This is a genomic window from Ideonella oryzae (assembly GCF_024055665.1).
Taxonomy (GTDB): domain Bacteria; phylum Pseudomonadota; class Gammaproteobacteria; order Burkholderiales; family Burkholderiaceae_C; genus Ideonella; species Ideonella oryzae.
The window spans coordinates 1-57,671 of sequence record NZ_JAMXMC010000017.1; the positions used below are offsets into that span (position 1 = coordinate 1).

The 57,671-nt window shown below is 70.7% G+C and carries 40 protein-coding genes and 1 pseudogene (1 of these 41 running past the window's edge); 20 read left to right on the forward strand and 21 right to left on the reverse strand.

The window, feature by feature from the left end; translation table 11 throughout:
- From M0L44_RS20695 to smc, 5 genes are all read right to left on the reverse strand, one after another.
- Window positions 1-445 (reverse strand): contractile injection system protein, VgrG/Pvc8 family (locus tag M0L44_RS20695; RefSeq protein WP_252772080.1); only part of this gene is annotated, 445 nt, incomplete at its 3' end.
- A gap of 134 nt (window positions 446-579) precedes the next feature.
- A complete protein-coding gene (gene ligA / locus M0L44_RS20700; protein ID WP_252772081.1) occupies window positions 580-2,655 on the reverse strand; it encodes an NAD-dependent DNA ligase LigA in 2,076 nt (691 codons plus the stop codon).
- Between the two features lie 30 nt (window positions 2,656-2,685).
- Window positions 2,686-3,522, reverse strand: coding sequence for a hypothetical protein (locus M0L44_RS20705; protein WP_252772082.1), 837 nt, complete (start codon window positions 3,520-3,522; stop codon window positions 2,686-2,688).
- Between the two features lie 68 nt (window positions 3,523-3,590).
- Window positions 3,591-4,646: a cell division protein ZipA C-terminal FtsZ-binding domain-containing protein gene (locus M0L44_RS20710; RefSeq protein WP_252772083.1), complete on the reverse strand. Its 1,056-nt coding sequence runs from the start codon at window positions 4,644-4,646 to the stop codon at window positions 3,591-3,593.
- Window positions 4,643-8,170, reverse strand: coding sequence for a chromosome segregation protein SMC (gene smc / locus M0L44_RS20715; protein ID WP_252772084.1), 3,528 nt, complete (start codon window positions 8,168-8,170; stop codon window positions 4,643-4,645). The genes M0L44_RS20710 and smc overlap by 4 nt, the downstream gene beginning before the upstream one ends.
- A gap of 311 nt (window positions 8,171-8,481) precedes the next feature.
- On the opposite strand from smc, the gene queF reads away from it, so the two are divergent.
- Together queF and M0L44_RS20725 are read left to right on the forward strand one after the other, a co-directional pair.
- On the forward strand, window positions 8,482-8,907 hold the full coding sequence (gene queF / locus M0L44_RS20720; RefSeq protein WP_252772130.1) for a preQ(1) synthase: 426 nt from the start codon (window positions 8,482-8,484) through the stop codon (window positions 8,905-8,907).
- Window positions 8,908-9,001: 94 nt separating this feature from the next.
- The gene (locus tag M0L44_RS20725) at window positions 9,002-9,430 is read left to right on the forward strand and encodes an SET domain-containing protein (protein ID WP_252772085.1); all 429 of its coding nucleotides are present in this window, start codon (window positions 9,002-9,004) and stop codon (window positions 9,428-9,430) included.
- A gap of 1 nt (window position 9,431) precedes the next feature.
- On the opposite strand, the gene M0L44_RS20730 is transcribed toward M0L44_RS20725, so the two are convergent.
- Window positions 9,432-11,786 (reverse strand): hybrid sensor histidine kinase/response regulator, encoded by a 2,355-nt coding sequence (locus M0L44_RS20730; RefSeq protein WP_252772086.1) that lies wholly within the window; start codon window positions 11,784-11,786, stop codon window positions 9,432-9,434.
- Window positions 11,783-12,760, reverse strand: coding sequence for an ABC transporter substrate-binding protein (locus tag M0L44_RS20735; RefSeq protein ID WP_252772087.1), 978 nt, complete (start codon window positions 12,758-12,760; stop codon window positions 11,783-11,785). Before M0L44_RS20735 ends, M0L44_RS20730 begins: the two co-directional genes overlap by 4 nt.
- A gap of 206 nt (window positions 12,761-12,966) precedes the next feature.
- Here M0L44_RS20735 and dapC point away from each other — a divergent pair, with 206 nt between their 5' ends.
- The 6 genes from dapC to M0L44_RS20765 all read left to right on the forward strand — a co-directional run bounded on the left by dapC (window position 12,967) and on the right by M0L44_RS20765 (window position 20,407).
- Complete coding sequence (gene dapC, locus M0L44_RS20740) at window positions 12,967-14,157, forward strand: succinyldiaminopimelate transaminase (RefSeq protein ID WP_252772088.1); 1,191 nt, start codon at window positions 12,967-12,969, stop codon at window positions 14,155-14,157.
- A gap of 20 nt (window positions 14,158-14,177) precedes the next feature.
- On the forward strand, window positions 14,178-15,011 hold the full coding sequence (gene dapD, locus M0L44_RS20745; RefSeq protein WP_252772089.1) for a 2,3,4,5-tetrahydropyridine-2,6-dicarboxylate N-succinyltransferase: 834 nt from the start codon (window positions 14,178-14,180) through the stop codon (window positions 15,009-15,011).
- A gap of 79 nt (window positions 15,012-15,090) precedes the next feature.
- Complete coding sequence (locus tag M0L44_RS20750; RefSeq protein ID WP_252772090.1) at window positions 15,091-16,272, forward strand: PilT/PilU family type 4a pilus ATPase; 1,182 nt, start codon at window positions 15,091-15,093, stop codon at window positions 16,270-16,272.
- 19 nt (window positions 16,273-16,291) lie between these two features.
- Window positions 16,292-17,437, forward strand: a complete 1,146-nt coding sequence (gene dapE, locus M0L44_RS20755; RefSeq protein WP_252772091.1) for a succinyl-diaminopimelate desuccinylase — start codon at window positions 16,292-16,294, stop codon at window positions 17,435-17,437.
- 3 nt (window positions 17,438-17,440) lie between these two features.
- Entirely contained in the window at window positions 17,441-18,343 is a 903-nt protein-coding gene (prmB, locus tag M0L44_RS20760; protein WP_252772092.1) for a 50S ribosomal protein L3 N(5)-glutamine methyltransferase, read from the forward strand.
- Window positions 18,344-18,379: 36 nt separating this feature from the next.
- A complete protein-coding gene (locus M0L44_RS20765; protein WP_252772093.1) occupies window positions 18,380-20,407 on the forward strand; it encodes an ABC-F family ATP-binding cassette domain-containing protein in 2,028 nt (675 codons plus the stop codon).
- A gap of 13 nt (window positions 20,408-20,420) precedes the next feature.
- Here M0L44_RS20765 and M0L44_RS20770 read toward each other — a convergent pair whose 3' ends face one another.
- Together M0L44_RS20770 and M0L44_RS20775 are read right to left on the reverse strand one after the other, a co-directional pair.
- On the reverse strand, window positions 20,421-21,353 hold the full coding sequence (locus M0L44_RS20770) for a c-type cytochrome (protein ID WP_252772094.1): 933 nt from the start codon (window positions 21,351-21,353) through the stop codon (window positions 20,421-20,423).
- Window positions 21,354-21,384: 31 nt separating this feature from the next.
- Window positions 21,385-22,125: a c-type cytochrome gene (locus tag M0L44_RS20775; RefSeq protein WP_252772095.1), complete on the reverse strand. Its 741-nt coding sequence runs from the start codon at window positions 22,123-22,125 to the stop codon at window positions 21,385-21,387.
- A gap of 217 nt (window positions 22,126-22,342) precedes the next feature.
- Here M0L44_RS20775 and M0L44_RS20780 point away from each other — a divergent pair, with 217 nt between their 5' ends.
- The 4 genes from M0L44_RS20780 (at window position 22,343) to M0L44_RS20795 (ending at window position 29,335) form a co-directional block, all read left to right on the forward strand.
- Entirely contained in the window at window positions 22,343-24,211 is a 1,869-nt protein-coding gene (locus M0L44_RS20780) for an O-linked N-acetylglucosamine transferase, SPINDLY family protein (protein WP_252772096.1), read from the forward strand.
- Between the two features lie 22 nt (window positions 24,212-24,233).
- Window positions 24,234-26,516, forward strand: coding sequence for a type I secretion system permease/ATPase (locus tag M0L44_RS20785; RefSeq protein WP_252772097.1), 2,283 nt, complete (start codon window positions 24,234-24,236; stop codon window positions 26,514-26,516).
- 1 nt (window position 26,517) lies between these two features.
- A complete protein-coding gene (locus M0L44_RS20790) occupies window positions 26,518-27,897 on the forward strand; it encodes an HlyD family type I secretion periplasmic adaptor subunit (protein WP_252772098.1) in 1,380 nt (459 codons plus the stop codon).
- Window positions 27,898-27,973: 76 nt separating this feature from the next.
- Entirely contained in the window at window positions 27,974-29,335 is a 1,362-nt protein-coding gene (locus M0L44_RS20795) for a TolC family protein (RefSeq protein WP_252772099.1), read from the forward strand.
- A 27-nt stretch (window positions 29,336-29,362) separates the two neighbouring features.
- On the opposite strand, the gene M0L44_RS20800 is transcribed toward M0L44_RS20795, so the two are convergent.
- The 7 genes from M0L44_RS20800 to M0L44_RS20830 form a co-directional block, all read right to left on the reverse strand.
- Window positions 29,363-29,893 carry a YbhB/YbcL family Raf kinase inhibitor-like protein gene (locus tag M0L44_RS20800; protein ID WP_435526451.1) on the reverse strand — a complete coding sequence of 177 codons (531 nt, stop codon included), beginning with the start codon at window positions 29,891-29,893 and terminating at the stop codon, window positions 29,363-29,365.
- A 140-nt stretch (window positions 29,894-30,033) separates the two neighbouring features.
- Complete coding sequence (locus M0L44_RS20805; protein WP_252772100.1) at window positions 30,034-30,849, reverse strand: helix-turn-helix transcriptional regulator; 816 nt, start codon at window positions 30,847-30,849, stop codon at window positions 30,034-30,036.
- Between the two features lie 64 nt (window positions 30,850-30,913).
- A complete protein-coding gene (locus M0L44_RS20810) occupies window positions 30,914-32,296 on the reverse strand; it encodes a hypothetical protein (protein ID WP_252772101.1) in 1,383 nt (460 codons plus the stop codon).
- Window positions 32,293-33,291 carry a hypothetical protein gene (locus M0L44_RS20815; RefSeq protein ID WP_252772102.1) on the reverse strand — a complete coding sequence of 333 codons (999 nt, stop codon included), beginning with the start codon at window positions 33,289-33,291 and terminating at the stop codon, window positions 32,293-32,295. The genes M0L44_RS20810 and M0L44_RS20815 overlap by 4 nt, the downstream gene beginning before the upstream one ends.
- A 99-nt stretch (window positions 33,292-33,390) precedes the next feature.
- The gene (locus M0L44_RS20820; protein ID WP_252772103.1) at window positions 33,391-44,490 is read right to left on the reverse strand and encodes an SPM autocatalytic domain-containing protein; all 11,100 of its coding nucleotides are present in this window, start codon (window positions 44,488-44,490) and stop codon (window positions 33,391-33,393) included.
- A 240-nt stretch (window positions 44,491-44,730) separates the two neighbouring features.
- Entirely contained in the window at window positions 44,731-45,966 is a 1,236-nt protein-coding gene (locus M0L44_RS20825; protein WP_252772104.1) for an HD-GYP domain-containing protein, read from the reverse strand.
- A gap of 76 nt (window positions 45,967-46,042) precedes the next feature.
- Window positions 46,043-46,744: a pirin family protein gene (locus M0L44_RS20830; protein ID WP_252772105.1), complete on the reverse strand. Its 702-nt coding sequence runs from the start codon at window positions 46,742-46,744 to the stop codon at window positions 46,043-46,045.
- 115 nt (window positions 46,745-46,859) lie between these two features.
- Here M0L44_RS20830 and M0L44_RS20835 point away from each other — a divergent pair, with 115 nt between their 5' ends.
- From M0L44_RS20835 to M0L44_RS20850, 4 genes and pseudogenes are all read left to right on the forward strand, one after another.
- Window positions 46,860-47,867, forward strand: coding sequence for a LysR family transcriptional regulator (locus M0L44_RS20835; protein WP_252772106.1), 1,008 nt, complete (start codon window positions 46,860-46,862; stop codon window positions 47,865-47,867).
- The gene (gene gluQRS / locus M0L44_RS20840; RefSeq protein ID WP_252772107.1) at window positions 47,857-48,792 is read left to right on the forward strand and encodes a tRNA glutamyl-Q(34) synthetase GluQRS; all 936 of its coding nucleotides are present in this window, start codon (window positions 47,857-47,859) and stop codon (window positions 48,790-48,792) included. Before M0L44_RS20835 ends, gluQRS begins: the two co-directional genes overlap by 11 nt.
- Before the next feature lie 103 nt (window positions 48,793-48,895).
- Window positions 48,896-49,243: pseudogene (locus tag M0L44_RS20845) on the forward strand (FKBP-type peptidyl-prolyl cis-trans isomerase); the annotation flags it as partial.
- Window positions 49,238-49,600, forward strand: coding sequence for an FKBP-type peptidyl-prolyl cis-trans isomerase (locus M0L44_RS20850; protein WP_252772132.1), 363 nt, complete (start codon window positions 49,238-49,240; stop codon window positions 49,598-49,600). The pseudogene M0L44_RS20845 and the gene M0L44_RS20850, both read left to right, overlap by 6 nt.
- 88 nt (window positions 49,601-49,688) lie before the next feature.
- Here M0L44_RS20850 and M0L44_RS20855 read toward each other — a convergent pair whose 3' ends face one another.
- Both M0L44_RS20855 and M0L44_RS20860 read right to left on the reverse strand, forming a co-directional pair.
- Entirely contained in the window at window positions 49,689-50,474 is a 786-nt protein-coding gene (locus tag M0L44_RS20855; RefSeq protein WP_252772108.1) for a glycine-rich domain-containing protein, read from the reverse strand.
- A 56-nt stretch (window positions 50,475-50,530) separates the two neighbouring features.
- A complete protein-coding gene (locus tag M0L44_RS20860; protein WP_252772109.1) occupies window positions 50,531-50,836 on the reverse strand; it encodes a hypothetical protein in 306 nt (101 codons plus the stop codon).
- Window positions 50,837-51,070: 234 nt separating this feature from the next.
- On the opposite strand from M0L44_RS20860, the gene M0L44_RS20865 reads away from it, so the two are divergent.
- Window positions 51,071-51,472 carry a hypothetical protein gene (locus tag M0L44_RS20865; RefSeq protein WP_252772110.1) on the forward strand — a complete coding sequence of 134 codons (402 nt, stop codon included), beginning with the start codon at window positions 51,071-51,073 and terminating at the stop codon, window positions 51,470-51,472.
- Between the two features lie 392 nt (window positions 51,473-51,864).
- Here M0L44_RS20865 and M0L44_RS20870 read toward each other — a convergent pair whose 3' ends face one another.
- The 3 genes from M0L44_RS20870 to M0L44_RS20880 form a co-directional block, all read right to left on the reverse strand.
- Window positions 51,865-52,011, reverse strand: coding sequence for a hypothetical protein (locus M0L44_RS20870; RefSeq protein ID WP_252772111.1), 147 nt, complete (start codon window positions 52,009-52,011; stop codon window positions 51,865-51,867).
- A 63-nt stretch (window positions 52,012-52,074) separates the two neighbouring features.
- Window positions 52,075-52,227, reverse strand: coding sequence for a hypothetical protein (locus M0L44_RS20875; protein ID WP_252772112.1), 153 nt, complete (start codon window positions 52,225-52,227; stop codon window positions 52,075-52,077).
- 107 nt (window positions 52,228-52,334) lie between these two features.
- Window positions 52,335-54,182, reverse strand: a complete 1,848-nt coding sequence (locus M0L44_RS20880; RefSeq protein ID WP_435526450.1) for a gamma-glutamyltransferase family protein — start codon at window positions 54,180-54,182, stop codon at window positions 52,335-52,337.
- Between the two features lie 162 nt (window positions 54,183-54,344).
- Between M0L44_RS20880 and M0L44_RS20885 the strand changes: the two genes are divergently transcribed.
- The 3 genes in view from M0L44_RS20885 to M0L44_RS20895 are tightly spaced (at most 5 nt apart) and all read left to right on the forward strand, a layout consistent with a single transcriptional unit that may run on beyond the window.
- Entirely contained in the window at window positions 54,345-55,067 is a 723-nt protein-coding gene (locus M0L44_RS20885) for an ABC transporter ATP-binding protein (protein WP_252772114.1), read from the forward strand.
- A gap of 4 nt (window positions 55,068-55,071) precedes the next feature.
- Window positions 55,072-57,453 (forward strand): ABC transporter permease, encoded by a 2,382-nt coding sequence (locus tag M0L44_RS20890; RefSeq protein WP_252772115.1) that lies wholly within the window; start codon window positions 55,072-55,074, stop codon window positions 57,451-57,453.
- A 5-nt stretch (window positions 57,454-57,458) separates the two neighbouring features.
- Window positions 57,459-57,671, forward strand: the 5' end (the start) of a protein-coding gene (locus M0L44_RS20895) for an efflux RND transporter periplasmic adaptor subunit (protein ID WP_252772116.1). The gene runs 1,002 nt beyond the window's last position; only the first 213 of its 1,215 coding nucleotides appear in the window; it begins with the start codon at window positions 57,459-57,461; its stop codon lies off the right edge, out of view.

Consider the following 57,671-nt stretch of genomic DNA (forward strand, 5'->3'; position numbering starts at 1 on the left):
GGGGGTAGTCGGCGAAGAGGTCGTCCAGGATCTGCTGGACCGTCTTGTCCTGGAAGACGAAGCTGTCGCGGCGCAGCTGGAGAGCGGCCACCCAGGGCGCCATCACCAAGCGGTAGCGGGCCAGGCCGCCGTCGCTGCCCAACTGAGCCGCCTCGGTCACGTAACCGTGCCAGGGCGTGTAGATGCCATCGGCCTGGCGCAAGCCCACGGTCATCTGCTCGCCGATCAGCGTCTTGAGCGGCAGGTAGGCGGAAGTGGAGACCGCGTCCAGGATCAGCTCGAAGCCCTGGCCCTCGGCTTCGCGCATGACCAGCCGGGTGGCCACCAGGTTCAGCGCCGGCAGCGCGGTGCGCAGCGTGATCAGCCGCTCGGTCTCTTCCAGCCAGGTGAAGGCACTGAGGGCATCGAGTTCAGAGGACAAAGCGGCAGAAGGCAGGGCAGCCATGGGGGCACCGGCGTTTGACGAAGCGACGAGTGTCGCCAGCCTGTACACCGTCACCATCCCCCGCCAGAGGGAGTCACCGTCGAAACACCCGCCGATGGCAAGATTTGGATACGGGTGTTACGCCGGCAACGACCTCAGCCTGCTCCGCCACCCAGCAGCGCCTGCAGCCCGGCCTCGTCCAACACGGTGATACCCAGTTCTCGGGCCTTGTCCAGCTTGCTGCCGGCCTCTTCGCCGGCCACCACATAGTTCGTCTTCTTCGAGACGGAGCCGGTCACCTTGCCGCCCGCGGCCTCGATCAGGGCCTTGGCCTCGTCCCGGCTGAGCGTGGGCAGCGTGCCGGTCAGCACCAGCACCTGGCCCAGCAGCGGGCGCGGTGCGTCGCTGGCCAGGCCGGCCTCGTCGGGCCAGTGCACACCGGCCGCGCGCAGCTGTTCCACCACCTCGCGGTGGTGCGGCTGGTCGAAGAAGTGGCGGATGCTCTCGGCCACCACCGGGCCCACGTCGTTCACCTCCAGCAGCTCCTCCACGCGAGCGTCCATCAGCCGGTCGATGTTGCCGAAGTGGCGCGCCAGGTCCTTCGCCGTGGCCTCGCCCACATGGCGGATGCCCAGGCTGAACAGGAAGCGGCCCAGCGTGGTCGTCTTGCTCTTCTCGATGGCGGCCAGCAGGTTCTGGGCGCTCTTGTCGCCCATGCGCTCCATCGTGGCCAGGGCGGTGAAGCCAAGCTTGTAGATGTCAGGGATGGCGCGCACGATGCCCGCGTCCACCAACTGGTCCACCAGCTTGTCGCCCAGGCCTTCCACGTCCATGGCGCGGCGGCTGGCAAAGTGCAGCAGGGCCTGCTTGCGCTGGGCCGGACAGGTCAGGCCGCCGGTGCAGCGCCAGTCCACCTCGCCCTCCTCGCGCTCGATGGGGCTGGCGCAGACGGGGCATTGGCCACCCAGGCGCTTGTAGAGGTCGAAGGGCTCTCCAGCGTCGGCCGGGCGCCTGTCCAGCACCACGCCCACCACCTCGGGGATGACATCGCCCGCACGGCGGACGATGACGGTGTCGCCCACCCGCACATCCTTGCGGCGGGTTTCGTCCTCGTTGTGCAGCGTGGCGTTGCTGACGGTGGTGCCGCCCACGAACACCGGCTCCAGCTTGGCCACCGGCGTGAGCTTGCCGGTGCGGCCCACCTGGATGTCGATGTCCAGCAGGCGCGTCATCTGCTCCTGCGCCGGGTACTTGTGGGCCACGGCCCAGCGCGGCTCGCGGGTGACGAAGCCCAGGCGCTCCTGCAAGGCCCGGTCGTTCACCTTGTAGACCACGCCGTCGATGTCAAACGGCAGGCTATCGCGCAGCGCCGCCATGCGCTCGTGAAAGGCCACCAGGCCCACCGCGCCCTGCACCACCGCGCGGTGCTCGCACACCGGCAGGCCCAGCGCGGCCACGGCGTCCAGCAGGCCGCTGTGGGTGGCGGGCACGTCCCAGCCCTGCACCTCGCCCAGGCCGTAGGCATAGAAGCTCAGCGGACGCTTGGCGGCAATCGCCGGGTCCAGCTGGCGCACCGCACCGGCGGCGGCGTTGCGCGGGTTCACGAAGGTCTTCTCGTTCTTGGCCCCGGCAGCGATCAGCGCGCGCTGCCGTTCGTTGAGCGCCTCGAAGTCGTCGCGCCGCATGAAGACCTCGCCGCGGATCTCCAGCACCGCCGGCGTGGCGCCGATCAGCCGCAGCGGGATCTGGCCGATGGTGCGGATGTTCTGGGTCACGTCCTCGCCGGTCTCGCCATCGCCCCGGGTGGCGGCCTGCACCAGCACGCCGTGCTCGTAGCGCAGGTTCATGGCCAGGCCGTCGAACTTCAGCTCGGCGGCGTACTCGATGGGCGGCGCATCCTCGGCCAAGGCCAACTCGCGCCGCACCCGGGCGTCGAAGGCTTCGGCCCCGCCGGCGGTGGTGTCGGTCTCGGTGCGGATGGACAGCATCGCCACGGCGTGGCGCACCGGAGTGAAGCCGTCCAGCACCCGACCCAGCACCCGCTGGGTGGGCGAATCGGCCGTGCGCAACTCGGGGTGAGCGACCTCCAGCGCCTGCAGTTCCTGGAACAGGCGGTCGTACTCCGCATCCGGGATGGAGGGCTCGTCCAGCACGTAATAGCGGTGGGCGTGGGCATTGAGCTCCGCCCGGAGCTGGGCAGCGCGTTGGAGGTTGGCGTCGGTGGGTGCCATCGGTGATCGGAGCGGGAAGATCTGGGTGCGTCAGGTACCGCTTGCGGCGCCCTCTGTCGAAGGCGAATTGTCGGCCAGAAGCCCTTGCTCGGTCAGTCGCAACCTCAGTTGCTGCACGGGTGAGGCCTCGGGCACGAGAGCTTCTCCTGCCCCCAGCCAGCGCAGAGCGCCCGCAGAGTCATCCGCGTTGAGCCGCCGCAGGCCCCGCGTCCCGCACAGATAGGCCCGGAAGTGCGTGTTGAGCCGCCTGCGACGGCGCACGATGTCCAGGGCGTCTGCGGGCTTGGCATGCAGACAGGCCTGCAGGATCGGCCCCATGGACTCGCGCCCGGTCAGCATCCTCATGGTGTCATGGCCGCAGTGACGCATGGGCACGAGTACGTTGTCGCCGGCCGGCAGCAGGCGCTCGACATGCCACCAGTCCAAGGCAAACCCGGGATCCACGAACAGGTAGGCTCGGCCAGCCCGGTCGCCAGCGCGCACCCCCATGCCCTTCATGGATGGTGTGAAGGCCCAGTCCTTGCGCTCGTCCCAGGGCGCCTCCTCGGGGTCGACCGACCACTGGGGTGAAAAGGCCAGCACCCGGTCCAGTCCCAAGGCCTTGCTGTGCTTGAGCGCGGCATAGGCTCCCATGCTGTAGCCGTAGCCCACCTTGAGCACATGACTCGCCATGGCTTCGCGGGCAGCGGCCAGAGCCTGGGGCCACTCGTCGCAGAGGTACCAGTGCGGGCGCTTGGAAACGATGCCCACGGCCGACATGCGCAGGTTGCATATCAACTCGTCGGCGTAGAAGCGATCCCCTTCGGTCTGAAACTTGCCCCAGTTGAAGCAGACGACGACCGCGCGGGACCGGGCTGGCTGCACCACGACCCGAAGGTCCTGCCCGTCGAAAACAATGCGGCGTGGTCCCGCGGCGGCTGGCGCCCCGCCCATCTTCAGCTGAACAGCCGTCGCGCCGCGGCGGTGCCGGCGGCCAGGTCGTGCTGCTCCAGCGCACGGTACAGCCGGCCCAGTTCCTGGCCGATGGTGGCGAAGGCGTGCAGCGTGATCACGGTGCCGCGGTCGTCCACCAGGGTGGCGTCCAGGTCGTCGGCCAGGCGGCGGGCGCATTCCTGCCACGCGGCAAAAGGCTCCCCCCCCTCGGGCGTCTGCGGCACGTCCAGGCTCAGGGACACCTCGCGCAGCGCGGCCTGGCCCGGGTCGTCGGACAGGGCCACCTGGGAATCGAAGGCCAGCACCAGCACCGGCGGTGCCCCCTCGTCGTTCGAAGGCAGCACCAGCCGGCCCGGCACCGCCCCCGGCACAAAGCCATGGCGGGCCGCGCACTGCTGCAGATAGCCCACCGACCAGGCCACCGAATTGGCCCGCAGCACCGCGCCCAGCTGGGCGTCATGCTGGCTGGCAAAGGCGTCCAGCTCACGGGCGCGGGCCACCACGTCCAGCATGTCGGGGAAGTCCACCGTGGCGCCCAGCGCATCGGCAAAGGGCTGGATCTTCTGCACGAACTCGGAGTACTCGATCTCGTTGACGGCGCCGCTGCGGTTGGCCATCTGCAGACCGGCCTGGAACTCGCCATAGCGTTGTCCCGGCCGTGGCACTTCCCATTCACCGCTGTCGGCGTTCAGCCCCTCGATCTGGAAGGATTTGCCGCCAGCGCGCCGGGTGGGCGGCAGGTGTTGCAGAGCCAGCTCGCCACTCACCGGCCCTTCGGGCGTGAGGGTGGCGATGGCGTCGATCAGGGCATCAATGCGGGTGCTGCGGCGGGTGGGTGCCGGCCGAACCACGGCGGGCTCGTCCAGGCTCGCCACCGGGTCGACCAAGGGCGACTCCTCGGCCCCGGCCATCCCCCCCTCGCCCAATGAGGGCTCCTGGCGTTCACCCGGCTCCGGCAGGGCCCGCGGCCCCGCCTTGCGGGCCGCCCAGGCGCCCTGCACCACCACCCCCAGCAGCACCACGCCAGCCAGGATGGCCAGCCCCACGGTCAATGTCATGCCGCCTCCATCATGTTGACGGCGGCATCCATGTCCACCGCGACGATGCGGGACACGCCTTGCTCTTGCATGGTCACCCCAATGAGCTGTTCGGCCATTTCCATGGCGATCTTGTTGTGCGAGATGAACAGGAACTGCGTGCCCTTGGTGGACATCTCGGCCACCAGGCGGGCGTAGCGTTCCGTGTTGGCGTCGTCCAGCGGCGCATCCACCTCATCGAGCAGACAGAACGGCGCCGGGTTCAGCATGAAGATGGCGAACACCAGCGCGATGGCGGTCAGGGCCTTCTCGCCACCCGACAGCAGGTGGATGGTCGAGTTCTTCTTGCCCGGCGGCTGGGCCATCACCTGCACGCCGGCATCCAGCACCTCGTCGCCGGTCATGATGAGCTTGGCCGTGCCACCGCCGAACAGGCTGGGGAACATGCGGCCAAAGCCCTCGTTGACCTGGTTGAAGGTGCTCATCAGCAGGTCGCGGGTTTCCAGGTCGATCTTGTGGATCGCGCCTTCCAGCGTGGTGATGGCGTCGGTCAGGTCGGCGTTCTGCGCGTCCAGGAAGGTCTTGCGCTCGCGCGCGGCGGCCAGTTCGTCCAGGGCGGCCAGGTTGACGGCGCCCAGGCTGGCGATCTCGCGGTTGATGCGGTCGATCTCGCCCTGCAGGCCGTAGAGCTTGACCTGCCCTTCCTCGATGGCGCGGGCCAGGGCCTCCAGGTCCACCTCGGCCGCGGTCAGCTGCTCCAGGTACTGCTGGCCACCCAGCGCAGCGGCCTGCTGCTCCAGCTGCAGCTTGGTGATGCGCTCGCGCAGCGGCTCCAGGCTGCGCTCGAAGCCCAGGCGCTGCTCGTCGGCCTGGCGCAGCTGGTGCGACAGCTCGTCGTAGCGGATGCGCGTTTCGGCCAGGGCCTCTTCCTTCTCGGCGCGGATGGCCAGGGCCTCCTGCAGGCCGGCCTGGGCGGCGGCGTCGTTGAAGCTCTCGAGCTCCAGCTGCAGCTGTTCGCCGCTGGCGGTGTTGGCATGGATCTGCTGCTGCGCGGTTTCGATGGCCCGCTGCAGCTCACCCCGGCGCGAGGCCAGCGCGCGGGCCTGGAACTGGGCCTCCTGGGCCTGGCGCTCCAGGGCGCGCAGTTGCTCGCGGGCGCCGGCCAGCTTGCGCTCGGCCTGGATCACCGCCTCTTCCAGCTCTGCATGGCGCTCCTGGGTGTTGGCCAGCTCCATGTCGAGTTCCTCGAAGCGGGCCTCGCCGGTGGCACGGCGCTCCGAGAGCTCGTCCATCTGGCCATCGATCTCGGCCAGTTCCTCTTCCAGCTGGCCGCGCCGGGTGTTGGCGGCCTCGGCCTGCTGGCTCAGCTGCACCCACTGCATCTGCAGCTGGTGCGCCTGGGACTGGGTGTCGCTGGCTTCGCGACGGGCCTGGGCCAGACGCTGGGCGGCCTCGGTGTAAGCCGCCTCCATGCGGACCAGCGCGGTGCGGGCCTCGTCCACCAGCAGGGCCTGCGCACGGGTGCCGCGGTCCAGGTTCTCGATCTCCTGGGCCCGGGCCAGCATGCCGGCCTGCTCGGAGTCTTCGGCGTAGAAGTTCACCGCGAACTGCGAGACCGCGTGGCCCTTCTGGGTCATCAGCAATTCGCCATGCTGCAGCTGAGCGCGGCGGGCCAGCGCGTCTTCCACGCTGGCAGCGGTGTAGACGCCGGCCAGCCAGTCGGTCAGCAGGGCCTTGAGACCCGCGTCCTCCACCCGCAGCAGGTCGGCCAGCGGGGCCAGGCCCGCGGTGCCGGCCGGCGGATGGACCGCCCCCGAGGCCGGCGGTGAGTAGAAGGCCAGCTTGGCCGGCGGTGCGTCCTGCTCGAAGGCCCGCACCGTCTCCAGCCGGCCCACGGACAGGGCGTTCAGGCGTTCGCGCAGCGCGGCTTCCAGCGCCACCTCCCAGCCCGGCTCGATGTGCACCTTGGTCCACAGGCCTTGCAGGCCTTCCAGCCCGTGCTTTGCCAGCCAGGGCTTGAGCTTGCCCTCGGTCTGCACCTTCTCCTGCAGGGTGCGCAGGGCCTCCAGACGGGCGGTCAGGTCGGCCTGCCTGGCGCCTTCGCGGTTGACCAGGGTCTGCTGGGTGCGTCGCTGCTCGTCCAGCGCGGGCACTTGCTCGCCCAGTTCGTGCAGCCGGGCCTCGGCCTCGGCCGCGGCCTCTTCGGCGATGGACAGTTCCTCGCGCAGGTGCTGCAGCTTGTCGGCGTCCGGCGCGGCCAGGCCCTGGCGCTCGCTGGCCAGGCGCTCGCGCCGGGCACGCAAGCCACGGCTCTGCTCGTCGATGTTGCGGCTTTCGGCGGCCAGCACCTGGATCTGCTGCTGCACCTGGGCCACCACCGTGCGCTGCTCGTTGGCGCGGGCCTGGGCGGCGCGCACGGCCTCCTCGTGCTGGGGCGAGGAACCGGCCTCTTCCTCGGCCTGGGCGGCCAGGATCTCGGCCTGTTCCTCGGCCGCGGCGATCTGCTCGGCGATGGTTTCTTGCTCGATCAGGGCCTCTTCGCGGCGCCGCTGCCACTGCTCGTTCTGGGCCTGCAGCTCGCCCAGGCGGGCCTGGGCCCGCTGGCGGCCTTCGACCACGTAGCGGATGCGCTCTTCCAGCCGGCTCACCTCCAGCGAGGCCTGGGCCAGGTCACCCTGCCGGGTGTGCAGCGCATCGGAGGCCTCGTAGTGGGCCTGGCGGATGGTCTCGAGCTGGGCCTCGACATGGCGCAGCTCGGCCATGCGCGACTCCAGCGCATTGGTGGCCTCCAGCATGGCCAGCTTGACCCGCTCTTCCTCGGTGGCCGCGTCGCGGTGCTTGAGGAACCAGAGCTGGTGCAGCTTGAGCGTGCCCTGCTCCTGCAGGCCGCGGTAACGGGTGGCCACCTCGGCCTGGTGTTCCAGCTTGTCGAGGTTGGCGTTGAGCTCGCGCAGGATGTCCTCGACCCGGGTCAGGTTCTCGCGCGTGTCCTTCAGCCGGTTCTCGGTCTCGCGGCGGCGCTCCTTGTACTTGGAGACACCGGCGGCCTCTTCCAGGAACAGGCGCAGCTCCTCGGGCCGCGACTCGATGATGCGGCTGATGGTGCCCTGGCCAATGATGGCGTAGGCCCGCGGGCCCAGGCCGGTGCCCAGGAACACGTCCTGCACGTCGCGCCGGCGCACCGCCTGGTTGTTGATGAAGTAGCTGCTGTTGCCGTCGCGGGTGAGCACGCGCTTGACGGCGATCTCGGCGTACTGGTTCCAGACGCCACCGGCCCGGCCGCTCTCGTTGTTGAACACCAGCTCGACGCTGGCGCGGCTGGCCGGCTTGCGGTTGCCCGAGCCGTTGAAGATCACGTCCTGCATGGATTCGCCACGCAGTTCGCTGGCCTTGGATTCGCCCAGCACCCAGCGGACCGCATCCATGATGTTGGACTTGCCGCAGCCATTGGGGCCCACCACGCCCACGCGCTGCCCAGGCAGCTGGAAGGTGGTGGGCTCGGCGAAGGACTTGAAGCCGGAAAGCTTGATCTGGTTGAGCCGCATGCAGTGGGGGAACGGCGCCGACCCTTCGGTGGATCAGGCCTCCTCGCTAACCTGTTGATTTATGTGTGTTTTTTGCCTGATTCCAGGCAAGGCAAGAGCGCAGCATGATACCATTGCGGCCTTCCCGTCCGGGCTGGTGCAGCAGCCCGAATCCCCTGTTCTGGGCCGCCCGGCCATCCGCCGGCACCGGCCCTGTTTGTTTTGCGCATAGCGCATGTGCTGCCATGGCCCGTACCCCTGCCGCCCCCAAGACGCCCGTGAAGACCCCCGTGAAGACGGCTCCGAAGACCGCCGCCCCGAAGGAACGCCCGATGCCGGTCAACCCGCCGAGCGCCCCTTCGAAGGAGCTGCACGTCTTCCCCAACCCGGCGCCCGAGCGTGACTACGTCATCCAGTTCCAGATCCCCGAGTTCACCTGCCACTGCCCGCTGACCGGCCAGCCGGACTTCGCCCACTTCGTCATCGACATGGTGGCCGACAAGCTGTGCGTCGAGCTCAAGAGCCTGAAGATGTACATGTGGAGCTTCCGCAACGAGGGCGCCTTCCACGAGAAGGTGACCAACGACATCCTCGGCAAGATCGTGGCCACCACGAACCCGCGCTACGCCCGCATCACCGCGCGCTGGTATGTGCGCGGCGGCATCTACACCAATGTGATCGCCGAGCACCGCAAGCGCGGCTGGAAGGGCGACGCCGTGGTGCCGACCCCTCAGCTGCCGCACGCCACCGGCCTCTGACGCCTTGCCCAAGCTCGCCCCGCGTGTCCCGTCGCCAACCGCTCACGCACCGGTCATCTTCGGGCCACCCGCGCCCGACCGGGAGGCGCTGCTGATGGGCTGTCTCGCCATCCGCCCGCCCTACCAGAAGTACGACGTGGCGGTGCGACGCAGCCCGATCGACGGCTTCGGCGTGTTCGCGCTGGAGCCGGTGCCGCGCTGGCAAAAGATCGGCGAGGTGCGGGGTGAATCGATCACCGTGGCCGAGGCGCGGCGACGCGCGGCCACGCTGGCGCGCATCATGATCGTCGAGGTCTCGCACAAGACAGCGGTGGACCTGGCCCGCTCCACCGACCCGATGCGCTTCACCAACCACAGCTGCCAGCCCAATGCACGGCTGAGCGTGGACGAGGGGCGCATCGAGTTCTATGCGCTGCGGGACATCGCCGTGGGCGAAGAGCTGACCGTGAACTACGGCGACACCCACCACGAAGGCCGGCTGGCCTGCCGCTGCGGCGCCCCGGGCTGCCTGGGCCGGCTCTGAGTCAGGCTGACGCCGGGCCGCCAGCGGGCGGCGCGGGGGCCAACCAGCGGTCCAGGGCCTTTTCCAGGGCCTGAACGTCGATGGGCTTGGCCAGGTGGGCGTTCATGCCCGCGGCCTGGCAACGCTCGCGGTCTTCCTCGTAGACATTGGCCGTCATGGCCAGGATGGGCGTGCGGACGTGCAGAGGCAGCGCGCGGATGCGCCGCGTGGCCTCCAGGCCGTCCATCAGCGGCATGTGCATGTCCATCAGGATCAGGTCGTAGGCCTGGCTCTGCGCACGCGCCACCGCCAGCACGCCATCGCTGGCGCAGTCCACCACCAGGCCATGCCGCACCAGCATGGCCTGCATGACCTCCAGGTTCACCGGGTTGTCGTCCACCACCAGCACGCGGTGGCCATCCCAGCGCACCGGCCCCGCAGCCGGCTGCGGCAGGGCCTCGGCCGGCGTGAACTCCTGCGGCGTCAGCAGCGGCACGACGATCCAGAAGCGGCTGCCCTCGCCCAGCTGGCTGGCCACGCCGATCTGCCCACCCATCAGCTGGCACAGCTGGCGGCTGATGGTCAGGCCCAGGCCCGTGCCGCCGAAGCGACGGGTGGTGGAGACGTCCGCCTGTTCAAACGCGTCGAACACCCGTGCCTGCTGCTCGGGCGACAGGCCAATGCCGGTGTCCCACACCTCGCAGCGCAGCCAGATCTGCTGGCCCTCACGACGCAGCATCTGCACCCGCAGGCCCACCTCGCCGACCGAGGTGAACTTGATTGCGTTGCCCAGGAAGTTCAGCAGGATCTGCCCCAGCCGCCGCTCGTCGCCGCGCAGGTAGGCGGGCAGCAGCGGGTCGATGTCGGTGCGCAGCTGCAGCTTCTTGTCGCGGGCGCTCTGCTCCACCATGACCATGGTCCGGTGCAGCAGATCGAACGGAGAGAAGGTGACGATCTCGAGCGAGAGCTTGCCGGCCTCGATGCGGGAGAGGTCCAGCACATCGTTGATCAGCCCCATCAGGTGGCTCGCGGCGGTGGTGACCTTGCCCAGGCGCTCGAGCTGGGCCGGGTCCGCCGTCGCATCGCGCATCAGGCCGGTCAGGCCGATGATGGCGTTCATCGGCGTGCGGATCTCGTGGCTCATGTTGGCCAGAAAGGCGCTCTTGGCCCGGCTGCTGGTTTCGGCCACCTCTTTGGCGGCGGCCAGTTCGGCGGTGCGCTCGCGCACCTCCAGCTCCAGGCGCTGGTTCAAGGTCTGCAGCTGCGATTCGCTGGTCCGCAGGGCCGTCTCGGCCAGCTTGCGTTGGGCCAGCTCATCGGACAGCGAGCGCAGGTTGGCCACCAGATGCTCGCGCATCAGGTTGAAGGCCCGGCTCAGCCGCTGCAGCTCGTCGGTGCCCTGCACCGGCATCTGGCGGGCCAGCTCGCCGCCGGCCACGGCTTCGGCGTTGCGGCTGAGCTCGTCCACCGGCCGGGCCATCCGGTCGGCGATGGTCCAGGCCGCCCCCAGGGCCAGCACGGTGAGCACGCCCATGAAGATCAGCCAGTCCTGCTCGCGCGAGCGGGCCAACTGCTCGTAGCGGCCCCAGTCCTCGTAGGCCAGCACCCGCAGGTCCGTGCCGGCCACCGGTTCGATGGCGCCACGCAGGCGAGCGCCCTGCCAGGACACGTTGACATGCTTGGCGCTGGTGCGCGTCAGATCGGCCGGCAGGGGGTCCCCGTTCTGGATCTCGGGGTCGGTCCAGGCCCGCACCGCGCCGTTGCCGTCGAACACCAGCCCCTGCATGGCCGGCTGGTCGGCCAGGGCCTCGGACAGGGACTGTCCCAACAGCCCCTCTTCCAGCCGCATCCGCAGCAGCCCCACCACCTTGCCCTCGGCCCGGATGGGGGCCAGCACGAACAGCACACCGCGGCCATCTTCGGGCGAATGCATCGGACCCACGACCGAAGGGTAGGTTCGCGTGGCCGCCTGGCGGTAGTAGGCCTCCGACGCTTCGATGCGGCCGATGCGCTGGGCCTGGGTGTCGGCAATGTCGATGCCTGCGGCATCGAGCACGCCCACCGAGGTCGTGTTCACCGGCTCGCGCAGGCTCACCATGTTGACGACCTTGTTGAGCCACAGCGGGTCGCGCTTTTCCGGGTACTGCACGGCCTCGGCCAAGCCCGGGATGGCGGCGTCGGCGCGGATGTTGTCCTGCAGACGGAACAGCCGCTGGCTCAGGCCCCGAGCCGCCTCCTGCCCCAGGCCACTGAGGACCTGATCCTGGCTGCCCTGGATCTGCTGGACGTCGCGTCGCAGCTGCAGACCGGACACCACGCCCAGCGGCAACACCGCCACGCCAAACAACATGGCGGCCACGAACAGGCGGGTCCTCATGGCAGCAGGTCTCCGTCCAGCAGGTCCGTGGCGATCAGCGGCCGCGCCACCGAACCCTTGTCGACGAAATAGTCGCTGTAGCGCTGCACGATGGGCGCCAGGCCAGGCCCCTTGCCGTCGCTCCCAATCATCAGTTGCCGGTTGCGGGCCAGGTCGACCAGCCGCAGCCCCTGCAGGGAGATGCGGTCCGGCTCCATGTTCACCCGACGGGCCAGCAGCTTGCGCGCTTCGTCCGGGTGGGCCAGCCACCAGTCCACGGCCTGGAACCAGAAGCGCAGAAAGTACTTGAGCAGACGTTCGCGGCGCTGGATGGTGGCATTGGTGGCCACCAGCACGTCGGAAACCAGGCTGGGCGTCTCCAGGCTGGTGAAGAGCCGCTGCGCCCCGCCGGCCACTGCGCGGGTGGCATAGGGATCCCAGGTGTGTCCCACGTCCAGCTTGGCGGCCCCGAGCAAGGCGGGCACCTCGGCCGCATCGGCGTTGACCCAGGACCACTGGGCCGACTCCAGGTGGTGGCGTCGGATGAATTCCTGCAGGAAGACCTCGCCGAAGCCGCCCAGGTTGGTGCCGATGGTGTAGTGACCATCGGGGCGCAGCTTCAGCCCAGGCCGGGCCAGCACCATGTCGCCACCGGCGGATTCGTCGGTGATGGTGATGACCTTCACCGACAGGTGGCCGCGCGTGATGGTGATCAGGTCCCCCAGCGAAGCCCCCATCACGTCGTAACGGCCGGCCGTGAAATCGGCCAGCATCTTGTCGGTGTCACCCGGGTAGAAGACCTTGAGCTGGATGCCCTCGGGCGACAGCCAGCCCAATTCGTCGGCCAGCACGCCAGGCAGGTAGCCCGGCCACAGGTCGATGGCCAGGCGCAAGGTCTCGGTGGCCTGCGGGGCTTCGGGCGAACGGCCACAAGCCACCAGCCCCCCCGCCAAGACCGGAAGGGCCGCCGCATGCAGCAGCTGGCGCCGCCTCATCGCCTTGCCCCTGCTCGCCACATGCTCAGTGCTCTCGACGCCAATCGTTCTGCCGGATCATGAACCGGCCCCCAACATACCCCAGCCGGCACACGCCTGTCTGACGTAACCGGGTGGGTCCGGTCGATGCTACAAGATTTGTTGCAAATTCGGACTTGCCGTTTCACGCAGGCGACATCCCGACCGCTCGCCGATAATTCGCGCCCATGAACCCGCTGCTCGGCCGGCTGCACGCCTACCCCTTCGAACGCCTGCGCGCCCTCACGCGCGACATCACCCCCAACCCGGCCCTGCGGCCCATCAGCCTGGGCATTGGCGAACCCAAGCACCCGGCCCCGCCCTTGGTGGAAGAGGCCCTGTGCGCCCACCTGGCCGGCCTGTCCAGCTACCCCGCCACCGCCGGTGAGCCGGCCCTGCGCGAGGCGATTGCCGGCTGGGTGCAACGCCGCTATGGCGTGGCGCTGGACGCCGCCGCCCAGGTGCTGCCGGTCAATGGCTCGCGCGAGGCCCTGTTCTCGCTGGCCCAGACGGTGCTGGACCCGAGCGAGCGCGACGCGGTGGTCGTCTGCCCCAATCCGTTCTATCAAATCTACGAAGGTGCGGCCCTGCTGGGTGGCGCCAACACCGCCTTCGCCAACAGCGACCCGGCCCGCAACTTCGCCTGCGACTGGTCGCAGATCGACGAGGCCACCTGGGCCCGCACCCGCCTGGTCTTCGCCTGCTCGCCCGGCAACCCCACCGGCGCGGTGATGCCGCTGGAGGAATGGCAGCGCCTGTTCGAGCTGAGTGACCGGCATGGTTTCGTGATCGCCAGCGATGAGTGCTATTCGGAGATCTATTTCCGTTCTGAAGCCCCGCTGGGCGCCCTGCAGGCCGCCAAGGCACTGGGCCGCGACGATTTCCGCAACCTGGTGGTGCTCTCCAGCCTGTCCAAGCGCTCCAACGTGCCGGGCATGCGCTCGGGTTTCGTGGCCGGCGACACCCGCATCCTGAAAGCCTTTCTGCTCTACCGCACCTACCACGGCAGCGCGATGAGCAAGACGGTGCAGATGGCCAGCATCGCGGCCTGGAACGACGAGGCGCATGTGGAGGCCAATCGGGCGCTCTACCGCCAAAAGTTCGAGCGCGTCACCCCCATGCTGGCCGAGGTGCTGGACGTGAAGCTGCCCGACGCCGGCTTCTACCTCTGGGCCGCCGTGCCCGGGGGCGACGACATTGCCTTCAGCCTGGGCTTGCTCGCTCAATACAATGTCGCCGTGCTGCCCGGCAGCCTGCTGGCCCGTGAGGCCCATGGCGTGAACCCCGGCGCCGGCCGCATCCGCATGGCCCTGGTGGCCGAAATCGACGAGTGCATGGAAGCCGCCCAACGCATCGTCGCCTACACCCGCTCCCTCTGACCTTCCCTCCCCGCCCTGTCATGACGCAACAACTGCAGAACACCATCGAAACCGCCTGGGACCAGCGCGCCGAACTGAGCACCACCCAGGCCCCGGCCGACGTGCGCGAGGCGGTGGCCCATGTGATCGCCGAACTCGACGCCGGCCGTCTGCGCGTGGCCGAGCGCCAGGCCGTGGGCCAATGGCAGGTCAACCAATGGATCAAGAAGGCGGTGCTGCTGTCCTTCCGCCTGAACGACAACCGCGTGATGCGCGCGGGCGAGCTGGCTTTCTTCGACAAGGTGGACACCAAGTTCGGCGCCATGGACGACGCCACCCTGGCTGCCACCGGCGTGCGCGTGGTGCCGCCGGCCATGGCCCGCCGCGGCAGCTTCGTGGCCAAGGGCGCCATCCTGATGCCCAGCTACGTGAACATCGGCGCCTACGTGGACGAAGGCACCATGGTGGACACCTGGGCCACCGTCGGCTCCTGCGCCCAGGTGGGCAAGAACGTGCACCTGTCGGGCGGCGTCGGCCTGGGCGGCGTGCTGGAACCCCTGCAGGCCAACCCGACCATCATCGAGGACAACTGCTTCATCGGCGCCCGCTCCGAGGTGGTCGAAGGCGTGATCGTCGAAGAGAACTCGGTGATCGGCATGGGCGTGTACATCGGCCAGAGCACCCCGCTGTTCAATCGCGAGACCGGCGAGATCAGCTACGGCCGCGTGCCCAGCGGCTCGGTGGTGGTCAGCGGCAACCTGCCCAAGACGACCGCCTCCGGCCAGGCCTACAGCATGTACGCGGCCATCATCGTCAAGCGCGTGGACGCCCAGACCCGCTCCAAGACCAGCATCAACGACCTGCTGCGCGGCTGACACGGCACGCTCACCAGCGGCCCCCTTCGCCCCTTTTTCCACCTATGCTGTCGGCTCCGACCTTTGGGAGATCTCGCGGATGAACATGCAACGTGTCCTGCAGCTGATGGCGGAAAAGGGGGCGTCCGACCTCTACCTGTCGGCCAATGCCCCGGCGCTGCTGAAGATCAATGGGCAGCTGATGCCCATCACCGACCATGTGCTGGCGCCCAGCATGCCCCGCACCCTGCTGGCCGAGGTGCTGACGACCGAGCAGCTCGAAGAGCTCGACCAGACCGGTGAACTGAACATCGGCATCGGCATCCCCAAGGTCGGCAGCTTCCGCCTCTCGGGCTTCAAGCAGCGCAACAGCATTGCCGCGGTGGTGCGTTGCGTGCCGGTCAAGATCCCCTCGATCGACACGCTGAACCTGCCGCCCATCCTGGCGCCGCTGTCGCTGGAAAAGCGCGGCCTGATCCTGATGGTGGGGGCCACCGGCACCGGCAAGAGCACCACCATGGCCGCCATGCTGGAGTGGCGCAACCAGAACGTCTCGGGCCACATCCTCACGATCGAAGACCCGATCGAGTTCCTGTTCAACAACAAGCGCTCGATCGTCAACCAGCGCGAGGTGGGGCGCGACACTGCGAGCATGCACATCGCGCTGAAGAACGCGCTGCGCCAGGCCCCGGACTGCATCATGATCGGCGAGATCCGCGACCGCGAAACGATGTCGCAGACGATCTCCTATGCCCTGTCGGGCCACCTGGTGCTGGCCACGCTGCACGCCAACAACAGCTACCACGCCTTGGGCCGGATCCTCTCCTTCTACACGCCAGAAGCCCGTCCCGCCCTGCTGGCCGACCTCTCGGCCGCCCTCAAGGCCATCGTCTCGCAGCGTCTGCTGCGCTCGATGAAGGGCGGCCGCATCCCGGCGGTGGAGGTGATGCAGAACTCCAAGCTGGTCTCCGAGATGATCGAGAAGGGCGATTTCGCCGGCGTCAAGGAAGCCATGGAGCGTTCGCTGGCCGAGGGCTCCCAGACCTTCGAGCAGGAGCTGGCCAAGATGATCAAGGACGGCCTGGTCTCGCGTGACGAGGCCCTGGCCCAGGCCGACTCGCCCACCAACCTGCTGTGGCGCCTGCAGAACGAGCAGGCCCCGGTCTCGCGGGTGACCCCGGCGCCGGCCGAACCCGACAGCCCCTCCTTCACCGAGATCACGCTGGACGTCGTGCCCGAGACGGCCGCGCCGGCGCCTCTGGTCAGCGCCCGCACCCGCTGAACCTGTTCCTGCAGTCCTGATGTCCGATACCCTGCGCCTGGTCGAAGACCTGATCGCCCGCCCTTCCGTCACCCCGGCCGACCATGGCTGCCAGGACCTGATCGCCCAGCGGCTTTCCGCCCATGGCTTTGTGACCGAGCACCTGCCCTTCGGCCCGGAGGACTTCCGCGTCCAGAACCTCTGGGCCGTGCACGACGGCCACCGCCCGGGCCCCACGGTGGTCTTTGCCGGCCACACCGACGTGGTGCCGCCCGGCCCGCTGGCCCTGTGGAACAGCGACCCCTTCGTGCCCAGCCACCGCGAGGGCAAGCTCTTCGGCCGCGGTGCGGCTGACATGAAGACCTCGGTGGCCGCCATGGTGGTGGCGGCCGAAGAGTTCGTCCGTTCCCATCCGGACCATGCCGGCCGCGTCGCCTTCCTGATCACCAGCGACGAGGAAGGCCCTTCGGTCGACGGCACGGTCAAGGTGGTGCAGGCCCTGCGCGAGCGCGGCGAGCGGCTGGACTGCTGCATCGTCGGCGAGCCCACCTGCGTCGAGAAGCTCGGCGACATGATCAAGAACGGCCGCCGCGGCTCGCTGTCGGGCAAGCTCGTCGTCACCGGCGTGCAGGGCCATGTGGCCTACCCGCAGCTGGCGCGCAACCCGGTGCACGAGGCGGCGCCCGCGCTGGCCCAGCTGGCCGCCACCGAATGGGACGCGGGCAACGAATACTTCCCGCCCACCACCTGGCAGATCTCCAACATCCACGCCGGCACCGGCGCCACCAACGTGATTCCGGGCGAGCTGGTGGTCGATTTCAATTTCCGCTTCTCCACCGCCTCCACACCGGAAAGCCTGAAGGCCCGCGTGGCCCAGGTGCTGGACCGCCATCTGCTGCAGTGGCGCATCGACTGGACGCTCGGCGGCGAGCCTTTCCTGACCCCGGTGGGCAGCCTGGTCACGGCGCTGAGCGAGGCCATCCAGGCGGAGACCGGTGTGACGACCGAGCTCTCCACCACCGGCGGCACCTCCGACGGCCGCTTCATTGCCAAGCTGTGCGAACAGGTGGTGGAATTCGGTCCGGTGAACGCCACCATCCACAAGGTCAACGAGCATGTGGCCGTGGACAGCGTGGAGCCGCTGAAGAACATCTACCGCCGCACCCTGGAAACCCTGCTGGCCTGACCCATGACTGTTCTGGAACTGATCGAGCGCAGCAGCGCCCGCCTCACCGAGGCGGGCGTTTCGTTTGGGCATGGCACCACCAACGCCTTCGACGAGGCGGCCTGGCTGGTGCTGTGGTCGCTGGACCTGCCGCTGGACGCGCTGGACGAAGTCGCCGAGCAACCGGTGCCGCCCGACGAGGTGGCCAAGGCGCAGGATCTGATCGAGCGCCGCATCCACAGCCGCCAACCCGCCGCCTACCTGACCGGCGAAGCCTGGCTGCAGGGCGTGGCCTTCACGGTCGACCCGCGGGTCATCGTGCCGCGTTCGCTGATCGCCGAATGCCTGGCCGATGCCACCATCGACCCCTGGCTCAGCGAACACACCCGCGCCGTGCTGGACCTGTGCACCGGCAACGGCAGCCTGGCCGTGCTGGCCGCCATGGCCTGGCCCGAGGTGCAGGTCACCGGCGCCGACCTCTCCGACGATGCGCTGGCCGTGGCCCGCATCAACATCGCGCGGCACGGCCTGGCCGACCGCATCCACCTGGCCCAGGGCGACGGCCTCCACGCCGTCACGGGCCAGACCTTCGACCTCATCCTCTGCAACCCGCCCTATGTGAACGCCGAAGCGATGGCGGCCCTGCCGCCGGAATACCGGGCCGAACCCCAGCTTGCCCTGTCCGGCAACGCCGCCGGCGGACACGACGGCATGGACTTCATCCGCCCGCTGCTGCAACAGGCCGCGGCGCACATGAACCCCGGCGCCGTGCTGGTGCTGGAGATCGGCCATGAGCGCGACTTCTTCGAAGCCGCCTTCCCCCTCCTGGACGTCGTCTGGCTGCCCACCAGCGCCGGCGACGACCAGGTGCTGCTCGTCACCCGCGATGCGCTGACCGCGCCCGGCGCCCTGCCCGGCCCGGCCTGAACCCGCGGGGGACGTCGAACCGCATTCGGACGTTCCATGATCACTCTTCGCAATGTGACGCTGCGCCGCGGCGTCAAGGTGGTGCTCGACAGCGCCACCGTCACCCTCAACCCCGGCGAGAAGGTCGGCCTGGTCGGCCGCAACGGCGCCGGCAAGTCCAGCCTGTTCGCCATGCTGGCCGGCCGCCTGGGCGCCGACGCCGGCGACTTCGAGATCCCGCCCAAGTGGCGCCTGGGCGAGGTGGCCCAGCACATGCCCGAGGTGGACACCCCGGCCACCGACTTCGTGCTGCAGGGCGACCTGCCGCTGATGGAGGCCCAGGCCGCGCTGGATGCCGCCGAAGCCGCCGATGACGGCCACGCCATGGCCGAGGCCCACCTGGCCCTGGAAGAAGCCGGCGCCTTCGACGCCAAGGCCCGCGCCCAGACCCTGCTGCTGGGTCTGGGCTTCAAGCTCGACCAGGTGATGGCACCGGTCAACAGCTTCTCCGGTGGCTGGCGCATGCGCCTGCAGCTGGCCCGCGCCCTGATGTGCCCCAGCGACCTGCTGCTGCTGGACGAGCCCACCAACCACCTGGACCTGGACGCCCTGGTCTGGCTGGAAGGCTGGCTGCAGCGCTATGCCGGCACCCTGCTGGTCATCAGCCATGACCGCGAGTTCCTGGACGCCATCACCACCGTCACCCTGCACCTGGACGAGGCCAAGCTGACCCGCTACGGCGGCAACTACACCCGCTTCGAGGAAATGCGCGCCGAGCGCATGGAGCAACAGAGCGCGGCCTTCGCCAAGCAGCAGGACCGCATCGCCCACCTGCAGAAGTTCATCGACCGCTTCAAGGCCAAGGCCACCAAGGCCAAGCAGGCGCAGAGCCGGGTCAAGGCCCTGGCGCGGATGGAGAAACTGGCGCCGGTGCTCACCGCGGCCGACTTCAGCTTCGAGTTCCGCGAGCCGATCAGCCTGCCCAACCCGATGCTGGCCATGCGCGACGTCGTGTGTGGTTACGTCGGCGCCAATGAGGACGGCAGTGACAAGCCCATCGTCCACGACATCAGCCGCACCGTGCTGGCGGGCCAGCGTATCGGCATCCTGGGCGCCAACGGCCAGGGCAAGTCCACCGTGGTCAAGACCATCGCCCGCGTCCACCCGGCGCTGGCCGGCACGCTGACCGAAGGCAAGGGCCTGGCCATCGGCTACTTCGCCCAGCAGGAGATGGACCTGCTGCACAGCGACGACAGCCCGCTGCAGCACATGGTGCGCCTGGCCAAGACCTGCGCCGCCCACCTGGGCGGCGAGGGGCGCGAGCAGGACCTGCGCAACTTCCTGGGCCAGTTCCGCTTCGAAGGCGACATGGTGCACCAGCCCATCGGCACACTCTCGGGTGGCGAGAAGGCGCGCCTGGTGCTGGCCAGTCTGGTCTGGCAGCGCCCCAACCTGCTGCTGCTGGACGAGCCGACCAACCACCTGGACCTGCAGACCCGCGAGGCGCTGTCGATGGCGCTCAACGAGTTCGACGGCACGGTGATGCTGGTCAGCCATGACCGGGCCCTGCTGCGCGAGACCTGCGACGAATTCTGGCTGGTGGCCGACGGCGAGCTCAAGCCCTTCGACGGCGACCTGGACGACTACCAGAAGTGGCTGCTGGAGCGCAGCCGCGAGGCCCAGCGCGCTGCCAGCGGCAAGGCCGCGTCCAGGGCCTCGGCACCGGCCAAGGCCTCCCCCTCTCCGGCCACCGCGCCCACGGCGGCCCCCGCACGCGCGTCCGCACCGGCCCCCGCCCCTCAGGGCCGGGAAGACCGCAAGGCCGCCGCCCAGGCCCGAGCCAAGCTGGCCGACCTGACCCGCCCGCTGCGCAACGAGCAGGCCCAGATCGACAAGCGGCTGGAGAAGCTGGGCGGCGAGAAGACCGAGGTCGAGGCCCTGCTGGCCACGCCGGGCCTGTCGGGCGAGCAGTTCGCCGAGCATGGCCGGCGCCTGGCCTATGTCCAGGCCGAGCTGGCCATGCTGGAAGAGCGCTGGCTGGCGCTGGGCGAGGAAATCGAGGCGCTCACCCGTCAGGCGGGCTGAGCGCCCCCGGGGCTCACTTCACGCCCTGGCCCAGCAGCACACCGTCCACCACCACGCCGTAGAGGTTCACCCCGTCGCCCTCGTGGAACTTCTTGCGGGTGGCCTCGATGTCCTGGTTGACCAGGCGCGGGTCCTGCGGCCGCTCGTGCGCATTGACGAAGGCGGCCACGTCCCAGGCCTCCTGGTCGCTCAGCGTCTCGCCCTTGCCCAGCGGCATGTTGTGCTGGATGAAGCCGGCCGCCGTGTTGATGCGGTGCATGCCGGCGCCCCAGTTGTAGGAATCCTTCCCCCACAGCGGCGGGAAGACCTGGGTGGCCCCGACCTTCTTGCCCTCGCCGTTGGCGCCGTGGCAGAGGGCGCATTGGGCGCTGTAGACCTTCGCCCCGCGGGCGATGTCGTAGCCACCCTTGGGCGGCATCGGCTCGTCAAAGCCGCGGCCCGGCAGGGCCTGCCCCACCGGTGCGCCGGTGGACAGCCAATAGGCATAGGCGGTCAGCGCGCTCAGCACCTCGCTGTCGGCCGCCGGCGCCTTGCCGTTCATGCTGAACTGGAAGCAGCCCTGCATGCGCTCGGCGAAGCTGTTGACCTTGTCGTTCTTCTTCCGGTAGGCCGGGTACATGGTGTAGGCCGCCCACAACGGGGCCGAGTTGGCCTTGCGGCCGCGGTCCAGGTGGCAGTTCACGCAGGCCAGCTCATTGCCCACGTATTGCGGCGCCAGGGCCCGGGTGTTCAGGAACAGGGCCTGGCCCTGGCGCACCAGCGCGCCAAAGGCGTTGTTGGGCAGACTGCTCTCGGCCGGTGGCTGGAACCAGGGGCTGCTGGCGGCCTTGGCCGGGGCCTTGGGCAGCTGGGTCTGGTCGTCGGTGCGCGGGCTGGCGGCCTGGGCGCCCAGGCTGGCCAGCAGGGACGCGGCCAGGGCGAATGAAAAGGCGGAGGAGGTCTTCATGGCGTCGGGTGTCCGGGTCAAGCAGGCGCCGTCAGCGCAGCCGGTGCTGGGTGTCGTCGAAAGGCTCGCTGGAATCGCCCAGGCTGCCGAAGTACTCGGCCACGGCCTTCATCTCGGTGGGGGTGAGGCTGGCGGCGATGTGCTGCATCAGCCCGTTCGGGTCGTTCTGCCGGCTGGGCGGCACGGCGGCCACGGCCTTGGTCTTGCCGTGGGCCGCCACGGCCGGCACGCCACGCCAGGCCTTGAGCTGGTTCTCGATGTAGGCCACGCCCTGCCCGGCCAGCGGTGGAAAGGACGGATCCACGCCCACGCCACTGGGGCCATGGCACAGCGTGCACTCGGGGATGCTGCGGTCCCAGGCGCCACGCAGGGCGATCCAGGCACCGCTGCCTTCGGGCGGCACGCCCACCGGTTGCGGGGCCACGTTCACCCGCGGGCGGGCCGCGTAGGCGCTGGCCACGGCGTCGATCTCCTCCTCGGTCAGCGCGGTGGCGATGGGCTGCATCACCCCGTTCTGGCGCCGGCCGGCCTTGAAGTCGTGCAGCTGCTTGCGGATGTAGTCGGCCGGCAGGCCGGCCAGGCGGGGAAAGCCGGCCGCGGCCATGCCCTTGCCGTCCGGTGCGTGGCAGCTGATGCAGGGCATGGCCACCGGGTTGGCGCCGCCCTTCTGCATGAGGGTTTCGCCATCGGTGGCGGCCTGGCTGGCCAGGCACGTCAGCAGGAGCAGGCCGGCCAGCGGCCACGCCCGGGCGCGCGGGGTCGGAAGATGCATGGGAAGTCCTTGGGAGGGGTCACGAGGCCGCCCAGGCGGCCATCCAGCATGCTATCGAGCCCCCTTTCGAGCGCCGACCCGGGCTTTTCCGTGAGGGATTCCTGAGGAGGTAGACCGGAACCGCCGGCCGAGATGCCCGGGCTTGTCGCCGCATTTCCGGCCACCAGCCCCTGGAGCACCTCCTTAGCATCGGGACACGACTCTTCATGCACCCGACATGATCGCCACCGCCCCGTCCTCCGAGCACGCCACCCCGTCGCCCGCCGTCAGCCCCTGGCCGGCGGTCTGCCTGCCGGCGCTGGCGCGCGCAGCCACCGGCCAGATGCCCCTGGCCGAGCTGCTCGACACCGCCCAGCAGTGGCAGGACCGGGGCCTGGCCGCCGCCGCGGTGGCGCTGTATGCCCAGTGGCTGGCCCACACCGAATCGCCGCTGCGCCATGTGGCCGGCTTCAACCAGGGCACGCTGCTGGCGGCCCTGAACCGCGATGCCGAGGCCGAGGCCGCCTACCGCGAGGCCCTGGCCTTCTCGCCCCACTTCCCGCAGGCCCACCTGAACCTGGGCCACGCCCTGGAGCGCCGCGGCGACGCCGAAGGCGCCCTGGCCGAATGGCAGCAGGTGGTGGACCAGGTCAGCGACAGCACCCACGATCACCTGACCCTGCGCCTGCACGCCCTGAACAACATGGCCCGGCTGCAGGAACAGCGACGCCAGTTTCCCCAGGCCGAGGCGCTGATGGTGCGCAGCCTGCAGCTCAAACCGGCCCAGTTCGACGTGCTGCAGCACTACGTCCACATCCGCCAGAAGCAGTGCGAATGGCCGCTCTACCAAGCGGTGGGCGACGTGACCGCCAATCAGCTGCTGGTGGGCACCTCGCCGCTGGCCATGCTCAGCGTCAGCGACGACCCGGCCCTGCAACTGATGGCCGCGCAGCGCTTCGTGCACGAGCGGGTGGCCCAGCCGCCCGCCCAGCCCCTGTTCGCCAGCCGGCCGCCGCGCCAGGGCAAGATCCGCCTGGGCTACCTTTCGGGCGACCTGCACATGCACGCGGTGGGCCTGCTCACCGCCGAGCTCTTTGAGCTGCATGACCGCGAGCGCTTCGAGGTCCATGCCTTCAGCTGGAGCCGCGAGGACGGCAGCCCGCTGCGCGCCAGGCTGCGCCGGGCCATCGACCACTACCACCCCATCACCGGCCTGAGCGATGCCCAGGCCGCCGCCCTGATCGCCGACCAGGGCATCGATCTGCTGGTGGACCTGCAGGGCCTGACCAACGGTGCCCGTCCGGACATCCTGGTGCAGCGCCCGACCCCGGTGCAGGTGAGCTACCTGGGCTTTCCCGGCACCTGCGGCCTGCCCGGGGTGGACTGGATCATCGCCGACGACTTCCTGCTGCCCCCGGCGCTGGAGCCCTTCTGCACCGAAAAGCCGCTGCGCATGCCGGTGTGCTACCAGGTCAGCGACCGCCAGCGCGAGGTGGGCGCCGTGCCCAGCCGCGCCCAGTACGGTCTGCCCGCGCAGGGCACAGTCTTCTGCACGTTCAACAACACGTTCAAGGTCACCGAGCCGGTGTTCGCCAGCTGGATGCGCATCCTGCAGGCGGTGCCCGGCAGCGTGCTGTGGCTGCTGGCCGACAACGACTGGGCCCGCGACAACATGCTGCGCCAGGCCCAGGCCCTGGGTGTCGCAAGCGATCGCCTGATCTTCGCCCCCCGCGTGGCCCCAGCCGACTACCTGGCCCGCTTCGCTCTGGCCGACCTGATGCTGGACACCTTCCCCTACAACGCCGGCACCACCGCCAGCGACGCCCTGTGGATGGGCCTGCCCATCGTCACGCTGGCCGGTCGCAGCGTCATCTCGCGCATGGCCGGCAGCCTGCTGACCGCCATCGGCCTGCCCGAGCTGATCACCGAGACCCTGGCCGACTACGAGGCCCTGGCCATCCGCCTGGGCCGCCAGCCTGCCCGTGTCGCCTCGCTCAAGCGCTACCTGGCTGAGGAAGGCCGGCGCTCGCCGCTGTTCGACGTGCCGGCCCGCGTGCGCGACATTGAATCGGCCTTCGAACGCCTGGCCCTGCAGGCCCGCGGCTGAGGACGGGCCCACCCGCTTGACCATGAGCACCGCCACCGTCCCGGGTTCCGCCACCGCCGCCGCCCAGGCGCCGGTCGGGCCGGACGAGGACGCCCTGCTGCAATCGCTGCTGTGGCTGACCCGCCACCACGGCCGGCCGCGCTCGGCCGCGTCCCTGCTGGCCGGCACGCCCATCTCCGGCGCGCTGCAGCCGGACCAGGCGATGCGGGTGATGCAGCTGGCGGGCTACCAAGCCCGCTGGATCCGCCGCCCGCTGGACGGCATCTCCGGCCTGCTGATGCCGGTGGTGGCCCTGCTGCGCGATGGCGACGCCTGCCTCATCACCCGCCGCATCGAGACCGAGGGGCAGGACATCCGCTACGAGCTGGTGCTGCCGGCCGCCCGCGGGGCCAGCTGCGTCGTCACCGAGGCCGAGCTGAGCGAGGAATACCTGGGCCATGCCCTGGTGGTGGCGCCGCAGCTGCCCGACGCCACGCCCGACGACCCCCTGCTGCACCCCGGCGGTCACTGGCTGTGGGGCACGCTGCGCCGCTTCATGCCCTACTACCGCTCGGCCCTGGCGGCCGCGCTGGTGAGCAACGTGATGATGCTGGTGACCGGCCTGGTCACCTCGGTGGTGTTCGACAAGGTCATCCCGCACCAGGCCTTCGTCACCCTGTGGACGCTGGCCAGCGGCGCCGGCCTGGCCCTTCTGATGGACCTGGCGGCCAAGCAGCTGCGGGCCCACCTGATCGACCACTCCGGCCGCAAGGCCGATCTGATCATCGGCAGCCTGCTCTTCCGTCAGGCCCTGGGCGTGCGCATGGAGCACCGCCCGCAGAGTGCCGGCGCCTTCGCCTACCACCTGGTGCAGATCGAGCAGGTGCGCGACTTCTTCGCCTCGGCCACCCTGGCCACGCTGTCGGACCTGCCCTTCATCGTGATGTTTGTGGCCATGGCCTTCATCATCGGTGGGCCGCTGGGCTGGGTTCTGACGCTGGCCATCCCGGTGATCCTGCTGTCGGTGCTGGCCATCCAGGGCCGGCTCAAGCGCAACATGCAGGCCAACATCGCCCACCAGACCGACCTGCAGGGCGTGCTGGTGGAAGCCGTGGAAGGACTGGAAGACCTCAAGGCCTGCGGGGCCCAGGGCCGCTTCCTGAAGCATTACGAGAACGCCACCGCCCAGGCTGCCAGCTCGGCCATGCGCGCCCGCGCGCTCTCGGCCTGGTCCAACAACCTCTCGGCCATGGCCCAGCAGGCCGTCACCGTGGTGATGCTGGTCTGGGGCGTGTACCTGATCCACGACGGCGCGATCACCGCCGGCTCGCTGATCGGCGCGGTGATGTTCGCCGGCCGGGCCGTGGCCCCGCTGGGCAGCGTGGTGGCCCTGGCCACCCGTTACCAGGGCGCCCGCGCCGCCATGCAGTCGCTGGACCGCATGATGAACCTGCCCTCCGAGCGCGACGCCCAGCGCCAGTACATGGTGCAGCCCCGCATCCAGGGCGGCCTGGTGCTGCGCCAGGCCAGCTTTGCCTACCCGCCCACCGGTTCGGACAAGCCGCCCACCGTGCTGCAGGGCGTGAACCTGCAGATCCGCCCGGGCGACAAGGTGGCCATCCTGGGCCGCATCGGCAGCGGCAAGTCCACCGTGCTACGCCTGCTGGCGGGGCTCTACCAGCCCACCGAAGGCCGGGTCGAGGCCGACGGCGTGGACCTGCGCCAGATCGACCCGGCGGACTTCCGCGCCGCGGTGGGCTTCGTCTCGCAGGAGCCGCGCCTGTTCGCCGGCACGCTGCGCGAAAACGTACTGCTGGGCCGGGCCGACGCCGATGCCCAGCGCCTGCAGGCCGTGGCCCAGCTCACCGGGCTGGACCGCCTGGTGGCGGAGCACCCGCTGGGCTGGGACCTGCCGGTGGGCGAACGCGGCGGCCTGCTCTCGGGTGGCCAGCGGCAGCTGGTGGCCCTGGCCCGGGCCCTGGTCACCGCACCCCAGGTGCTGCTGATGGACGAGCCCACCAGCTCCATGGACGCGCAGAGCGAGATCCAGTTCCTGCAGCGCCTGCAGGCCGCCGCCGGTCAGCGCACCCTGGTGATGGTGACCCACCGCCCGGCCGTGCTGGCCCTGGTGAACCGCCTGATCGTGGTGGATGGCGGCAAGGTCATCATGGACGGCCCCAAGGCCCAGGTGCTGGCGGCCCTGGGTGGCCAGCCACCGGGGGCGGCAGCACCGGGCGCCGCCGGCCCGGCCCCCACCCAGGCCCCGCCCCAGCCCGGTCAGGCGCCCGCCCAGGCCGGCCATGCGCCGGCCGCGGGGGTGCGCTGACATGCTCGGAGCACTGCGCCGCCGCTGGGGCAGCGTCCCCTCGCGCCGCGAGCCGGCCTCGCCCGAAGGCCTGATCCACCCCGCCGACCTGCCCACCCGACCGGGTCCGGAGGGCAGGGCTGCTGCGGCTGCCCCCCGCACCACCCGCCCGACGCCACGCCAGGCCCTGAGTGACCGGCGGCTGCGCCCGGGCGATCTGGAACTGCTGGGCGCCGTGCAGGCCGCCCAGCGCACCGAATCCCACCCCCGGGTCACCGGCGCGATCTACCTGATGCTGGCCACCGTGGTGCTGGCCACCGCCTGGGCCTCGCTGACCCACATCGAGATGGTCACCCGCGCCGAAGCCCGGGTGGTGCCCGAAGGCCGCGAGCAGATCGTCGCCAGCCTGGAAGGCGGCATCCTGCGCGAGCTGCTGGTGCACGACGGCGACCAGGTGCGCCGCGGCCAGGTGCTCGCCCGCCTGGACCCGACCCGCTTCGAATCGCAGCAGAACGAGGGAGAGGCCAAGCGCCTGGCCCTGCTGGCCACCCAGGCCCGGCTCAAGGCCGAGGCCAGCGGACGCGCGCTGGTCTTCCCGGCCGAGCTGGCCGAGCACCCCGAGCTGCAGGCCACCGAACGCGAGGCCTACCAGGACCGTCGGCAGGTGCTGGACGAAGCCAGCGCCGCCAGCCGCCACAGCATCGCCCTGGTGCGGCGCGAACTGGACATGTCCGAGGCCCTGTCCCGCAAGGGGCTGATGTCCGACGTGGAGGTCATGCGCCTGCGCCGCCAGATCGGCGAAATGCGCCAGCAGGCCGACGAGCGCCGGGGCCGTTTCCGCCAGGAGGCCAGCACCCAGTTGCTGCAGGTGCAGTCCGAACTGGCCCAGCTGGCCCAGCAGCAGGTGGCCCGCGACGACGCGGTGCGCCGCACCGAGCTGGTCTCGCCGGTGGACGGCCTGGTCAAGAACATCCGCACCCGCACCCCCGGCGGCGTGGTGGCCGCCGGCGCGCCGGTGCTGGAGATCGTGCCGGTGGGCCAGCGCCTGCTGGTCGAGGCCCGCATCAAGCCCGGCGAGATCGGCTTCGTGCACGTGGGCCAGAAGGCAGAGATCAAGCTCGCCGCCTACGACTACAACCTCTACGGGGGCCTGGAAGGCACGGTGGAGAACATCAGCCCCGACGTGCTGGGTGACGCCGAGCGGGCCAACGGCGGCCCCGACGCGACCTGGTTCCGCGCCCTGGTGCGGGTGGAGCGCTCCACCCTGCGCGGACCGGACGGCACGCTGGCCGTGCAACCCGGCATGACCGGCTCGGTGGAGATCAACACCGGCCAGCGCACCGTGCTCGAGTTCGTGCTGCGCCCCCTGCTCAAGGCCCGCGAAGCCTTCCGCGAGCGCTGACACGCCGGAAACTGAACCGACACAGTCCACTTCATCGGGGGACTGCCCCCGGCCGCGCGCCGGTCTACTGACGGGCATGAACAAGCCGCCCATCAGCCCCCCGTCCGCCACGCACCTGGTCTGGCCCGCCGCCGTGCTCATCGGCCTGCTGGCCGGGCTGCTGCTGTTGGCGCCCGCGGCCCAGGCGGCCTGCGCCGAGGGGCTGCAACCCCTCTCCACGCCGCCTCAGGCCGCGCCCGACGTCTCCCCCCGGACCAGCCTGCTGACCCTGGTGCGCGCCGCCGAGCAGCGCAGCAAGCTGGTGGGCGCGGCCCGCCTGCTGACCGATGCGGCCCAGGCCGATGCCGAGGAAGCCCGGGCCGGGGGCCTGCCCCAGGCCGCGCTGAGCACCACGGCAGGCCCGGTGGGCAGCCAGGTCGAAGGGGACCCGCTGCGCACCCGCTCGCAGCTGCGCCCGGCCCTGACGGTCAGCGCGCCGCTGTACGACGCCGGCCGCGTGGATGCCCTGGGCCGCTGGCGCGACAGCCTGGCCGAAGCCGCCCACCAGGGCCAGCTCAGCACCCAGGAGCAGGTGGCCCTGCAGGCCGTCACCCTGGCCCTGGACCGTGACCGCTACCGCCTGCACCAGCAGGTCTGGAACCAGTACGCGCAGAAGGTCTGCGGCCTGGTGGATGCGCTGGAGCAGATCGTCGCGGTGGACAAGGGCCGCCGCAGCGAGCTGGTGCAGGCCCGCAAGACGCTGCAGCAGGTGCTTCTCTCACGGGCCCAGTCCATGACCCAGCTGCGCCAGACCGAGGTCAAGCTGCGCCGCCTGGTGGGTGACACCCTGCCCGAGATCGGCCCGCTGTCGGCCCTGCTGCTGGACGTGCCCGGCCTGGACGACCTGGACCGGCTGGCCGCCAACAGCCCCGCCATCGTGCAGATGGACGCCCAGGCCCAGGCCGCCAACCACCTGGCCGACGCCACCCTGGCCGGCCAGAAGACCCAGGCCAGCTGGCAGCTGGCGGTCAGTCGCAACCTGATGGGCGACCACACCGCCGCCTGGAGCGCCGGCGTGACGGTGAGCATCCCGCTGTTCAACCCTGGTTTCGCACCGGCCGCGCAATCGGCCCAGCTCAAGGCCGAGGCCGCCCGGCTGCAGCGCGAGGACACGCTGGAATCCCTGGTGTCGCGCCTGGCCGAGGTGCATGAGCAGGCCCGTGCCGCGATGACCCGCGCCCACGACGTGGTGGACACCCTGCAAAGCAGCGAACAGGTGCGCGAGGCGACCCTGCAGCAGTGGCAGCAGATGGGCCGCCGCTCGCTGTTCGACGTCGTCTCGGCCGAAGGCGACCACTACAGCCTGCGCATCGCCTATGTCGATGCGCTGCACGACGGCCAGCAGGCCGTGGCCCTGCTCTGGTCCCTGGCCGGCGGGGTGACACAGCCCTTGCGCTGAGCCGAGCCCCTCTCTGTCAACGGGGGATCAGCGTGCCTTGGGCCGCCCGTAGGTGGCGGTGAAGCTGGCCTGGCCCAGGGTGTTGGCGTGGATCATGAAGCCCGCCAGCGCGGGGCTGGCATCCGCCGGGATCTCCAGCTTGTCGGTGCGCAGGGCATGCACCGTGAACACATAGCGGTGGGGCTTGTCCCCCGGGGGCGGGCACATGCCACCCCAGCCGGCCTGGCCGTAGTCGGTCCGGATCTGCCGGGCGCCTTCGGGCAGGTGCGCGCCGCCGACGGCGCCGGCATCCGGCGCCAGGGTATCGACGCCCGCGGGCAGATCGACCACCACCCAATGCCACCAGCCCGAGCCGGTGGGCGCGTCCGGGTCGTAGACGGTCAGGGCAAAGCTGCGCGTCCCGGCGGGGGCACCGTGCCAGCGCAAGGCCGGGGAGCGGTTCTCGCCGGCGCAGCCAAAGCCGTTGAACTCGAAGCGCGGGTCGATGCGGTGACCGGCCCGGATGTCCGGGCTCTCCAGCACGAAGCCGGCCGCATGGCTCCCGCTGCAGGCGCCCATCAGCGCCGCGATCATCACGGTGGATCTCAAGGTGGAAGGCATGGGAGGTTCCCGTCTGTGGAAGAGACGCCCATGTTCGGCCGGATGGGGCCACGGCGCTGGCCCCACCGCGTCAGATGCTGTGCGCAGACCGCCAGGCCTCAGGGCCGCAGGTGGGTGGGCGCGTAGCCGAAGCGCTGGCGGAAGGCCGCGCTGAAGCGGCTGTGGGACTGGTAGCCGCAGCGCACCGCGATCTCGGAGACCTGCAGCTCCGAGCCCTGCAGCAGGGCCATGGCGGTCAGCAGCCGGGCCTCGCGCACGCAACGGCTGGCGGTGGTGCTCTCCTCGGCCAGCCGGCGTTGCAGCGAGCTGGCGCTCAGGTGAAAGGCCTGGGCCAGCGTGTCCACCGTCCAGTCCACATGGGTGCGCTGGCCCACCAGGCGGTGCACCCGATCGGCCCAGCCCAGCGACTGCACCGGGGCGAACACCAGCCCGCGCTCGGCCAGCAGCAACAGCACCTCCAGGGCCCGGTGCTCGCGCATGGCCTCGGAGGCCTCGGGGTCGGACAGGGCCGCGCAGGCATGGTCGAAGGTGGCCGCGAAAGCCGGATCGGCGTCGGTGCCCGCACCGCCCTGCACGGCCGGCACGCCGGCGTACTGGCCGAAGCGGGCATGGAAGCGCTCGATGGTCTGGGGCGCGAAAGCCATCACCCGGGCCTCGTAGTGGCCGCCCGGAGGTGGGTCGTTCAGCACATCCCACTGGGTGGCGCGCGGGATGCAGAACACCCGCCCCCGCTCGAAGGCCATGCCGCCCCCGGGCGACACCAGGCGCTTGCGTCCCCGCAGCACCCAGCCCACCAGGTCCTCCCGCACGGTCAGGGTGCGGATGCCATGGGGCACCTGGCTGCGCACCAGCTGCACGGCGGCAGGCTGGGGCGCCCAGGGCGTTCCGGGCGTGGACGAGGGGATGGCGGACATGGTGGGGCAGCGGCGGTGGAACCGGCCGCCAGCATAGGGCACGCGCCAGGGCACGCGCCCGACCTCAGACGGCGGCGAACCCCAGGTCGGTCCGCGCCGCGCGGGCGCGGCTGCGCTCCTGCAGGCCGGTGTGGCGGCGCACCAGCACCACCCGCAGGGTGTGGGCCTCGGCCAGCGCGCAGGGTTGGTCGTCGGCGCCCAGGCCACCCAGGTGCACCAGCCCCAGCGCGCGGTCCAGCGGGCCGGGCCGTTGCCAGAAGCTGTGGGTCCAGGGGGCCAGCTGGTGGACGATGGCCGCAGCCGGGTCGCCACCGGCCGGACGGGGGCAGCGCAGCACCACCCGCCCTTCCGGGGCCAGGTGGGCCAGCGCGGCGTCAAGCCGGTCCGCGTCGGTCGCGGGATGCCAGCGGCCCAGTTCGATCAGCTCGAAGGCCGCATCCGGTTCGGATGTGAAAGTCTCGGCAGCCTGACCCGGGCCGGGCCAGGCCTGCCAGCCGGCCAGCGCGCCCAGGCGGGCGAGGTCGGCGTTCAGGCGACGCGGCGCGCCGTGCGCGGCGACGGGCGGATGGGCCTGCCACCAGGCGGACAGCGTGGCCAGGGCCTCGCGCAGTTCGTCCAGGGCCGCGACCCCCCGCCTCTGCTCGGCCTGCAGGCCCGCTTCGGCCTGGGCGGCCAGGGTCTGGGGCGTCCAGGGCCAGGGGGCGCCCTGGGGCCAGCTCAGCACCGACTCAGCCAGTTCGGCCGGCCAGCCCGCGAGACCGTGGCCCTCCGGCGTTTCGACCACCACGGCGGTGCCACGGGCCAGGGCCAGCTGGGCCAGCAAGGGCTCGGCGCTCTGCCCGGGCTGGGGAGCGAGCAGCAGCACGGCGCGGGCCTGGGCCAGCATCTCGTCCCATTCCGGGCCATGCAGGGCCTGCTCCAGCCGGGCCACGCTCACGCCCTGGCGTTCCAGGGCCAGCAGCGTAGTGCGCTGGTGATCGGTCGGGGCATGGGGCAGCAGCAGGTCCAGCGGCCTGGCGGCCAGCGCGCGGCGCTCGGCGCCGGGCGCTGCCGCGGGCTGCCAGCGCAGCAGCGGCGGGGTTTGCTGCGTTGCGCCGCGCTGCGCCGCCAGGGTCTGGGGCTCGGTGCACAGCAGCGGCCAGCGCTGGGCCAGCCGCCAGGGCACGGCGGCATGGCCGGGGGCGCCCGGCGGGGCCAGCGGGGGGGTCACCAGGGCCACTCGGTGGCCCTGGGCGGCTTCTTCGTCAAAGCCCCAGCCGATGCCCAGCACCAGGTTGAGTGCGTCGGGGCGCAGCTGGCGGGCGGCCAGACTCACCGGGTGGCCCAGGGCGCCCAGCTGCGCCTTCAGGGTCAGGGCCAGGTCCAGGCTGCCCAGGGCCGCGGCCTCGCCCTCGGGCAACTGCAGGCACAGGTGGATGGGGCCCTGGGGTTCGGAAATGGCGCTCATGCCAGTCGCTCCAGACGCTGCCGGCGGGCCGCGACGATGTCGGCCTCCAGCGCGCTCAAGACGGTGAAGACCTCGTCGTCGAAGGCCTGGCGCTGGCGCTCGATCCACTGCCGGTAGGGCTGCAGCTCGGCGGCCAGGCGGCCATGGTCGGCCAGGGCCTGGGCGATGCGGCGCAGCACCTGCGGCACGGTGCCGGGCTGGCGCTCGTCGAACTTGCTGGCCGCCGGGATGGGCACGTCCACCATGTTGCCCGCGCTGCCCTGGGTGTTGGTGATGACCACCGCGCCGCACAGCGCCGCCTCGCGCGGGATGCGGTCGCGCCCCGGGTGCGGGCCGAAGTCGATGTAGACCTTGGCGGTGGCCAGCAGCTGGGCCACCTCGGCCGGGCTCATGTTCTGGATGGGCACCCAGCGCCAGCTGGGGGGCGCCACCTGCATCAGGGCCTGGGTGAAGGCCAGGCCCTTCTTGGGGTTGTAGGCGATGATGTCCTCGCGCGGGCCGTCGCGCAGCGCGCGGGCCCGGTCCAGGATCTCGTCGCGCACGTAGTCGGTCAGCAGCCGCGCGCTGGCGCCGCGCTGGGCCACCCACTGGCGGGCGTATTCGGACTGGGCCCAGTGCACCACCCGCTGCGCGGGGTCGAACACGAAGTCCAGCGGACTGGCACCGGTCAGCCCGGCGCCGCGCTGGGCCTCGGCCCGGCTCTGGAAGTGCTCCACGCTGAGCCACCACAGCACGCGGCGGGCGTGGCGCAGCTCCAGCAACAGCTGGGGGCCGGTCTCGGGCACCACCACAACGCTGTCGGGCGCATCCACCACCTCGCGCACCACCCGCGGCCGGTAGAGGCGGAACACGCCGGGCGTGGGGTCCGGGTCGTCGTCGGGCAGGTAGCGCATGGCCATGTCGAAGCCCAGCCGCTGGCCGGCATCGACGAACTGGTGCAGCGCTTCCGGTCCGCCGGTGACGGACGAGGCTGGGCAAAGGACGTGGACCTTCATGCGCGCCAGTCTCGCCGCCCTGCCCCGCCCCCAAGACGTGAAAAAGCCGGGCCCGAGCCCGGCTTTCCCTGTCTCTGGCGCCCGGGGGGCGCCTGGGCCTCAGATCAGCGGCAGGTTCTGGTGGCGGGCCAGTTCATCCTGCAGGCTGCTGTGCAGCGTCGGCGACACCTGCGTGTTGGCCATGTGGTGGGCCGCGGTGGCCGCGCCGCCCAGCAGATCGGTGCTCGGACCGGCCAGCAGCTCATGCAGCGACGGCGTGGCGGTGGTGGCCGCGACCGTGTGCGTGGCCGACACCTCGGTGCCGGTGGTGTCCGCCGTGCCGGCCGTGGTGCCACTGGTGTTCTTGCTGAACCAGACGTCGGCCACCTGGTGGGTGCTGCCGTCCGTCGTGGTGTAGCTCGACACCAGGCCCACGTAGTTGCCGTTGTTCACCTCGCTGGTGGTCTGGGCATGCAGGTTGATGCTGGCCACGCCCACCTCGGCCAGGGTCTTGAGTTCCCCGGTTTCGGTGACACCATCGTGGTTGGCATCCACCCACACCTTCAGCTCGTTCCAGTGGGCGTCCTTGGCATCCAGCACGCCGTCGTGGTTGCTGTCCTCGAAGGCCATGGCCGCGTAGCCGTTGCCGGCGCGCTGGCCATTGGCGCCCACGGTGGCCACACCGAACAGCTCGCTGCCGTTGTTGATCAGGCCGTCGCCGTTGCGGTCCATCACCAGCAGGCCGTCGCCGCTGCCCACCCAGCCGACCTGCTGCTTCGTGCCCGAAGCGTTCAGGTCGAAGGACACGCCCGACGAGGCGGCGATCGTGTGGATGCCGTCGCCGTTGAGGTCCAGCACGATGGGCGAGGCGGCGAAGAAGGCGTCCAGCTGGGAGGCCGACATCACCGCCACGTCGTCGGTGGCGAAGGCGGCGATCTGGTCCATCGACATCTTGGCGATGTCCGCGGTGGACAGGGCCTGGATCTGGTCGGTGGTGAAGGCCACGATCTGGTCGGTCGTCAGCGCATGCGCCTGGGCCGTGGTCAGGGCCGCGATCTGGTCGGTCGTCAGCGCGGCGAACTGGTCGGTGGTCAGCGCGGCCACCTGGGCGGTGCCCATGGCGGCGAACTGGCTGGCGCCCAGGGCCTGCAGGTCCTCGGTGGCGATGGCGGCCACCTGGTCGGAGGTCAGGGCCACCACGGCCGCGGTGCCGAGCTGGGCGAACTGGTCGGTCGTCAGCGCGACGATCTGGTCCGTCGTGAAGGCATGCAGCGCGGTGGCACTGAGCGCCCGCAGGTCGGCCGATTCCAGCACCGCCACCTGGTCGGTGGTCAGCGCGGCGATCTGGGCGGTGGACAGACCGGCCACCTGGGCGGCGCTCATGGCCACCACGTCGGCCGTGCTCAGGGTCTGCAGCGCATCGGTGGCCAGGGCGTGCACACCGGCAGTGCCCAGGGCCACGATGTCGGCCGTGCCCAGCGCGGTCAGCTGGTCGGTGGTCAGCGCGGCCACCTGGGCGGTGGTCAGCGCGGCGATCTGCGTGGTGCTCAGGGCGTCGATGTCCTCGGTGCCCAGGGCCTCGATCGCGGCCGTGCCCAGGACCCGCAGGTTGGTCGTGCCCAGGGCCGCCATGTCGGCCGTTTCCAGCGCGGCCACCTGGTCGGTGGTCAGGGCCGCCACCTGGGCGGTCGTCAGGGATGCCACCTGGGTGGTGGTCATGGCCTCGATCGCGGCGGTGTCCAGGGCCTGGATGCTGCCGGTGCTCAGCAGGCGCAGGTTGGCGGTGCTCAGGGCCGGGATGTCGCTGGTGTCGAAGGCCGCCAGCTGAGCCGTGGTGAGCGCCAGCGCCTGGGCCGTGGTCAGCGCCGCAATCTGGCTGCTGCTCAGGGCGTTCAGGCTGTCGGTGGCCAGGGTGGCGATCTGGGCGGTCGTCAGCGCGGCGACCTGGGTGGGGGTCAGGGCCACCAGCTGGTCGCTGCTCAGCACGGCCAGTTGATCGGACGACAGGGTGCGCAGGGCCACGGTGCTCAGATGGGCCAGGTCGGCGGTCTCCAGCGCGGCCATCTGGCCGGTGGTGAAGGCCGCTGCCTGTGCACTGCTGAGGGCGGCAAACTGGGTCGTGGTCAGCGCGTTGAGCTGGTCGGTGCCCAGGCCGGCGATCTGGGCCGTGGTCAGCCCGCTGATCTGCAAGGTGGACAACACGGACAGCTGGCCCGAGCTCAGCGCATTGAGCTGGTCCGTACCCAGGGCGGACACCCCGGCCTTGCTGATGGCCAGCAGGTCCGCGGTTTCCAGCACGGGCATCTGGTCGGTCGTCAGCGCGGCCAGCTGGGCCGTGCTCAGACCCACCACCTGGGCCGTGCTCAGGGCCACCACGTCGGCGGTGCTCAGGGCGGCCACCTGGGCGGTGCTGAAGCTGGCCAGCTGGGCGGTGCTCAGCGCGGCGATCTGGGCGGTGGTCAGCGCCCCCACCTGGTCGGTGGTCAGCGCACGCAGCGCGGCCGTGCCCAGGGCCCGCAGGTCGACGGTCTCGATGGCAACCACCTGGTCGGTGGTCAGCGCGGCCACCTGGGCGGTGGTCAGCGCCGCCGCCTGCAGCGAGCTCAGCGCGGCCACCTGGGCGGTGCCGAGCGAAGCCAGCGTGGCGGTGGCCATCGACTGCAGCGCGATCGTGCTGATGGCGGCCAGATCGGCCGTTTCCAGGCCGATGCCCTGGTCGGTGGTCAGCGCAGCCACCTGGGCGGCGGTCAGTGCAGAGGCCTGGGCCGTGGTCAGGGCCGCGATCTGGTCGGTGCCCAGCACGGCCACCTCAGCCGTGCCCAGGGCCTTCAGGGCCGTGGTGCCCACGGCGGCCAGGTCCTGGGTGGACAGGGCCGCGGCCTGGGCCGTGGTCAGGGCCGCCAGCTGGGTGGTGGTCAGGGCCGCGAACTGCGCAGTGGTCAGGGCATCGAGGTTGTCGGTGCTCAGACCGGCCGTCTGCGAGGCGGTCAGGCCGGCCACCTGGGTGGCGGTCAGCGCGGCCATCTGGTCACTGGTCAGCGCGTTGAGCTGGTCGGTCCCCAGGGTCTTGAAGTTGGCCACGCTCAGGGCACGCAGGTCGTCGGTGCCGATGGCAACCATCTGGTCGGTGCTCAGGGCCGACAGCTGCACCGTGCTCAGCGAAGCCATCTGGCCGGTGGTGAGCGCGGCCACGGCCGCCGTGCTCAGCGCAGCCATGCCCTGGGTGGACAAGGCCGACAGGGCCAGGGTGCTCAGCGCGGCCACGTCGGCGGCTTCCAGCGCGGCAATCTGGTCGGTGCCCAGGGCCCCGAGCTGCGCGCTGGTCAGCACCTTGTAGTGGTCGGTGGTGAGCGCCGTCAGGTTCTCGGTGCCCAGACCGGCCAGTTGGGCGGTGGTCAGGGCATAGGCCTGGGCGGTGGTCAGGGCCGCGATCTGGTCGGTGGTCAGCGCATTGAGCTGGGCGGTGCCCAGGCTCTTGAAGCTGGCCGCGCTGATCGCACGCAGGTCGGCGGTTTCGATCACGGCGACCTGGCCGGTGGTCAGGGCCACCAGCTGGTCGGTGCCCAGCGCGGCCACCTGGGTGGTGGTCAGCGCCTGGATGCCGTCACTGCTCAGCGCAGCGACGGCGGCCGTGCTCAGGCCGCGCAGTGCGGCCGTGCTCAGCGCGGCCAGGTCGGCCGCCTCCAGCGCGGCGGCCTGGTCGGTGCCCAGGGCCGCCGTCTGGCTGGCGTTGAGCATGGCGTACTGAGCCGTGGTCAGGGCCACGAGTTGGGCCGTGCCCAGCCCGGCCAGTTGCGCGGTGGTCAGCGCGCTGACTTGGGCAGTGCCCAGCGCGGCCACCTGGTCGGTGCCCAGCGCATTGAGTTGGCTGGTGGACAGAGCAGCCACCTGCATGCCATTCCAGGCCCGCAGGTCGGCGGTTTCCATGGCGGCGATCTGGCCGGTGGTCAGGGCCGCCACCTGGGCGGTGCTCAGCGCGGCGGCCTGCAGCGTGCCCAGGGCCTGGACAGCGTCGGTGGTCAGGGCCGCCACCTGGGCGGTGCTCAGGGCACGCACGTCCACCGTGGTGAGGGCCGCCAGATCGGCGGTCTCCAGCGCGGCGATCTGGTCGGTGGTCAGCGCGGCCACCTGGGCGGTGGTGAGCTGGGCGAACTGGGCGGTGCCCAGGGCGTTGAGGTGGTCGGTGGTCAGGCCGGCCAGTTGGGCCGTGCCCAGGCCCTGCACCTGGGCAATGGTCAGGGCGCCGACCTGGTCCGTGGTCAGTGCATTGAGCTGGTCGGTGCTCAGCACGGCGAGCTGGGGCAGACCCAGGGCGCGCAGGTCGCCGGTCTCCAGCGCGGCCACCTGGTCGGTGGTCAGGGCAGCGGCCTGTGCGGTGGTCAGGGCGGCCACCTGGGCGGAGCCCAGCGCCTGCACGGCGGCGGTGCCCAGCGCGGCCACCTGGTCGGTGCCCAGGACGCGCAGCTGGCCGGTGGTGAAAGCGGCCACCTGGTCGGTGGTGAGGGCGGCGACCTGGTCGGTGCTCAGCGCTCCCAGCGCCGCGCTGCCAAGCTGGCGCAGATCGACTGTTTCGATGGCGGCCACCTGGTCGGTGCTCAGCGCGGCCACCTGGGCGGTGGTCAGCGCCGCGGCCTGGGTGCCGGTGAGCGCGGTGACCTGGTCGGTGCCCAGGCCCGCCAGGGCGGCGGTGGTCAGCGCGGCCACGGCGGCCGTGCTCAGGGCAGCCAGCGAGACCGTGCCCAGGCCGACGAGCTGACCGCTGGTCAGGGCGGCAGCCTGGCTGGCGCTCAACACGGCGGCCTGGGTGGTGCTCAGGGCGCCCAGGGCATCGGTGGTCAGCGCCGCCATCTGGCCGGCGCCCAGGCCCCGCAGGGCTGCGGTGCTCAGGGCGGCGACGTCAGCGGTTTCCAGCGCCAGCACCTGGTCGGTGCTCAGGGCGGCCAGCTGGGCCGAGGTGAGCATCGCGAACTGGCCGGTGCCCAGGGCATTGAGGTTGTCGGTGCTCAGCGCGGCCACCTGGGTGGTGGTCAGGGCCTGCACCTGGCTGTTGGCCAGGGCGGCGACCTGCCCCGTGCCCAGGGCGTTGAGCTGGTCGGTGCCCAGCGAGGCCAGCTGGGTGCCGCTGAGCTGGCGCAGGTCAGCCGTGCTCAAGGCCGGCATCTGGTCGGTGGTCAAGGCCGCGAGCTGGTCGGTGCTGAGCTGGGCCACCTGGGCGGTGCCCAGGGCCTGCACGGCGTCGGTGGTCAGCGCGGCGATCTGCGCCGTGGTGAGACGGGCCACCTGGGCGGTGCTCAGGGCGGCCACCTGAGCGGTGGTCAGCGCATCGATCTGGACGGTGCTCAGGGCCTGGATGGCGGCGCTGCCCAACTGGCGCAGGTCAGCAGTTTCCAGGGCTGCCACCTGGTCGGTGGTCAGCGCGGCAATCTGGCCGGTGGTCAGGGCCGCCGCCTGGGCGCCGGTCAGCGCGACAACCTGATCGGTCGTCATGGCCGCCAGGGTCGCGGTGGTCATGGCCGCCACGGCATTGACGCTCAGGGCCGCCAGGGCGCCGGTGCCCAGGGCAGCGATCTGGTCGCTCGTCAGGGCCGCCGCCTGGGCGGTGGTCAGGGCGGCCGCCTGGGCGCTGCCCAGGGCCGCAATGCCGTCGGTGGTGAAGGCCGCGATCTGCCCGGCCCCCAGACCACGCAGTGCGGCGGTGCCCAGGGCGGCCACATCGGCCGTCTCCAGCGCGGCGACCTGATCGGTGCTCAGCGCGGCCAGCTGTGCACTGGTCAAGGCGGCGAACTGGGCGGTGCCCAGGGCGTTGAGGTTGTCGCTCACCAGATTGGCCAGGTCGCTGGTCTCCAGCCCGGCCACCTGGGCCACGCTGAGCTGGGCGAACTGATCGGTGCTCATCGCGTTGAGCTGGTCGCTGCCCAGCGCGGCCACCTGGGCCGAGCTGAAGCGGGCCAGATCCTCGGTCTGCAGGGCCGCGGCCTGGTCGCTGGTGAGTGCGGCCACTTGGGCGGTGGTCAGCGCGCCGGCCTGGTTGGTGGTCAGGGCCTGCACGGCGTCGGTGGTCAGCGCGGCGATCTGCCCGGTGGTGAGCTGGCGCAGCTGGGCCGTGCTCAGCGCGGAGAACTGGTCGGTGGTCAGGGCCGCCACCTGGTCGGTGGTCAGAGCCTGCAGGGCGGCGGAGCCCAGGGTCCGCAGGTCACCGGTCTCGATGGCCTGGATCTGGTCGGTGGTCAGGGCCGCCATCTGGGCCGTGGACAGGCCGGCCATCTGGTCGCTGGTCAGGGCCTGGATCTGGCTGGTGCTCAGGGCGGCCAGGGTGGCGGTGACCATGCCGCTGAGCGCGGCGGTGCTCAGCATGGCCAGGTCGGCGGTTTCCATGCCGACGATCTGGTCGCTGCTCAGCGCAGCCACCTGGCCGGAGGTCAGCGCCTCGGCCTGGGCCGTCGTCAGCGCGGCCAGTGCGTCGGTGCCCAGAGCGCCGATCTGGCCGGCGTTCAGGGCCCGCACGGCGGCGGTGCTCAGGTGGGCCAGGTCCTGGGTCTCGAGGGCGGCGATCTGGTCGGTGGTCAGGGCAGCGGCCTGGGCCGCGCTCATCACCGCAAAGTGCTGGGTGCCCAGGGCGTCGAGGTTGTCGGTGCTCAGGCCGGCCAGTTGGCCGGTGGTCAGGGCCACGAGTTGGGCCGTGCTCAGGGCCGCCACCTGGTCCGTGGTCAGTGCATTGAGCTGGTCGGTGCTCAGGGCCTTGATGGCGTCGGCATCCAGCATCCGCAGGTCGGCCGTTTCGAGCGCGGCCACCTGGTCGGTGGTCAACGCAGCCACTTGGGCGGTGCTCAGCAGGGCCACCTGGGCGGTGCTCAGGGCCACCACCTGGTCGGTGGTGAACGCGGCGAGCTGACCGGTGGTCAGGGCCACCACCTGCTGGGTGGCCAGTGCGGCCACCTGGGTGCCGGTCAGGGCCTGGATCTGGTCGGTGCTCAGGGCGTGCAGTGCGGCAGCGCCCAGCTGGCGCAGATCACCCGTCTCCAACGCGGCCACCTGGCCAGTGGTCAGGGCCGCCACCTGGGCCGTGGTCAAGGCACCCGCCTGGGCGCCCGTCAGGGCGACGATCTGCCCGGTGCTCAGGGCAGCCACGGCATCGGTGCTCAGTGCGGCCAGGGCTGTGGTGCTCAGGCGCGCCAGATCGGCCGTCTCCAGGCCCGTGATCTGGTCACTGCTCAGCGCGGCGGCCTGGGCCGAGGTCAGCACGGCCACTTGGTTGGTGGTGAGGGCCGCGACCTGGTCGGAGTTGAGGGCGGCCACGGCGGCCGTGCCCAGATTGTGGATGGCCGCGGTGCTGAGCACGGCGACATCAGCCGTCTCCAGGGCGGCCACCTGGTCGGTCGTCAGGGCAGCGGCCTGGGTGGCGCTGATCGCAGCGAACTGGTCGGTGGTCAGGGCATTGAGCTGGTCGGTGCCCAGCCCGGCCAGCTGCCGGGTGGTCAGGGCCGCCACCTGGTCGGTGGCCAGGGCCGAGAGCTGCGTGCTGTCCAGGGCATTGAGCTGGGCCGTGCTCAGGCTCACCAGTTGGCTGGTGTTCAGGGCCAGCATGTCCTCGGTGCCCAGGGCGGTGACCTGGTCGGTGGTCAGGGCGGCGACCTGGCTGGTGGTGAGCTGCGCGACCTGCGTCGTGGTCAGGGCGGCCACGGCATCGGTGGTCAGGGCGGTGATCTGGGCGGTGTCCAGGGCGCGCAGCGTGGCCACCTTCAGGGCGGCCACATCGGCGGTCTCCAGCGCCGCGATCTGGGCGGTGGTCAGGGCCGCCGCCTGGGCGGCGCTCAGGGTGGCGAACTGGGCAGTGGTCAGGGCGTCGAGCTGGTCGGACCCCAGGCCCGCCAGCTGGGCGGTGGTCAACGAAGCCACCTGGGCCGTGGTCAGGGCCGCCATCTGGCCGGTGGACAGGGCATTGAGCTGGGCGGTGCCCAGCGTCACCAGCTGAGCGGTGCTCAGGGCCATCAGGTCCTGGGTTTGCAGCGCCGCCACCTGGTCGGTGGTCAGGGCCCCCAGCTGGGCGGTGGTCAGTTGGGAGACCTGGCCCGTGGTCAGGGCCTGGATGCCATCGGTCGTCAGGGCAGCCACCTGGCCGTTGGACAGGGCGCGCAGCTGACCGACGGTGAGGCCGGCCACCTGAGCGGTGGTCAGTGCAGCCACCTGGGCGGTGCCCAGGGCCCGCACGGCGGCGGTGCCGAAGCTGCTCAGATCCTGGGTCTGCAGGGCGGCGACCTGGTCGGTGCTCAAGGCGGCAACCTGGGCGGTGGTCAGAGCCGCCGCCTGGGCGGTGGTCAGGGCCACCACCTGGGCGGTGCTGAGGCCGGCCAACGCGGTGGTGTTCAGTGCATCCAGCGTGGCAGTGGCCAGGGCGGCCAGGTCCTGGGTTTCGAAGCCGGCGAGCTGGTCGCTGGAGAGCGCGGCGGCCTGCGTGGTGGTGAGGGCCGCGGCCTGCGTGGTCGTCATGGCCACCAGCTGATCGGTGCTCAGGGCGGCGATGGCGGCCGTGCCCAGCGCGCGCCAGGACGCGGTGTTCAAGGCGGCGATCTGGGCCGTCTGCAGGGCGGCGATCTGGGCCGTGCCCAGCACGGCGACCTGGGCCGTGCCCAGCGCGGCCACCTGGGCCGTGGTCAGGGCGGTGAGCTGGTCGGTGCCCAGGCCAGCCATCTGGGCCGTGCCCAGGCGGCTCACCTGGTTGGCGCTCAGCGCGGCCACCTGGCCCGAGGACAGGGCGTTGAGCTGGGCGGTCTGCAGGGCAGCAACCTGGGCCGTGGTCAGCGCCGCCAGATCCGCTGTTTCCATGGCGGCCACCTGGTCGGTGGTCAGCGCGCGCAGCTGGGTGGTGGTCAGGGCGGCGGTCTGGGCGGTGCCCAACGCGCGCAGGTCATCGGTGCCCAGCGCAGCCACCTGGGCCGTGGTCAGCGCGGTCAGCTGGGTGGTGCCCAGGGCCGCCGCCTGGGCGGTGGTCAGGGCGGCCACCTGGGCGGTGGTCAGGGCTTGGACGGCCCGCGTCTGCAGGGAGGCGAGGTCCACCGTCTGCATGGCCTGGATCTGGTCCGTGGTCAGCGCCGCCACCTGGGCGGTGGTGAGTGCAGCCACCTGGCCGGTGCTCAGCGCCACGATCTGGTCGGTGCTCAGCGCGGCCGTGGCCGCGGTGCCCAGGGCGACCAGCGAGGTGGTGCTCAGGCGCACCAGGTCGGTGGTCTCCAGGCCCGCCACCTGGTCGCTGGTGAGGGCGCCCACCTGGGCGCTGGTCAGGGCGGCCGCCTGGGCGGTCGTCAGGGCCTTGATTTCGTCGGTGGTCAACGCGGCCACCTGGGCGGTGCTCAGGGCACGCAGGGTCGCGGTGTTCATCGCGGCCAGGTCGGCGGTTTCCATCGCCTGGATCTGTGCGGTGGTCAGGGCGGTGACCTGGGTGGACTTGATCGCGGCCACCTGGGCCGTGGTCAGGGCGGCCAGGTTGTCGGTGCTCAGCCCGGCCAACTGCCGGGTGGAGAGTGCGCCCACCTGGGCGGTGGTCAGTGCACCCACCTGCGCGGTGGTCAGGGCGTTCAGATGGGCGGTGCCCAGCCCGGCCAGCTGGGCGGTGGTCAGCGCGCTCAGGTTGGCCGTCTTCAGGGCAGGCATCTGGTCGGTGGTCAGCGCGGCCACCTGGGCGGTGCTGAACTGCACCGTCTGTGCCGTGCTCAGGGCGCGCAGGTCATCGGTCGACAGCGCCGCCACCTGGGCGGTGGTGAAGGCGCGCACCTGGGCGGCGCTCAGATTGGCCACCTGGGCCGTGCTCAGCGCGGCGATCTGGTCGGTGCTCAGCGCCGCGACCTGGGCGGCGCTCAGGGCCTTGATCTGGCTGGTCTTGAGCGCGGTCAGGCCGTCGGTGCCCATGGCCACCAGGGCCGAGGTGCCCAGCGCAGCCACCGCGGCGGTGCTCAGCGCGGCCACGTCGGCCGTCTCCATGGCGGAGGTCTGGGTGCTGGTCAGTGCCGCGGCCTGGGCCGTGGTCAGGGCCGCCACCTGGGTGGTGGTCAGGGCATTCAGATGCGTGGTGTCCAGCGCGGCAATCTTGCCGGTTGCCAGGGCCACCAGCTGGGCCGTGCTCAGGGCCTGCACGCCATCGGTCGTCAGCGCATTGAGCTGGGCGGTGCTCAGCGCGCCCAACGCCGCGGTGGTGATGGCCCGCAGATCGGCCGTTTCCATCGCGGCCAGCTGGTCGGTCGTCAGGGCCGCCAGCTTGGTGCCGCTGAGCGAGGCGAACTGGGCCGCGGTCAGTGCCCGCAGGTCTTCGGTGGTGAGATGGGACAGCTGGTTGGTGGTCAGCGCGCCCACCTGGGCGGTGGTCAGACCAGCAATCTGGCTGCTGCTCAGGGCCTCCAGCTGCGCCGTGCTGAGCGCGGCCAGACTGCTGGTCTTGAGGGCATTCAGGCTGGCGGTGCCCATCACCGAGATCTGATCGGTGCTGAGGGCCGCGGCCTGGGTGGCCGACAGGGTGTTGGCCTGGGCCGTGGTCAGGGCCTGGACGCTGCCGGTGCTCAACGCAGCGACCGCCGCCGTGCCCAGCACCGCGATGGAGGCCGTGCTCAGCGCGCGCAGGTCGGCCGTCTCCAGGGCTGCGATCTGGTCGGTGGTCAGCGCCACCACCTGGCGGGTGGTCAGGCCGTTGACCTGGGCGGTGGTCAGCGCCTGGATGCTGTCGGTGCTCAGCGCCGCCACCGCCTGGGTGGTCAGGGCCCGCACATTGGCCACGGACAGCGCGGCGAGATCGGCGGTCTCCAGCTCCGAGGCCTGCCGGGTGGTCAGCGCCGCCGCCTGGGCCGTGGTCAAGGCCGCAAACTGGCTGGTGGACAGCGCGTTGAGGTGATCGGTGCTCAGGGCGGAGAACTGCGCCGTGGTGAGCTTGCTGACCTGGGTGGTGGTCAGGGCCGCCATCTGGGTCGAGGTCAACGCGTTGAGCTGGGCGGTGGTTATCGCCACCAGTCCGGCCGTGGAGATGGCCCGCAGGTCCTGGGTCTCCATCGCGGCCACCTGGGTGGTGGACAGCCCGGCCAGGCGGGAGGCCGGGATGACGGCCACCTGGGCGGTGGTCAGGGCAGCGATCTGAGCCGTGCTGAACGCGGCCCAGTCCTCGGTCGTCAGCTTGGCGATCGACGCCGTGGACAGGGCGGCAATCTGGGCGGTCGACAGACTGGGGATGATCGTTGCCATTCGGCGTACTCCGACAGGTGAACAGATGGAATCCCCTCCCTGGGGACTCCCTGGTTCTGGAGTTCGGCCGGTGCGCTACAGACTTGAAGCCATCCCTTCGAATATCTTTGCAGTCCTTCACAAGCCGTGATGCATGTCACGGTTGTATCGAGATATTGCCGTAGCACAGGACACTGCTTTCCAGGTAAACGTCAGGCAAACCTGACGACCTGGTCCTGCGTGCCTTGTGGCGCCTTGTGTTCAGGTCGACAGCCACTGCGCCTCGAGGTCGGCAAAGCGCCAGCCCTCGGGCGATTCCAGGTCCGCGATGCGGTCGGAGCAGCTGGGCTTGGACAGGTCCAGCACGAAGGGCTCGACCCGGTGGCGCTCGGCCACGCTGTAGAACACCCGCACTTTGGGAGTGAGGAGGCTGCCGCCGTGCTGCTCCAGCACCACAGCCAGTTGCTCGGACTTCAGGCGCACCAGGGCCCCCACGGGGTAGATACCCACGGTCTTGACCAGGTGCTGGAACACCACGGCGTCGTACAGCCCCTTGGAGCGGGCCAGCTGGCGCATGGCCTCGGCCGGGTCCCAAGGCGCGCGGTAGGGACGCCGCGACGTCACGGCGTCGTACACGTCGCACAGAGCGGCCATGCGGGCGATCAGCGGAATGGCCTCACCCCGCAGGGCCTGGGGATAGCCGCTGCCATTGAGCCGCTCGTGGTGCAGCAGCACCGCCTGCAGCACCCCCGGGTCATAGCCCCCTTCGGCCACCAGCAGGTCATGGCCGCGCTGGGCGTGGGTGCGCAGCAGCGTGCGCTCCTCCGGATTCAGGCGGCCAGCCCGCTGCACCAGGTCGTCGGGCAAAGTGGCCTTGCCCACGTCCAGCAGCAGGCCGGCCAGGGCCGCCTGTCGGACATCGGCCTCCTCCCAGCCCATCTGGCGAGCCAGGCCGGCCATCAGCGCGCAGACCGCCACGGCGTGCAGGTAGGTGTAGTCGGACACCGACTTCAGCCGGGCGATGCTGATCAGCGCATGCGGCTTGCGGGCCACCGAGACCACGACATCCTCGACCACGTTGCGGCAGGCATCCTGGTCCAGCGTGCGGCCCAGCCGGGCGGCGCCATACAGGTCGATCACCTGCCGCACCGCCGTGCGGCTCAGGGCGGCCGCATCCTGGTAGGCGGGGCCGGCCAGGGCCAGCGCCGGGTGGGACTCCGGCAGCGGCAGGATGATGGGCTCATCGATGGCCACGGCGGGTGGGACATCGGCCGCCGTGACGACATCGTCCGACTCGGACGGCGACTCGGCCACATCGAGCCCCTTGTCGGTGTCGATCACCAGGGAGGTCAGGCCCATCTCCTGGATCTTGGCCAGGTCACGGGCGTCGCGCAGCAGGAAGCGGCTGCGCCAGAAGGGATGGGATATCCACGAGCCAGAAAACTGGTGGACGAACATCCCCAGGCGCAGTTGATCGGTACGGATGGTCTTCAGCACGGGCCGAAGCATGCCACGGCCCGGCAGCCGGACGGCCGCCGGGCCGGGCCCAGCCCGCCTGAACGCGGGCTGCGCTTCAGGCTTCCAGGTCGAAGACCAGCACTTCGGCGCCCTCGCCGCCGGACACCTCCAGCCGCGTCTCGCCGCTGAGCGCCAGAGCGTCACCGGCCTGCAGAGCATGCCCGTTGACGGTCAGCGTGCCGCGGGCCAGATGCACCCATGCCTTGCGTGCAGGGTCCAGCATCAGCTCGGCGGACTCATCGCCGTCGAACAGGCCGGCCCGCAGGCTGGCATTGGCATGCAGCGTCACCGAGCCCTCGCGCCCGTCGGGCGAGGCCACCAGCCGCAGCCGGCCGCGCTTGTCCTCATCGGAAAAGGCCTTTTGCTCGTAGCCCGGGGTGTGGCCCAGGCGATCGGGCAGCAGCCAGATCTGCAGGAAATGCGTGGTCTGCCCTTCGGCATGGTTGAACTCGCTGTGCCGCACACCGGTGCCGGCCGTCATGCGCTGCACCTCGCCCGGGCGGATGGCCGTGCCATTGCCCATGCTGTCCTTGTGCGCCAGCTCGCCGTCCAGCACATAGCTGACGATCTCCATGTCGCGGTGGCCATGGGTGCCGAAACCGGTGCCCGGCGCCACCCGGTCCTCGTTGATCACCCGCAGGTTGCCGAAGCCCATGTGGGCCGGGTCGTAGTAGTCGGCAAACGAGAAGGTGTGGAAGCTGCGGAGCCAGCCGTGGTCGGCCAGGCCCCGTTCGCCGGACTTGCGCAGAGTGATCATGGTGTGCCTCCTGTCGGGGTAGTGGTTGGAACCGTGTGCATCCAATGTAGGAGCGCCCCCCTGGGCGGCCATGTCCCCGGGCTTGAAGCGATCTTTCAAATAACATGAACCTCTTATGCCCGATCGCCGCCACGCTCTCACCCCCGACGCCCTCGCGATGATGGACACCATCGCCCGCACCGGCAGCTTTGCCGCCGCGGCCCGCGAACTGGGCAAGGTGCCCTCGGCCCTCACCTACAGCGTGCGCCAGCTGGAGGACGCGCTGGACGTGCTGCTGTTCGACCGCCGCTCGCGTCAGGCCCGGCTGACCGCCGCGGGCGAGGAACTGCTGCAGGAAGGCCGGCGCCTGCTGGCCCAGATGGACGCGGTGGCCAACCGGGTGCGCCGCGTGGCCACTGGCTGGGAAACCCAGCTGACCATCACGGCGGACGACGTGCTGTCGCGCCGCACCCTGCTGGAGCTGTGCGAGGCCTTCTACGCCATCCGGCCGCAGGGCGGTACCGAGGGCACCGGCACCCGGCTGCGCCTGCGCGCCGAGGTGCTGGCCGGCACCTGGGACACCCTGCTCTCCGGCCAGGCCGATCTGGCCATCGGCGTGCCTTTCGACATGGTCTTGCCCTCGGGCTTCGAGATGCGCTCGCTGGGCAAGGTGGACTTCGTCTTCGTGATGGCGCCGCACCATCCCCTGGCGGGCCAGGAAGAACCGCTGACCGACGCCGAACTGCTGCACCACCGCGCCATCGCCGTGGCCGATTCGGCCCAGCGCGTTTCGCCCATCACCGTCAACCTGCTGCCGGGCCAGGACGTGCTGACCGTGCCCACCATGCAGATGAAGATCGACGCCCTGCTGCGCTGCCTGGGCTGCGGCTTCGTGCCCGAGCCCATGGTGCGCGACCATCTGGCCCTGGGCCACCTGGTGCAGCGCGAGGTGCGCCGCGCCCGCCGCGAAACCACCCTGGCCTATGCCTGGCGCAGCGCCGCGGTGGGCCAGCCCCGGCAGGCGCCGCGCGGCCTGGCCCTGCAGTGGTGGCTGCAGCAGCTGGAAAGCCCGGCCACCCGCCAGGCCCTGCTGAGCCTGCCCAGCGGCCTGCCACGCGCGGAATCTGCCGCCCATGGCCACTGACCCAGAAGCTCCCGGCGTCCGGCCCACCCAGCGGATCGGCCGCTTCGCTCCCTCCCCCACCGGCCTGCTGCACGCCGGCTCCCTGGTGGCCGCGCTGGCCAGCTGGCTGGACGCCCGCGCCCAGGGCGGCCTGTGGCGGGTGCGCATCGAGGACGTGGACACCCCGCGCTGCGTGCCCGGCGCGGGCGAAGAGATCCTGCGCCAACTGGCCTGCTGCGGCTTGCACCCCGATGGCGAGGTGTGGTGGCAATCGCGCCGGGGCGAGGCCTATGCCGCGGCCCTGAAGCGCCTGGTGGACGCCGGCCAGGCCTACCCCTGCGGCTGCAGCCGCAAGGAGATCGCCCAGGCCCAGGCGGCCCTGGGCCACGGCCACGCGCGGCATGGCGAGCTGGTGTACCCCGGCACCTGCCGCCACGGCCTGCAGGGCAAACCCGCGCGCGCCTGGCGCCTGCGCACCGACGCCCCCAACGGCGGCGACCGGCACATCGACTGGACCGACCGCCGCCTGGGCCCGCAGACCCAGAACCTGACCCAGGCCGTGGGCGACTTCGTGCTCAGGCGGGCCGACGGCCTGTGGGCCTACCAGCTGGCCGTGGTGGTGGACGACGCCGAGCAAGGCATCACCGACGTGGTGCGCGGCGAGGACCTGGCCGACAACACCCCGCGCCAGATCCACCTGCAGCGCCTGCTGGGCCTGCCCACCCCGCGCTACCTGCACACCCCGCTGGTGCTGGCGGCCGACGGGCAGAAGCTCTCCAAGCAGAACGGCGCCACGCCGCTGGACCTGCGCGACCCGCTGGCCGCCCTGCGGCAGGCCGGCCAGGCCCTGGGCCTACCGACCGACCTGCCCGGGGCCAACTTGGCGGACTGGCTGGGCACTGCCGTGCCGGCCTGGGCCGCACGCTGGCCCGTTCCCGGCACCTGACGCAGCCCTGGCCTGCGGACATCCACAAGCCCCCGGCCGACCGGGCCCGGCGCGGACGGTGGCATGATCCGCCCTTTCCGAGATTCGACAAGAAAGACCGCCCATGAGCTCCCTGCCCCAAGGCCTGCAAATCGACGATCTGGTGACCGGTGACGGTGCCGAAGCCCGTGCCGGCCAGAGCGTGACCGTGCACTACACCGGCTGGCTGCACGACCCCGCCGCCCCCAACAGCCGCGGCGCCAAGTTCGACTCCAGCCTGGACCGCGACGAACCCTTTGAATTCGACCTGGGCGCCGGCATGGTCATCCAGGGCTGGGACCTGGGTGTGCAGGGCATGAAGGTGGGCGGCAAGCGCGTGCTGACCATCGCCCCCGAACTGGGCTACGGCGCCCGCGGCGCCGGCGGCGTCATTCCCCCCAACGCCACCCTGGTGTTTGAAGTGGAACTGCTGCCCACGGCCGAACTGCCGCCGCTGCAGATCACCGACGTGACCGAAGGCAGTGGCGACGAAGCCCGCGCCGGCCGCCCGGTGACCGTGCACTACACCGGCTGGCTGTTCGACCCCAGCGCCGCCGATGGCCGCGGCGCCAAGTTCGACTCCAGCAAGGACCGCGACGAGCCCTTCCGCTTCCACCTGGGCCGCGGCATGGTCATCCGTGGCTGGGACGACGGCGTGCAAGGCATGAAGGTGGGCGGCACCCGCCTGCTGCTGATCCCGCCGCACCTGGGCTACGGCCCGCGCGGCGCCGGCGGCGTCATTCCCCCCAACGCCACCCTGCTGTTCGAAGTGGAACTGCTGGGCGCCTGATCGGGCCCCTTCAGCTTTCAGCTTCTTGAGCCGTTCGGCGGCTCAGCCCCAACGGCCACCCTCGGGTGGCCGTTGTGCTTTCTGGCCTTCAATCTCCGGTACAGCCACCGCTGCCACCATCACCACCGCCACCCCCGTCTGCGCCGATGCTGTCACCGCCGCCATCCCCCCCAGGGCCGTGACCACCCCCATCCCAATCCCCATGATGCCCACCATGGCCGGAGGAAGCGCCATCAACGCCAAAACCATCGGCCCCGCCGTCAAAGGACGAACTGGCAAAGTCAGCGCCGCAGTAGGGTGTGCCGCCATCCCCGGCCCCGCGCTCACGGCGCACGCCTCCGCAGTCCGGCACATAGTGAAAGCCTCCGGCGATGCCCAGGGACGCATCCAGCCCGAACAGCAGCGGCAGTCGCCGCGCCGCGCGCGGATCCAATCTCTCCAACCGACACGCATGCCACCAGCAACGCCGCAGCCCAGCATTGCCCCGCCGGTCAGGCCCCAGCACCACCGCTTTCTGCACCACACGCCGGCGGTGGTGCAGAAAGCCTCCAAAGGCGCGGCGGCAGAACTGCTGGTAATGGCGCGTGTAGAGGATGAACTCGTGCCACAGATCGTCCACCACCTGCGAAGGCATGGAGACGAAGCGGCATCCGCTCGCCAGGTAGACCAGAAAGAACTGCCGCAACCCATGCCCCACCCGCTCCAACTGGGCCGGGTTCAGTTCGGGGCGCCTGGCCTGCAACCTGGCCATCAGGCCAGGGGGAAATTCATACCTGCGGATGAAGGCCTCTCGGCGCCGAGCTAGATGGCGTGCCCACCAAACCACACCCAGCATCGCCCCTGCACCGCCCATCAGAACCGGAGTCAACGTCATGAACGTCCCTGAAATGACCCGTCGCCGTCCCCGTCACAGTATCGGCGCACCGCCGGTCAGGACAGCGCCGAGCCCAGCGCCCGCTGCAGCCTGTCCAACAGCGCCGCCTGCTCGGTGGACGTGTTGACGGGCCACCGCGTGAAGCTGGCCCCATCGAGTTTGACGTCCGCAAACAGGCCCGATGAGTCTTCGTGGAAATGGAGAAAGGCCTTCCCTCCACGGTAAAAGATGCCCGGCTTGCGTTCCACCAAGCTACCCACTTGTCGAAAACTTTCCAGCAGCGGCAGAAGTGTCGTCAAGGTATCAGGACTGGCGTGTCTCATCACGTCTTCCCCGCAAGCAGTTGGATGTTCGTAGTTCACGGATCCACAGGAAATCTGATTGATCTCAACCACCCGTGACCTGCATTATCACCAAACATCATCAAATCTATTGATATATCCATTTTGCATCTGCGTCTTATAGGGTTGGCATCTGAAATTCCACCAACCCATGGCGCGAAAACGCGCGCGCCCCATCCTCTTCCATTCAAGGGATATCACCCAATCCGGCAAGAACATAGCATCCACTTACAACTGAAATTTGAGGAAATTCGTATGTTGAAGACTGGAATGTGGCCGGGTATCTTGTTTGCACTGGTCGGACTGTCGTCTAGCGCTGCATGGGCTGACAACTGCCCGGAATTGGCCGGCAAAACCATGTGCATCTCTGCCACCAACAGCAACGGTGCCAGTTGGAGCATGAATGCACAGTTCGGATCTTTTGACCCGATCACCGCCGACGGAACCGCTGTCATTGGATCCAACAGTGCTTCCTACAGTTGCGTTGGCAACAATTTCACGCGCGTCATGGTCTATGACACCACGGGCGAGACCCTGATCTGGAACGCCACGGTGGGCAAAAACGCCAAGAAGGTCAACGGAACAGGCCAAAACGCTGCTGGCACTTCGGCGTTTCGATACAAAGCAGTGAAGGGTGCCTGCCCTACTGCGCCGTAAGACCACGATCGTCAATCTCCCTCCAACACGCCCTCCAGCCGCGGGTCGGCCGCACCAAGCCAGCGGCCATCGCGCCGCTGTTGAGTTCCATCTTGCCCACTTCGTAGACCAGGAACTTCAGGCCGACGGTGGTATCGGAGTTGAATTGGCCGGCCCCAGCACGGTGGGGCCGTTGAAGCTGCCGAACTGGGGCCAGTTGGCGGCCTGTTGGGCGTACAGCCCCCCGCAGTTGGATGGCCAGCAGCAGTTTGCTGACGTGATCATGGCGCGCGGGCCGATGAGCGTGGCGCGCTGGTGCAGGTAGGCGGGGCTTGCTGCTGACCGGGTCCTGCCCGCATGCCGACGCTCTGCCGGTCAGAAGCGGGCCGAGTCTTCGTGAAAATGAAGACTGGCTATTTGGTCTTGAGCTTTCCCTTGGGCAGAACCGTTGTCGTTGGCGGTATGGGGCGTGTGGAAACCGCCGTTGAATCTTTGGGGGCGCTGGTGTCTTTCTTCGGCTTCTTCGCCATCTTGTTGCTGCGCTGTTCGCCCTTGGGCATGGTGTTCTCCTTGTGTCGGTTCTGCGTCGCAGTGGGTGATATGGACCCAGCGCTAGAGCACCCTCACACAGGCGTGTGGTACTCAGGCGCCAGTTGGGTGTCCGCTTCTGGCGCCAGCGGCGTTGGTTGCGCCTTGCGCTGAGCCTTTTCCGCCTTTTTTTGCTTCTTCTGTTGCTCGCGTTGGCGCTTTTCGAACTGGTAGTTGGGCTTGGCCATGTAGCTTGCTTTCTGACGGTTGGGGACTCACCTTAACACCAGCCTGCGCATGCCGGAACTTCGCGATGCGCTGCAGCGGGAGAGTTCTCACACCGCCCCAGCTTCCCTCACTCCCCCTCCACCGCCCCCTCCCGCCGCGGATCGGCTGCGCCAAACCAGCGGCCCTCGCGCCGCTCCAGCAGTTGGGCACCACTGTTGAGTTCCATCTCGCGCACCTCGTGGCCCAGGGTTTTCAGGCCGGCGATGGTGTCTGGGCCGAATTGGCCGGTTTCCAGCGCGGTGGGGCCGTTGAAGCTACCGAAATTGGGCAGGTTGGCGGCCTGTTGCGCATCCAGCCCCCACACCTGGGTGGCCAGCAGCAGCTTGGTCACGTAATGGATGATGGCCGCGCCGCCCGGGGAGCCCAGGGTCATCAGCAGTTGGCCGTTGTCGCGCCGGAAGACCAGCGTCGGGCTCATGCTGGAGCGGGGGCGCTTGCCGGGCTGCACGCGGTTGGCGGTGGGCCGGCCCTGGGCGTCGTCGGGGGCGAAGTTGAAGTCGGTCAGTTGGTTGTTGAGCAGGAAGCCGCCGGGCAGGCCGGTGCCACCATCCACCAGCAGGCCGGTGCCGAAGGCGCTTTCCACCGTGGTGGTGAAGGCAATGGCCTGGCCCTGCGCATCGACGATGCTGATGTGGCTGGTGCCGTGCTCGGGCTGCGGGGCGGCTGGCCCATAGGCCACGGTGGCGCCGGGCGGCACGCCGGCCGTGGCACTGCCCATGGCGCGCGGGCCGATGAGGGTGGCGCGCTGGTGCAGGTAGGCCGGGTCCAGCAGACTGGCCCAGCGGCCGGCTGGCGGCTTCACAAAGGCCGGGTCGCCCACATAGAGGCCTCGATCGGCAAAGGCCAGGTTGGAGGCCTCGGTGTAGCGGTGCAGCGTCTCCACCGTGGGCCGGCCGTCCTTCAGCGCGGGGCCGCTGGCCGGGGGCAGCGCGTCCAGCAGGGTGAGGATCTGGGCGATGGCGATTTCGCCTGACGAGGGCGGCGGCATGCCGCAAACGCGCAGGGTGCGCCAGTCGGCGCACAGGGCCTCGCGCTTGACCGGCAGGTAGGCAGCCAAGTCGGCCTCGGTCAGCAGGCCGGGGTTCCCGGGGTGGCTGCGCACCTTGGCCACGATGCTGGCAGCCACCGGGCCGGTCAGCAGCGCGCGGCTGCCCTGCTGGGCGATGCGGCGCAGCACCTCGGCCAGCGCGGGGTTGCGCAGCACATGGCCCACCGGCCAGGGCTGCAGGGCCTGGCCGGCCACCTCGGGTTGGTAGTAATAGGCCCGGGCGGCCGGGTCGGCCTTCAGCACCTTGCTGTCCAGAAGCAGGCTGTAGAGGCGGGGGCTGATGGCAAAGCCGGCGTCCGCCAGGCGGATGGCGGGCTGGAACAGCCGGGCCCAGGGCAGGCGACCATGGGCGCGGTGCACGGCTTCGAGCATGGCCACGGCGCCGGGCACGCCCACCGCCCGGCCCCCCTGCACCGCGTCGGCAAAGGCCATGGGCTGGCCGTCGGGCTTGAGGAACAGGCGTTCAGTGGCGCCAGCGGGCGCGGTCTCGCGGCCGTCCCAGGCCTCCAGGGCATGGCCGTCCCACAGCAGCAGAAAGCCGCCGCCGCCAATGCCGCTGGACTGGGGCTCCACCAGGGCCAGCACCATCTGCACGGCCACGGCGGCGTCCACGGCGGAGCCGCCTGCGCGCAGCATCTCGGCCCCGGCTGCTGCGGCCAGCGGGTTGGCGGCCGCCACGGCCTGGTGGTCAAACCACCAGCCGGGCTTGGCCTGCCAGCCGGTGGCCTGTTCGGGGGCCAGGCTGGCCGGTGCGGTGGAAGGAAGCGCCGCGGGCCCGGGCCCCTGGCAAGCCGCCAGGCCCAGGGCCAGCACCAGGGGGCCCGCCCGCCACAGGCCGCGCCGGCGAGGGCTCACCCCGAGGGGCATCAGAGGGTCGGCGGGGGCGGATGTCTGGGATGGGAGACCGTTCATCGGGCGACCTGGGCAGGGTGGCGGATCGCCCCATCCTAGCGCCCGCCCAGCTTGATGCCGGTCAAGCCCCTGCGGACCTCGCACTCCAAGAATGGGTCAGGCCACCTCCCCTGCGCGATGCCCTCTTCTGCCACCGCCCCGGTCGTCTTCCAGATCCACCACCTGAGCAAGGTCTATGGCCAGGGCGAGGTGGCTGTGACGGCGTTGCGCGACGTGTCGCTGGACATCCGGCGTGGCGAGTTCATGGTGCTGCTGGGCGCCTCGGGCAGCGGCAAGAGCACGCTGCTCAACATCCTGGGCGGGCTGGACACCCCCAGTGAAGGCGAGGTGCGCTTTACCGACCACGACCTGACGCGTGCCGACGAGGCCGCCCTCACCCGCTACCGGCGCGAGCATGTGGGCTTCGTGTTCCAGTTCTACAACCTCATCCCCAGCCTGACGGTGCGCGAGAACGTGGCCCTGGTGACCGACATCGTGGCTTCGCCGATGGATGTGGACGAGGCCATCGACCGGGTCGGCCTGAGCCCGCGGCGGGACCACTTCCCGGCCCAGCTCTCCGGCGGCGAGCAGCAGCGGGTGGCCATCGCCCGCGCCATTGCCAAGCGGCCCGATGTGCTGCTGTGCGACGAGCCCACCGGCGCGCTGGACTACCAGACCGGCAAGCTGGTGCTGGAGGTCATCGCCCGCATCAACGCCGAGCTGGGCACCACGGCGGTGGTGATCACGCACAACGCGGCCATTGCCGGCATGGCCGACCGGGTGGTCTACCTGGGCGACGGACGCATCCAGAAGGTGGTGGAGAACACCCACAAGCTCTCCCCCTCGGACCTGGCCTGGTAGCGCGATGAAGGCCCTGAACCTCAAGCTGCTGCGCGACCTGCGCCTGATGTGGAGCCAGGCGCTCACCATCGCCCTGGTGGTGGCCAGTGGCGTGGGTGGCTTCATCACCACCCTGTCGGCAGTCGATTCGCTGGCGCGGGCGCGCGATGCCTTCTACGCCCAGGGCCACTTTGCCGATGTGTTCGTCGGCCTCAAGCGCGCACCGCTGTCGCTGGCCGACACCCTGCGCGCTCTGCCCGGCGTGGCCGATGTGCAGACCACGGCGGAAGCCGATGTGCGGGTGCAGATCGAGGGGCAGAACGACCCGATCATCGGCCACCTGATCGGTGTGGACGCGCGCCGCCGGCCCCGCCTGAACCTGACCACGCTGCGCGGGCCCCATGCGGGCGATGCGGCCGAGCACCCCGGCCGGCCGCGCAGCGACGGCACGCTGCCGGTCTGGGTGTCCGAAGCCTTTGCCCAGGCCCGCGGGCTCGCGCCGGGCAGCCGCCTGTCCGCCTTGGTCAACGGCCGCCAGCGCACGCTGGTGGTGACGGGCACAGCCCTGTCGCCCGAATACATCTTCGCCGGCCCCTTCGGCATCCCCGACCAGCGCGGCTTCGGCGTGTTCTGGGTGGATGGCGAGGCCCTGGCCGCGGCCTACGACATGGCCGACGCCTTCAACCACGTGGCGGTGAAGCTGGCCCCCGGGGCCGACCTGCCGACGGTGCGCGACGCGCTGCAGCGCCGACTGGCCCGCTACGGCGGGCGCGAGGCCATCGCCCGCGAGGACCAGACCTCCCACGCCATGCTGGACAACGAGATCAAGGAGCAGCATGTGCTGGGCAGCGTGCTGCCGGCCATCTTCCTGGGGGTGGCCAGCTTTCTGCTCAACGTGGTGGTCTCGCGCCTGGTGGCCACCCAGCGCGAGCAGATCGCCACCCTCAAGGCCCTGGGCTACCCCAACCGCAGCATTGGCGCCCACTACCTGAAGCTGGTGCTGCTCATCGTCGCGCTGGGCTGCCTGCTGGGCCTGGGGCTGGGCAGCGTGCTGGGGCGCATGCTCACCGGCCTGTACGCCGAGTTCTTCCGCTTCCCCCGCTTCGTGCATGTGCTGCCGGCCTGGCTGGTGCTGCTGAGCGTGGGCACGGCCGTGCTGACCGCCGTGGCCGGCACCCTCAACGCCATTGCCGCCACGGTGCGGCTGGCCCCGGCCGAGGCCATGCGCCCGCCGGCCCCCGGGCGCTACCGCCGCACCCTGGCCGAACGCCTGGGCCTGAGCCGCCTGAACACCACGCTGCGCATGATTCTGCGGCAGATAGAGCGCCGGCCGCTGCGCACCGCCCTGTCCATCGGCGGGGTGGCGGCGTCGGTGGCCATCGTGGTGATGGGCAGCTTCTTCCGCGACGCGATGGACCGCATCATGGACATGCAGTTCCACGTGCGCATGCGGGCCGATGTGCAGGTCTGGCTCTACGAGCCCGGGCCGCAGCGGGCCGGCCTGGAACTGGCCCGCCTGCCCGGGGTGCTGGCCGTGGAGCCGGCCCGGCAGGTCGCGGTCAGTTTGGTCAACGGCCACCACCGCGAGCGCGCGGGCATCCTGGGTCAGCCGCCGGATGCGCAACTGCTGCGCGCGGTGGACCTGGACAACCGCGTGCACCCGGTGCCCGGCCAGGGCCTGCTGCTGACCGACCGCCTGGCCACCAAGCTGGGCCTGCGCGTGGGCGACACCGTGCAGGTGGAGGTGCTGGAGGGCCGTGGCCGGGTGCTGCAGCTGCCGGTGGACGCGGTGGTGGACGAGATGATGGGCCTGAACGCCTACATGGACCTGCACACCCTCAACCGTCTGCTGGGTGACTACGACCTGGCCAATGCCTACCTCGTGCAGGTGGCGCGCGGACAGGAGGACGCCTTCCTGGCGGCCACCCGTGCCCTGCCGCAGGTGGCCGGCGCCTTCAGCAAGGCCAGCATGCTGCGCAACATGCAGGAGGTCAGTGCCCGCAATGTCCGCATCATGGGGGCGGTGCTGACGGCCTTCGCCGCGGTGATCGCGGTCGGCGTGGTCTACAACAATGCCCGCATCGCCCTGGCCGAGCGGGCCTGGGAACTGGCCAGCCTGCGCGTGCTGGGCTTCACCCGGGGCGAGGTCTCGGCCCTGCTGCTGGGCGAGCTGGGCCTGTCCATCGCGGTGGCATTGCCGCTGGGCATGCTGCTGGGCAGCGGCCTGGTGCATGCCGTGACCGAACTGCTCAAGAGCAACCAATTCCATTTTCCGGTGGCCTTGCAGCCCCGCAGCTACGCCTGGGCGGCCCTGTGCGTGACCGCGGCCGGGCTGGCCAGCGCGCTGGTGGTGCGACGGCGCATCGACCGGCTCGACATCGTCGCCGCCCTCAAGACCCGCGAGTGACCGCCATGCAACGACGTTCCTGGATCACCCTGAGCCTGGCGGCCGCGGCCGCCGCCCTGCTGCTGGGCTGGGCCTTCCGGCCCCGGCCGGTGGAGGTGGAGGTGGCGGCGGCCCGCCTGGGCCCCTTCGAAACCACGGTGGACGAGGACGGCCGCACCCGCCTGCGCGACCGCTTCGTGGTGGCCTCGCCGCTGGCCGGCCAGTTGCAGCGCATCACT

Coding starts and splice junctions, on each gene's coding strand:
- M0L44_RS20750 (WP_252772090.1), top strand. CDS start 15,091: ATGAACATGCAACGTGTCCTGCAGCTGATGGCGGAAAAGGGGGCGTCC.
- M0L44_RS20725 (WP_252772085.1), top strand. CDS start 9,002: ATGGGCTGTCTCGCCATCCGCCCGCCCTACCAGAAGTACGACGTGGCG.
- gluQRS (WP_252772107.1), top strand. CDS start 47,857: ATGGCCACTGACCCAGAAGCTCCCGGCGTCCGGCCCACCCAGCGGATC.
- M0L44_RS20865 (WP_252772110.1), top strand. CDS start 51,071: ATGTTGAAGACTGGAATGTGGCCGGGTATCTTGTTTGCACTGGTCGGA.
- M0L44_RS20880 (WP_435526450.1), bottom strand. CDS start 54,182: ATGCCCCTCGGGGTGAGCCCTCGCCGGCGCGGCCTGTGGCGGGCGGGC.
- M0L44_RS20805 (WP_252772100.1), bottom strand. CDS start 30,849: ATGTCCGCCATCCCCTCGTCCACGCCCGGAACGCCCTGGGCGCCCCAG.
- M0L44_RS20855 (WP_252772108.1), bottom strand. CDS start 50,474: ATGACGTTGACTCCGGTTCTGATGGGCGGTGCAGGGGCGATGCTGGGT.
- dapC (WP_252772088.1), top strand. CDS start 12,967: ATGAACCCGCTGCTCGGCCGGCTGCACGCCTACCCCTTCGAACGCCTG.
- M0L44_RS20800 (WP_435526451.1), bottom strand. CDS start 29,893: ATGGGCGCCTGCAGCGGGAGCCATGCGGCCGGCTTCGTGCTGGAGAGC.
- M0L44_RS20765 (WP_252772093.1), top strand. CDS start 18,380: ATGATCACTCTTCGCAATGTGACGCTGCGCCGCGGCGTCAAGGTGGTG.
- dapD (WP_252772089.1), top strand. CDS start 14,178: ATGACGCAACAACTGCAGAACACCATCGAAACCGCCTGGGACCAGCGC.
- M0L44_RS20785 (WP_252772097.1), top strand. CDS start 24,234: ATGAGCACCGCCACCGTCCCGGGTTCCGCCACCGCCGCCGCCCAGGCG.
- M0L44_RS20890 (WP_252772115.1), top strand. CDS start 55,072: ATGAAGGCCCTGAACCTCAAGCTGCTGCGCGACCTGCGCCTGATGTGG.
- M0L44_RS20815 (WP_252772102.1), bottom strand. CDS start 33,291: ATGAAGGTCCACGTCCTTTGCCCAGCCTCGTCCGTCACCGGCGGACCG.
- M0L44_RS20885 (WP_252772114.1), top strand. CDS start 54,345: ATGCCCTCTTCTGCCACCGCCCCGGTCGTCTTCCAGATCCACCACCTG.
- M0L44_RS20770 (WP_252772094.1), bottom strand. CDS start 21,353: ATGAAGACCTCCTCCGCCTTTTCATTCGCCCTGGCCGCGTCCCTGCTG.
- smc (WP_252772084.1), bottom strand. CDS start 8,170: ATGCGGCTCAACCAGATCAAGCTTTCCGGCTTCAAGTCCTTCGCCGAG.
- M0L44_RS20790 (WP_252772098.1), top strand. CDS start 26,518: ATGCTCGGAGCACTGCGCCGCCGCTGGGGCAGCGTCCCCTCGCGCCGC.
- prmB (WP_252772092.1), top strand. CDS start 17,441: ATGACTGTTCTGGAACTGATCGAGCGCAGCAGCGCCCGCCTCACCGAG.
- queF (WP_252772130.1), top strand. CDS start 8,482: ATGCCGGTCAACCCGCCGAGCGCCCCTTCGAAGGAGCTGCACGTCTTC.
- M0L44_RS20875 (WP_252772112.1), bottom strand. CDS start 52,227: ATGGCCAAGCCCAACTACCAGTTCGAAAAGCGCCAACGCGAGCAACAG.
- M0L44_RS20820 (WP_252772103.1), bottom strand. CDS start 44,490: ATGGCAACGATCATCCCCAGTCTGTCGACCGCCCAGATTGCCGCCCTG.
- M0L44_RS20795 (WP_252772099.1), top strand. CDS start 27,974: ATGAACAAGCCGCCCATCAGCCCCCCGTCCGCCACGCACCTGGTCTGG.
- M0L44_RS20810 (WP_252772101.1), bottom strand. CDS start 32,296: ATGAGCGCCATTTCCGAACCCCAGGGCCCCATCCACCTGTGCCTGCAG.
- M0L44_RS20835 (WP_252772106.1), top strand. CDS start 46,860: ATGCCCGATCGCCGCCACGCTCTCACCCCCGACGCCCTCGCGATGATG.
- dapE (WP_252772091.1), top strand. CDS start 16,292: ATGTCCGATACCCTGCGCCTGGTCGAAGACCTGATCGCCCGCCCTTCC.
- M0L44_RS20710 (WP_252772083.1), bottom strand. CDS start 4,646: ATGACATTGACCGTGGGGCTGGCCATCCTGGCTGGCGTGGTGCTGCTG.
- M0L44_RS20830 (WP_252772105.1), bottom strand. CDS start 46,744: ATGATCACTCTGCGCAAGTCCGGCGAACGGGGCCTGGCCGACCACGGC.
- M0L44_RS20735 (WP_252772087.1), bottom strand. CDS start 12,760: ATGAGGCGGCGCCAGCTGCTGCATGCGGCGGCCCTTCCGGTCTTGGCG.
- ligA (WP_252772081.1), bottom strand. CDS start 2,655: ATGGCACCCACCGACGCCAACCTCCAACGCGCTGCCCAGCTCCGGGCG.
- M0L44_RS20730 (WP_252772086.1), bottom strand. CDS start 11,786: ATGAGGACCCGCCTGTTCGTGGCCGCCATGTTGTTTGGCGTGGCGGTG.
- M0L44_RS20780 (WP_252772096.1), top strand. CDS start 22,343: ATGATCGCCACCGCCCCGTCCTCCGAGCACGCCACCCCGTCGCCCGCC.
- M0L44_RS20775 (WP_252772095.1), bottom strand. CDS start 22,125: ATGCATCTTCCGACCCCGCGCGCCCGGGCGTGGCCGCTGGCCGGCCTG.
- M0L44_RS20870 (WP_252772111.1), bottom strand. CDS start 52,011: ATGCCCAAGGGCGAACAGCGCAGCAACAAGATGGCGAAGAAGCCGAAG.